Here is a 56401-nt window from a genome sequence, read left to right on the forward strand (position 1 = left end):
CCCGCGACCCCCGGCGTGACAGGCCGGTATTCTAACCAACTGAACTACCACTCCAGAACCATCTTGTTTGGTGGGCGCTGACGGGATCGAACCGCCGACATTCTGCTTGTAAGGCAGACGCTCTACCAACTGAGCTAAGCGCCCGATCCGGTACTACATTATCGCTGGCGGAGTGGACGGGACTCGAACCCGCGACCCCCGGCGTGACAGGCCGGTATTCTAACCAACTGAACTACCACTCCAAAAAAACTGGTGGGCGGTACTGGACTCGAACCAGCGACCCCTGCCGTGTGAAGGCAGTGCTCTACCAACTGAGACTAACCGCCCGGAAAACCGGTAGCGAAGGTGTGGCGGAGTGGACGGGACTCGAACCCGCGACCCCCGGCGTGACAGGCCGGTATTCTAACCAACTGAACTACCACTCCATGGACCTTCTGGTGGGCGCTGACGGGATCGAACCGCCGACATTCTGCTTGTAAGGCAGACGCTCTACCAACTGAGCTAAGCGCCCTTCACTGCGACATGCTGCGTCGTTCAGCGAGGACGGCATTAAAACACAGGCTGTTTTTTCACGCAAGGCGCATTTGAAAAATATTTTCCAAAAACAGCGCAAGTCGGCAATTTGCTTTGCCCGGCACGCATTTTGTCCGACAAGCATGATGACGTGTGCTATCTGCCAGCGGTATCATCGCCCGATTCGCCTTTATAGGGAAGATGGCAACAATGAAGACGACCTTTCTCGATTTTGAGCAGCCGATTGCCGAGCTCGAGAACAAGATAGAAGAGTTGCGCTACGTGCAGGACGACTCGGTGCTCGACATCTCCGAGGAGATCGAGCGCCTGCAAAAGAAAAGCCAGGAACTGACCCGCGCCCTGTACGCCAAGCTCTCGCCCGCTCAGGTCTCGCAGGTCGCCCGCCACCCGCAGCGTCCTTACTCGCTCGACTATATCGGCGCGATGTTCACCGACTTCCACGAGTTGCACGGCGACCGCGCATTTGCCGACGACGCTGCGATCGTCGGTGGGCTGGCCCGTTTCAACGGGCAGGCGGTCGTGGTGATCGGCCACCAGAAGGGGCGCGACACCAAGGAGAAGCTGCTGCGCAATTTCGGCATGCCGCGCCCAGAAGGCTACCGCAAGGCGCTGCGCCTGATGAAGCTGGCCGAGAAGTTCAGCCTGCCGGTGATGACCTTTATCGATACCCCGGGCGCGTACCCGGGCATCGGCGCCGAGGAGCGCGGCCAGTCCGAGGCGATCGGCCGCAACCTCTACGAGATGGCCAAGCTGCGCGTGCCGGTGATCTGTACGGTGATCGGCGAGGGCGGCTCCGGCGGCGCGCTGGCGATTGCTGTCGGCGACTGCGTGAACATGCTGCAGTACTCGACGTACTCGGTGATCTCGCCGGAAGGCTGCGCGTCCATCCTGTGGAAGACCGCAGAGCGGGCCGCCGACGCGGCCGAGGCGCTGGGCATCACCGCGCACCGCCTGAAGTCGCTCGGCCTGGTCGACCGGGTGGTGAACGAGCCCGCCGGCGGCGCGCACCGTGACCACGCGGCGATGATGGTCGCGCTCAAGCGGGTGCTGCAGGAAGAGCTGAAGGAGTTGCAGTCGCGCGGCATCGACGAGCTGCTGCGCCAGCGTTTCGATCGCCTGATGGACTATGGACGCTACAAGGAAGAGGCCGCGTAAGGCCGGGGCCCTGCTTCCTGATAACTGGCCGGACGAATTGTCCGGCCAGTGTCGTTTGGAGGTGGGGCTCTCCGGTGGCGTCGACTCCATGGTGCTGTTGCACCTTCTGGTGGCCGCACGGGAGACGCGCGGCTTTGCCTTGAGTGCCGTGCATGTACACCATGGTTTGAGCCCGCACGCCGACGCGTGGGCCGTCCATTGCGAGCGCGTGTGCGCGGCGTGGCAGGTGCCACTGCGCGTCAGGCGGGTAGCCGTGCGGATCGAGGGTGGCCAGTCGCTCGAGGCCGTCGCCCGCCGCGAGCGCTACCGTGTCTATCGCGAAAGCACGGCCGACGCGGTGGTGCTCGCCCACCATCAGGACGACCTGTCCGAAACCGTGCTGCTGCAATTGTTGCGCGGCGGCGGGGTGCGCGCGCTCGCGGCGATGCCGGCGTGGCGGCAGGACGGCGCGCTCGCGTTGTGGCGGCCGCTGCTCGCGCGTACCCGCGACGAACTCGTCGCTTACGCACACATGCACGGCATCGAATGGGTCGACGACGAGAGCAACCTGGATACCCGCTGGCGGCGCAACCTGCTGCGTCACCGGGTGATGCCCGGGCTTGCCGAGGCTCTGCCGCACTACCGCGCGCATCTCGCGCGTTCGGCGCAGTTGGCGGCGGACGCCGCCGCGGTGCTGGACGAAGTCGCCGCGGCCGACCTTGCCGCATGCCTGGATGGCGAGGCGTTGTCGGTGGTGAACTTGCTCGCCTTGTCCGCGCCGCGCCAGCGCGAGCTGTTGCGGCACTGGTGCGCGTCGCTCGGTTTCGGCCTGCCGACGCCCGCCGCGCTCGAGGCATTCCGAGGTGCACTTGAAGCCGGCCATACCGGCGCGGTCGCGCTCGAGCTTGCCGGTGCCGCGCTGGTGCATTACCGCGGTCGCATTCATCTGCTGCGCGAGCGCGTGTTGCCCGCCTGCCAGGAGCTTCCCCCGCTCGCCTGTCATCAGCTGCTGCGCTGTGAGGCGGGGAGCCTCAGTATCGAGCCCGCGTCGCCGGGCCTGCCGCTGGATTGGCTCTCGGGTGGCCTGTCGCTGCGCGCGCGCACAGGTGGCGAGCGCCTCGTGCAGCGCGCGGGGACGCGAGCAGTCAAGCAGTTGCTGCAGGAAGCGGGCATGTTGCCGCGCTTGCGCGGACGCTGGCCGCTACTGTACCGGGGAGGCGAGCTGGTGGCGGTGCCGGGGGTAGCGCTCTCGCAAGCGTATCAGGTGGAGGAGGGGTGGCAGCCGGTGTGGCTGCCCGATTGAAAGCATGAAAAAAGGCGGCTGCGGCCGCCTTTTTTGTACGCACCGCAAACTTAGTCGCGGTCGCCACCGAAGGCCATGAACAGTTGCAGCAGGCTGGTGAACAGGTTGTAGATACCGATGTAGATGGTCAGCGCGGCGGAGATGTAGTTGGTCTCGCCACCGTCGACGATCATTTTGACCTGCCAGAGGATCATCAGCGAGCTGAACAGTGCGAACGCCGCAGCCAGCGTCAGCTGCAGCGCGGGCAGTTGCAGGAAGATGTTGGCGACGACGGCGACCATCAGCACGATCGCGCCGACGGTCAGGAAGCGGCCGAGGCCCGACAGGTCACGCTTGGTGGTGGTGGCGATGCCGGCCATCGCGAAGAACACGACCGAAGTCGCGCCGCCTGCCATCATCACCAGTTGCGCGCCGTTTTTCAGGCTGAGCGCGACCTGCAGCAAGGGACCGAGCAGCAGGCCCATGAACAGGGTGAACACCATCATCAGCACGACACCCATCGAGCTGTTGCGGTTCTTCTCGATCGCGAACATCAGGCCGTACAGCACGGCGAGCATGAGCAGGCTGGACATGATCGGGCTACCCGCCATGAACGCGAAGCTCATGTTGGTGCCGATCACCGCGCCGAAGATGGTCGGGATCATCGACAGAGCCAGCAGCGCGTAGGTGTTGCGCAGAACCTTATGGCTGGACCCGACCTGAGTGGTGCTCGTGTAGGCCGTGTGAAGGTTCGGTTGCATAAGGTTGAGTCTCCTTGTGGGTTGCGGTGAGCGTGTGACTTCACCAATGGTAATTGGTTTCCATTATGGATGGAAATTTCTTGTCCGGCTTGCCAGTGGCAGGCGCTGCGTGTAAGCTGCGCGCTCCTGTTCTGGGCGTGCGCGCCCGGCAAGACGGGGCGAGGGTGGCGGAATTGGTAGACGCACTGGATTTAGGTTCCAGCGCCGCAAGGCGTGTGAGTTCGAGTCTCATCCCTCGCACCAGTGGCTATTGATTTGCCGCACTATTGAACACAACCCGTGTCGATCATGGCGTACTGCCGTGTCGCGCGGGTTTTGTCATTTTGGCGGCCTGTTCTTGCCGTGGATGCAAGGGTCGGCGCCGTGCGGGCCAGCAAAAAGGCACCCCGCGGGGTGCCTTGTCGAATGCGGCCTGGGCTTGCTTAGGCGCGCTTCTTGAATTCGTTGGTGCGGGTGTCGATCTCGATCTTTTCGCCGGTGTTCACGAACGCCGGAACCTGTACTTCGAAAGTGGTACCTACCAGGCGGGCCGGCTTGAGGACCTTGCCCGAGGTGTCGCCGCGCACGGCCGGTTCGGTGTACTCGACTTCGCGCACGACGGTGGTCGGCAGTTCCACGGAGATCGCCTTGCCGTCGTAGAAGGTCACCTGGCACACATCTTCCATGCCGTCGACGATGTAGTTGATGGTGTCGCCCAGGTTGTCGGCTTCGACTTCGTACTGGTTGAATTCGCTGTCCATGAACACGTACATCGGGTCGGCGAAGTAGGAGTAGGTGCAGTCCTTGCGGTCGAGCACGATCACGTCGAACTTGTCGTCGGCGCGGTAAACGGTTTCCGAGCCAGCACCGGTCAGCAGGTTCTTCATCTTCATCTTGACGACGGAAGCGTTGCGGCCGGACTTGCTGAATTCGGCTTTCTGCACAACCATCGGGTCGTTGCCGACCATGAATACGTTGCCTGGACGGAGTTCCTGTGCGGTTTTCATTGCGTGTAAGTTCCCAAACTCTTGAATTGAATCGGAAAAGCGGTTCCGAGAAACGGGCTATTGTAGCCGGTTTTCGCAGAAATGCACCAGTCTTGTCGCAAGATCGCCGCCGACGAGCTGTTGGTCGGCCCACTGCCAGCCGTGGCGGGCCAGCGCGGGCGTGCGGGCGATGAAGGCGTCCCAGTGTTCGGCGAGGCCGTGGTGGCGGTTGAACGCGTGTTGCGCGGCGACCAGCGCGTCGCGCGTCGCGCCATCGAGCGTCGCGGTGAAACGGGCCAGGAAGGCGTCGAGCTTCACCATGTGCGCGTCCTCGTCCTGCGGGTAGATGTGCCACAGGAAGGGGCGCGCCGCCCATTGCGCGCGCATGAAGCTGTCCTCGCCGCGCACGATGTTGACGTCGCAGCTCCACAGCAGGCGGTCGAAGCCCGCCTGGTCGGTGAACGGCAGCACGTCGACCTGCAAATTGCCGAGGTTCACGCTGTCGCCGGCGGCCAGCTTCTCTTGCCCGAGCGCGCGCGCGACATCCGCCAGCACGCGGCTGGCCGGCACCAGCACCCGCCACCGGGTGTCGCTTTCCGCTAGGTGTTGCAGCCAGGGTGTGACCGCGGCGTTCTCGTAGCAGAACAGGCTAACCCAGCGTTCCGCATCCTGTCTGGGGTTGATGCCGCGTGCCTGCCACCAGGCGGCCTGGCTGGCGGTATCCGCCTGCCAGCGCTCGCGTTGGCGGGTCAGGCCCTCTTCGCAGATCACGCCGCCGGTCTTCTCGCCAAAGCCCGGGAAGAAGAAGTGCTTGGTCAGCGGCAGGCGCGGGTGCGGGGAGGGCAGCGCGTGGCAGCCTTCGACCCAGCTTTCTGCCGACAGGTACTCGAGGTTGATCCACACCGGCGCCACCTGGCGTTCAGCCATCGCCTGCTGGTAGTTGTGTGGCAGCGCGCAGCCGAACGCCTCGATGACGACGTCGGCGATGGCGTCGGGCGCGGCGACGCCCGGTACCCAGTGCACGACTTCGACCCGGCCGATCGTCTGTCGGGCGGCGTTCGCGTCGATGCCGGGCTGGATGCGCGCGAAGCTTTTAAGGTCGTCGACCCACAGCCGCATGCGCCAGCCTTTTTCCTGGTCGAGCTGGCGGGCGAGGCGCCAGGCGACGCCGATGTCGCCGAAGTTGTCGATGACGTTGCAGAAAAGGTCGCAGTGCACGGGGCTCTCCAGTCGGCGGGGGCGCGATTGTAAACGGACGGCGTGCGCGCTGTCAGGCTGCACCGAAGAACACCGCCAGCCAGACGGTGTCGGTGCCGGCCGCGGTGCGCTCGACGCGGTGGCGGCAGCCGGCGGGCAGCCACGCCCAGGCACCGGGGGTGAGCATGAGCCGCTTACCGTCGTCGAACCCAAGCTCGGCCTCGCCGCTGACCAGCAGCACGAATTCGTCCTCGTCCTGTACGTACCAGAATCCCGGCGGGGACGCCTGCCCGTGCGAGACGATGCGCTCGACGCGCCCGCCGCCCGAGCGCGCGAGCGTCTCGAAACGCTCGGCGTCCAGCGCCGCGGGCAGGGCCGAGAGCAGGTGGCCGTTCATCGCGCGGGCAACGGCTCGGTCGCGGCGAGCAGCCACGCGAGTGCGTCGCCTGCCAGGTGGGGCGACAGCCGCTCGCGTACGCGCTCGTGGTAGGCGTTCAGCCACGCGGTCTCGTCGACGCTTAGCAGGGCAAGGTCGAGGCAGCGGGTGTCGATCGGGCACAGCGTCATCGCCTCGAAGGCGAGGAAGTCGCCGAAGCCCGCGTTACCGGCGGCAACATTCAGCACCAGGTTCTCGATGCGTACGCCCCACTGGCCCGGGCGGTAGATGCCCGGCTCGATCGAGGTGAGCATGCCTTCTCGCATGGCCTTGTCGGGTGTCGGCGCCGCGCGCGAGATGCTCTGCGGCCCCTCGTGCACGTTGAGGAAGTAGCCGACGCCGTGGCCGACGCCGTGGCCGAAATCGACGCCGTCGCGCCACAGCGGGGCGCGCGCGAGCGCATCCAGCGTGGGCGACAAGGTGCCTGCCGGGAAGTGCGCGCTGGAGAGCGCGATCACGCCCTTGAGTACAAGGGTGCAGTCGCGCTTCTGTTCAACCGACGGCGAACCGATCGCGACGACGCGGGTGATGTCGGTGGTGCCGCCCAGGTACTGGCCGCCGGAGTCGATCAACAGCAGGCCGTCGCCTTTGACCTCGCTGTGTGCGGCTTCGGTCGCGCGGTAGTGCGGCAGCGCGCCGTTGGCGTTAAAACCCGCGATGGTCGCGAAGCTCAAGCCGACAAAGCCCGGCTGGCGCGCGCGTGCGGCGGTCAGCCGCTCGTCCACGGTCAGCTCGGTGACGTGCTCGCCGCGCGCAAGCGCCTTGTCCAGCCACGCGAAGAATTCGCACAGCGCGGCGCCGTCCGCTTCCATGGTGCGGCGGATCTGCGCGGCCTCGGCCGGCAGCTTGCACGCCTTCATAAGCGTTCCCGGGTTGATCGCCTCGACCTTGTGCACGGTCGGGGCCGGCGCGGTTGCAAAGCCGTGCGTCACGCGCGCGGGGTCGAGCAACAGCGTGCCGGCGGGCAGGGCGGCGAGCGCGGCCTTGGCGGTCTCGTAAGGTGCGAGGGTGATGCCGTCCGCCGCGAGTGCGGCGGCAAGGGCTGGGTCTATGCGCTGCGCGTCGACGAACAGCGTCGCGCTGTCCTCCCCCAGCAAGAGGTGGGCGAGGAAGACCGGGTTGTACTCGACGTCGCTGCCCCTGAGGTTGGTCAGCCACGCGATGTCGTCGAGCGTCGAGAGCCAGTGCCAGTTGGCGCCGGCGTCCCGCATCGACGCGCGCACGCGGGCAAGCTTGTCCGCGCGCGTCTCGCACGCCCAAGGTGCCGTGTGTTCGTAGACGCGCGACGCGGGCAGCGCCGGGCGGTCCGTCCAGACTTGTCCTGGCAGGTCGACGCCATAGTCGACCTGGGCACCGGCGTTGCCCAGCGCAGCTTCCAGCGCGCGTGCGGCACTGCTGGAGAGCACGTCGCCGTCGACCGCCAGCCGCTCGCTGGGCTTGAGCGTGTTGGCGAGCCATTGCAGGTGTTCCTGGCTGGCGGCGGTCTCTACCTTCATCAGGGAGACGCCGCTGCCCGCGAGCTCGCGCTCGGCCAGCTCCCAGTAACGGCTGTCCGCCCACAAGCCGGCGAAATCGGCGGTGACGACCAGCGTGCCGGCCGAGCCGGTAAAGCCGGACAGCCAGACGCGGGCCTGCCAGTGCGGGCACAGGTATTCGGACAGGTGCGGGTCGGCGGTCGGGACCAGGCAGGCGGCGTAGCCTTGTGCGTGCATGGCTTGGCGCAGGGCAAGCAGGGCGGAATTCATCGTGGCTGTTTCCGGAAGGTTGTAAGCGTTCATTGTCGGCCGCCGGCGCATGAGCGGCAAGCAGGCCGGCGCCCGGAACTGTCATCAAATCTGGATGTCCTACCGGCGACTTTCACCCATTTGAAGTGAGATGATTCATGTTCAAGAAGCTATTGGCCGCCGCCGGTGTCGGCGGCGCGACGGTCGACACCCGCCTCGCCAACCCGCGGCTCGCGCCGGGTGAGGTGCTCCGTGGCGAAGTGGTGGTGCAAGGCGGCAGCGTCGCGCAGCGCATCGAGGCGATCGACCTCTTGCTGATGGCCGAGGTCGAAGTCGAGTCGGGCGACCATGAGCACCGCGAGGCGCGCGCGCTTGGCCGCTTGCGGGTGTCCGGCGCGCTGGAGATTGGCGCCGGAGAGACGTCTTCGCTGCCGTTCGCGCTGACGTTGCCGCGCGAGACGCCGGTCAATCTGCTGAACCACCACGGACGGCCGCTGGCGGTGTGGATCCACACCGACCTTGCGATCGCGCAGGCGCGCGACAACGACGACCGCGACTGGCTGGAAGTAATGCCGACCCCGCAGATGCAGGCCCTGTTCGCCGCCTTCGAGTCGCTGGGCTGGGGGCTTTACAGCACCGACGTCGAGGCCGGTACCGCGCGCGCGGGGCAGGTCACGACCACGCTGGGCTGCTACCAGGAGTTCGAGCTGCGCCCGTACCGCTCGCAGTGGCAGCTGCAGGAGATCGAGCTGACCTTCATCCCGGACGGCGACGCCTATCAGGTGCTGGTCGAAATCGACGCCCGCTTCGGGCGCGACGGCTATACGGTGCTGACCATGGGACGCGACTACGCCACGGTCGACTGGGCGCGCCGCCTGCGCGAACGCATCCCCGCGCTGGGCTGAAACAATAAAGAAGCCGGGCGACGCCCGGCTTCTTGCTGGCCGTGCTGGCCTCAGTTGCTGAGGATCTTGAGCACGGCCTTGGCGTCGGACGCCTGCTGCTTGAGCGTGTCGACCTGCTCCTTGAGCTCGGGGTTGACGATGGCGGCGGCCTCGCCGAGCTTCTTGGCGACGCCGAAGGCGGCGGACGCCTGCGACTTGAGTTCGGCCACCGGCGCGCTGCCGTCCTTGACCTGTGCCTTCAATTCGCCAATGGCAGCGGACGCCTGCGCCTTCAGGTCGCCCAGGGAAGCGCTCGAGTCGCTGTTGGCGACGCCGATGGCGGCGGAGGCAGCCTGCTGCAGCTTGGCGGTGTCCTCGCCGCTGCACGCGGCCAGCAGCACGGTCAGGGTCATCGCGACGGGGATCATGGGTTTCATGCGTGGAGGCTCTCTTGCGGTGGAATCCAGAGTCTGAGCATGGCAGACCCGACAAGTTCCCGCCTTGCCGAGCCAAGAAAAACGCCGCGCATCGGCGCGGCGTTGTCGGGTACAGGCTCAGGCTCAGGCTGCTTCGACGGCCAGCGCGACGCCCATGCCGCCGCCGATGCACAGCGTGGCCAGGCCCTTCTTGGCTTCGCGGCGCTTCATCTCGTGCAGCAGGGTGACCAGCACGCGGGCGCCGGATGCGCCGACCGGGTGGCCGATCGCGATCGCGCCGCCGTTGACGTTGACTTTGCCGAGGTCCCACTCGAGCTCGCGGGCGACGCCCAGCGCCTGCGCGGCGAACGCTTCGTTGGCCTCGATCAGGTCGAGGTCCTGCAAGCGCCAGCCGGCCTGCGCCAGTGCCTTGCGGGTCGAGTCGACCGGACCCATGCCCATGATCTCGGGCGCGCAACCGGTCAGCGCGTAGCCGCGTACCACGGCCAGCGGGGTCAGGCCCAGTTCGGCGGCCTTCTTCGCCGACATCATCATCACCGCGGCGGCGCCGTCGTTGATGCCGGAGGCGTTGCCGGCGGTGACGGTGCCGTCCTTCTTGAAGGCCGGGCGCATCTTGGCCAGCGCGTCGTAGGTGGCGCCGTGGCGGATAAACTCGTCCTGGTCGAAGGCGAGCGCGTCGCCCTTACGCTGCGGCACCATCACCGGCACGATCTCGTCGGCGAAGCGGCCGGCTGCTTGAGCCGCTTCGGCGCGGTTCTGCGAGGTGACGGCGAAGCGGTCCTGCTCTTCGCGGGTGATGCCGTACTTCTCGGCGATGTTCTCGGCGGTGATGCCCATGTGGTAGCCGTTGTAGGCGTCGGTCAGCGCGTCGAAGATCATGTGGTCGACCAGTTGCGCCGAGCCCATGCGGAAGCCGTCGCGCGAGCCGGGCAACAGGTGCGGCGACATCGACATGCTTTCCTGGCCGCCGGCGATCACGATCTCGGCGTTGCCCAGCGCGATCGCCTGTGCGGCGAGGTGGGTCGCACGCAGGCCGGAGCCGCACAGCACGTTCAGCGATGAGGCCGGGGTGGTGATCGGCAGGCCGGCCTTGATCAGCGCCTGGCGCGCCGGGTTCTGTCCGGTGCCGGCGGTCAGGATCTGGCCGAGGATGACTTCGCTGACGGCTTCGGCGCCGACGCCGGTTTCGGCGAGCAGTGCCTTGATCACGGTCGCGCCAAGCTCGGGCGAGGCGATCTTGGCGAGGCTGCCGCCGAAGCTGCCGACGGCGGTACGTTTTGCTGCGACGATGACGACTTCTTGCATGGGTTTCTCCTGACTCTTTTTGTACGGGTGTGGCTGGGTGTTTCGCTGCAACGCGGATGTTGCCATGCAACAAACGCGTTGAACAGCCATTTTCGAGCGTTTGCTCGGTGTATTACGCGTTGCCGACCAGCGCGGCCAGCGGCAGCATCGCCTTGGCGCGCACGTACTCGCCCGGCGCGTCGCACAGCGGGGCGTGCGCCTTGTTGCCGAAGCCCTTCGGCGCGGCGACGTCCTTGCCCGAGCGCGGCGCGAGCCACGCGTCCAGGTCCTTCCACCAACTGCCCGGCAGGCTCTGTGCGGTCTCGAACCACGCGTCGGCGGTGGCCGGCTGCGCGTCGTTGACCCAGTAGTTGCGCTTGTCCTTGGTCACCGGGTTGATCGCGCCGGCGATATGGCCGGACGCGCCGAGCACGAAGCGCTTCTCCGGCGCGCCCGTCAGGAAGGGCAGGCCCATGTAGGCGGACTTCCACGGCACGATGTGGTCTTCGCGCGCGGCGAAGACGTAGACCGGGATGTCTATGCTGGAAACGTCGACCGGCTCGCCGCACAGGGTGAGGCTGCCCGGCCGGGTCAGCGCGTTGTTCAGGTAGAACTCGCGCAGGAAGGTGGTGTGCATCGGCAACGGCAGATCGACCGAGTCGTTGTTCCAGTACAGAAGGTCGAACGGCGGCGGCGTCTTGCCCAGCATGTAGTTGTTGACGACGTAGTTCCAGATCAGGTCGTTGGCGCGCAAGGACGCGAAGGTGCGGCCGATTTCCTTGCCGCTGACGATGCCGCCCTGGTCGGCCTTGGCCTCGCGCTCGGCGACCAGCTTCTCGTCGATGAACATGCGGATCTCGCCCGGCTCGCTGTGGTCGATCAGGCTGGTCATGAAGATCGCGTTGTCGACCTTGTGGATGCCCCTGGCCTTCATCACCGCAAGCGCGGTGGTCAGGATCACGCCGCCGATGCAAAAGCCCAGCGCGTTGACCGTGTCCTGGCGGGTGATGTCGCGCACGGTGTCGATGGCGGCGAACACGCCGTCCTCGACGTAGTTGTCCCACTTGAAGTGCTTCATGTCCGGGGTGGCCGAGCGCCACGACACCAGGAACACGCGGTAGCCCTGCGCGACGAAGTGGCGGACCATCGAGTTTTCAGGCTGCAGGTCCATCAGGTAGAACTTGTTCACGCAAGGCGGCACGATCAAGAGCGGCTTCTCGTGCACCTTGTCGGTGGTCGGCGTGTACTGGATCAGCTCGATCAGCGTGTTGCGGAACACCACCTTGCCCGGCGTGGTCGCGATATTCTCGCCCAGCTCGAACTTGCTCTCGTCGGACATCGAGATATGGCCCTTCTCGATGTCGGCGAGCATGTTCTTCATTCCCTCGACCAGACTCTCGCCGCGGGTCTCGATCGCCTGCTTGATCACCTCGGGGTTGGTCAGCATGAAGTTGGTCGGCGCCATCGCGTCGATGTACTGGCGGGTCACGAAGGCGAGCTTCTCCTTCTCGTCGTCCGCCACCTGCGCCTTGTCGACCAGCTCGTTCATCCACTTGGCGGTCAACAGATAGCTTTGCTTGATGAAGCTGTAGAACGGGTGGTCGCTCCACTCGGACGCGGCAAAACGTTTGTCGGCGGCCGGCGCGGGCGCCGCCCCGCTGTTGCCCTGGCCGAGGAACTGCATCCACAGGCCCATTTGCTGCTGGTAGAGCTGGGTCTGCAGGTCGATCAGCTGGGTCGCGCCGCTGATCATCTGCTGCCAGCCCTGTTCGAGGGGGCCCTCACCTTCGGTGCAGGCCTTGGCCGAGATCGTGTTGACGAACTGCTGCATCCACTTCTGGTTCGCTTCGGTCAGGTTGGCGAAGAAACGGTCGAGCGATACGGGGGCTTCCTGGGTCACGCTTGTCCTCCTTGGTGTCGTAATGCCTGAATTCGTTGTTTGCTGCCGGCGTCCCGGGCTGGCCGGTGCGCGCCGAGTGACCGATTCCAGAGTATCAATATTTCGATGACAGGTTTACTGTGATGACGTTTTCATTGATGCGGCGCAAGCAGGGTGTTGCGGCGACGCACAAGGTACGCGCCGGGCAGGGGCCGGCCGTGGGATAATCGGCCGATTGACCGGGGGAATGGAGCATGACCGAACTTGACCTGGCCGGCCGCGCGGTGCGTCCGGCAAACATCTTCTGCATCGGGCGCAACTACGCGGCGCACGCGGCCGAGCTTGGCAATCCTGTGGAAGAGGAGCCGCTGGTGTTCCTCAAGCCCACCTCGGCCCTGTTGCCCGAGGGGCAGGCCATCGTGTTGCCGGCCTTCTCGTCCGACGTGCATTACGAGGCCGAGCTGGTGCTCTTGATCGGCGAGAGCGGCAACGACATCGCCGAGGGCGACGCGCTTTCCCATGTCGCCGGCTACGGGCTGGGGCTGGACCTCACTTGCCGCGACGTGCAGAACGCCGCCAAGGCGCGCGGCCTGCCGTGGGCCAAGGGCAAGGGCTTTCGCGGCGCGGCCTGCGTGTCGTCCTTCGTGCCGGCACGCGAGGTCGCCGACCCGGGGAGGCTCACCTTCACGCTCGACATCAACGGCGAGCGCCGGCAGACGGGCGACACCTCGCACATGCTGTTCCCGCCTGCGCGCCTGATCGCCTATCTGTCGAGCGTGTTCGGGCTGAGCGCGGGCGACCTTGTCTACACCGGCACCCCAGCCGGCGTCGCCGCGCTCAAGCCGGGCGATGCACTGGCGCTTGAGTTGCCGGATCTGGTGCAGGCTAGCTGGCAGGTCGCCCGATGAGCGCGGCGGACGAGGACAAGGTTCGTCTGGACAAATGGCTGTGGGCGGCGCGCTTTTACAAGACGCGCGCACTCGCCAACGAGGCGATCGAACTGGGCCGGGTCGAGATCGGCGGCGTGCGCGTCAAGCCTTCGCGCACGGTCCGGGTCGGCGACGTGATCGCGCTGCGCGCGGGCGCGCTTCACTGGCAGCTGACGGTGCTCGCGCTGGCGGTGCAGCGGCGGCCGGCGGCCGAGGCGCGGCTCCTGTACCTTGAGGACGAGGCGGTGCGCGCCGAACGCGAGGCGCGCCAGGCGCTGATCAAGGCCGAGCACGCCGGTCAGGCGCACAGCGAGGGGCGGCCGACCAAGAAGGCACGCCGCGCGCTCGAGCGCTGGCGCGAATCCTGATGGCCTGTCCACGAGTAGCGTATCGCTAGGAGCGGCCCCTTTGGCCACATCGGGCGGGCGCGGGCGCCAGCTATGCTGCCCGGTCTTGCCTGCGGGCGTCAGGCGGCGGAGCGGGGCGTTTCCTCGCCCTGCAGGGCCTCGATCAGCCGGCTGCGCGACTGGATGTGGTGGTCGAAACGCCAGTCGCGCATCAACTCCAGCGCGGCCTCGAAGTAACGCATGTCGATCTCGTACAGCGTCCGCACGTCGAAGGCATCGCCGTACTCGAGCGCGCGCGCCAGCGCCTTGAGGACCTCGACCTGCTCGGCGTTGTCACCCGATTCGATGAAGTGGCGGATGCGTTTGGCTGCGTTCATGCGCAGACTCCCGTGGTGGCCGCTGGGCCGACCTCATGGTTATGGACGACGCACGGCGCGCTGTCAGCCGCCGTTATAATCCCGCCCCATGAATCCCTCTGTCTCCCTCGCGCCGTTCGCGGCGTTCTACTTCACCTATTTCGCCTTCCTCGGTCTGTTCTCGCCGTTCTGGGGGCCATACCTTGCGTCGCTGTCGTTTTCCGCATGGCAGATCTCGGTGCTGATTTCCCTGTCCACCTTCGCGCGTATCGTCGCGCCCGGCCTGTGGGGGGCGCTGGCCGACCACCTGGGGCGGCGCCGGCCCATCATCGTCGCAACCTCACTCGCCGCCGCCGGCTTTTTCGCGCTGGTCGGCGTGCGCAGCGACTTTGAGTGGCTGTTCGGCTCGCTCGCAGTCGCGCTGTTCTTCTGGGCGGCGCCGCTGCCGCTGGTCGAGGCGGGCACCGCCGAGCTGACCCGCGGCTCGCCCGGGCGTTACAGCCGGGTGCGGCTATGGGGGTCGGTCGGTTTCATCGTGCTGTCGGTCGGTGCGGGCTTCCTGCTCGATACGCTCGGTATCGCCGCCTTGCCGTGGCTGGCCACCGCAACGCTGGTCGCCGTGGGCGGCGCCGCCTGCGCGCTGCCCGAGGTCGCGCCGCCCAAGCGTGCCGGGCCCAGGGCGCCGATCGGCCGGGTGCTCTCGCAGCGGCCGGTGCGCGCGCTGTTCGCCGTGGTGTTCCTGATGGCGTTCGCGCACGGCCCTTACTACGTGTTCTATTCGATCGCGCTGGAAGGGGCGGGCTACCCGCGCGACGCGGTCGGCCTGTTGTGGGCGGCCGGCGTCGGCGCCGAGGTGTTGATGTTCTGGCTGATGCCGCGCCTCACCGCGCGCTGGCCGCCGGTAAGGCTGATGCAGCTCTCGCTGGCTGCCGCGGTGCTGCGCTTCGCGCTGATCGCGTCGGCGCTGTCGACGCCCGCGCTCGCGCTCTTCGCGCAACTCATGCACGGGCTGACCTTCGGCGTGCACCACGCGGCGGCGGTCGCGTTGCTGCACGACGCCTTTGAGCCGCATCAGCGCTCGCGCGCGCAGGGTCTCTACATCGTCGCCGGCTTCGGTGTCGGCGGCAGCCTGGGCGGGCTCGCCAGCGGCGTGCTGTGGCCGCTGGGCGGCGCGCCGCTGGTGTTTGGCGTCAGCGCACTTGCGGCGCTGGCAGCCTGTGTGCTGGGCTGGCGTTCGCTCGCGCCGCGCGACCCTGATTGCATAAGTTAGACGGTGTGTCCATTTTTCGGACAAGCTGTCTGATTGTGTGCAAGCCTTGTCTGGCAAGGGTTTGCCTCAGGATCAGGCGACACTTTTGCAGTGCGGAATATGGTGCTTGTAACAGGGTTGGACGCTATGACAGAATGGCTTATCCAGATTGCAAACCGATGACGACAAGACCATGAGCGCACAAACCCTGTACGACAAGTTGTGGGCCTCGCATGTGGTGCGCGAGGAGGCGGACGGCACCTGTCTGCTGTATATCGACCGCCACCTGGTGCACGAGGTGACCAGCCCGCAGGCCTTCGAAGGGCTGAAACTGGCGAACCGTCCGCTGTGGCGCAAGGACTCGGTGGTGTCGACCGCCGACCACAACACGCCGACCGACCACTGGGACCAGGGCATCCAGGACCCGATCTCGCGGCTGCAGGTTGAGACGCTGGACGCCAATATCGCCGAGTTCGGCGCGCGCGCGTACTTTCCGTTCAAGGACCCGGGCCAGGGCATCGTCCACGTGATGGGGCCGGAGCAGGGTGCGACGCTGCCGGGGATGACCGTGGTGTGCGGCGACAGCCACACCTCGACGCACGGCGCGTTCGGCGCGCTAGCGCACGGCATCGGCACCTCCGAAGTCGAGCACGTGATGGCGACGCAGTGCCTGGTTGCCAAGAAGTCGAAGAACATGCGGGTGGCCGTGACCGGCAAGCTCGGCGACGGCGTGACCGCCAAGGACGTCGCGCTGGCCGTGATCGGCGTGATCGGTACCGCCGGCGGCACCGGCTACGCGATCGAGTTTGCCGGCGAGGCGATCGCCGGCCTGTCGGTGGAAGGCCGCATGACGCTTTGCAATATGGCGATCGAGGCCGGCGCGCGCTCGGGGTTGGTCGCGGTCGACGACAAGACCATCGCCTACGTGCAGGACCGTCCGCTCTCGCCCAAGGGCGAGGCGTGGGACAAGGCGGTCGCCTACTGGCGCACGCTGGTGTCGGACGAGGGCGCGCATTTCGACCACGAGGTGGTGCTCGACGGCGCGGCCATCGTCCCGCAGCTGACCTGGGGCACCTCGCCCGAGATGGTGGTCGGCATCGACGGCAAGGTGCCGGACCCGGCAAAGGAAGCCGACCCGGTCAAGCGCGCCGGCATGCTGCGCGCGCTCGAGTACATGGGACTCACCGCCGGCACGCCGATGCAGGAAATCGGCGTCGACGTGGTGTTCATCGGCTCGTGCACCAACTCGCGCATCGAGGATTTGCGCGAGGCGGCCGCCGTCGCACGCGGCCGCAAGAAGGCGGCCACCGTCAAGCGCGTGCTGGTGGTGCCGGGCTCGGGCCTCGTCAAGCGCCAGGCCGAGGCCGAGGGGCTGGACAAGGTGTTCACTGAGGCGGGCTTCGAGTGGCGCGAGCCGGGCTGCTCGATGTGCCTGGCGATGAACGCCGACCGCCTCGCGAGCGGCGAGCGCTGCGCGTCGACGTCGAACCGCAACTTCGAAGGCCGGCAGGGGCAGGGCGGGCGCACCCACCTGGTCAGCCCGGCGATGGCCGCCGCTGCTGCGGTGACCGGCCGCTTCGCCGACGTGAGGACGCTCGCATGATGCGTCTGGGCAGCCTTTTCATCCTGTTCGCGTCGGTGCTCAGTGCCGGCTGCAATACCGTGCAGGGCATGGGGCAGGACATCCAGAAGGGCGGGCAGGTAGTCAGTAACGCCGCCCGCGACGTCGCCAACAAGTTCTGACGGGATACGCCATGAAAGCATTCACCACCCTGGACGCACTGGTGTGTCCGCTTGATCGCGCCAACGTCGACACCGACGCGATCATCCCCAAGCAGTTCCTCAAGTCGATCAAGCGTTCCGGCTTCGGCCCCAACCTGTTCGACGAGTGGCGCTACCTCGACCACGGCGAGCCGGGCATGGACAACGCCGCGCGGCCGCAGAACCCGGACTTCGTGCTCAACTTCCCGCGCTACCGGGGCGCCGAGATCCTGCTCGCCCGCGAGAACTTCGGCTGCGGCTCCAGCCGCGAGCACGCGCCGTGGGCGCTGGACGACTACGGCTTCCGTGCGGTGATCGCGCCGTCGTTCGCCGACATCTTCTTCAGCAACAGCTACAAGAACGGCCTGTTGCCCATCGTGCTGCCGGCCGAGGTGGTCGACCGCCTGTTCGCCGAGTGCGAGGCGAAAGAAGGCTACCGGCTGACGGTCGACTTGCCCGCGCAGCAGGTGGTGACGCCGGACGGCACCGCCTTCGGCTTCGAGATTACCGAGCACCGCAAGCGCTGCTTGCTGGGCGGGCTTGACGAGATCGGCCTGACCCTGCTGCACGCGGCGGACATCCGCGCGTTCGAGGAAAAGCGCCGCGCCGACCAGCCCTGGCTGTTCGCCTAAGACAGCATCCAAGGAGAATCCATATGAAAAAAATCGCCATCCTGCCCGGCGACGGCATCGGCCCGGAAATCATCGCGCAGGCGGTGCGCGTGCTCGAAGTGCTCAAGGCTGACGGCCTGAAGATCGAGTGGTCGTTCGCGCCCCTGGGCGGCGCCGCGGTCGACGAATTCGGCTCGCCGTATCCGTCGCTCACGCAGAGCCTCGCCCGCGAGGCGGACGCGGTGCTCTTGGGCGCGGTCGGCGGCCCGCAGTACGACAACCTGGACCGTCCGCTGCGCCCCGAACGCGGCCTCTTGGCGATCCGCAAGGACCTGAACCTGTTCGCCAACCTGCGCCCGGCCATCCTCTACCCGGAGCTTGCCAACGCGTCCACCCTCAAGCCCGAGGTGGTCGCCGGCCTCGACATCCTGATCATCCGCGAGCTGACCGGCGACATCTATTTCGGCCAGCCGCGCGGCATCGCGGTGAACGAACTGGGCGAGCGCGAGGCGTACAACACCATGCGCTACAGCGAGGGCGAGATCCGCCGCATCGCGCATGTGGCGTTCGCGGCTGCCATGAAGCGCGGCAAGAAGCTGTGCTCGGTCGATAAGGCCAACGTGCTGGAGACTACCGAGTTCTGGAAGGAGATCATGATCGACGTCGCGCGCGAGTACCCGGAAGTGGAGCTTACGCACATGTACGTCGACAACGCGGCGATGCAGCTGGTGCGCCGCCCCAAGCAGTTCGACGTGATGGTGACCGGCAACATCTTCGGTGACATCCTGTCGGACGAGGCGTCGATGCTGACCGGCTCGATCGGCATGCTGCCCTCGGCGTCGCTCGACGAGAAGGGCAAGGGCCTGTACGAACCGTCGCATGGCTCGGCGCCGGACATCGCCGGCAAGAACCTGGCCAACCCGCTGGCGACCATCCTGTCCGCCGCGATGATGCTGCGTTACAGTCTGGGTGAAGAGGCCGCGGCGGTGCGCGTCGAAGACGCGGTGAAGAAGGTGCTGGCGCAGGGCCTGCGTACCGCCGACATCTTCGAGGCCGGCTGCGAGAAGGTCAGCTGCTCGGGCATGGGCGACGCGGTGGTCGCGGCGCTGTAAACGGTCGGGTTGGGGGTGGTGGTGGGTTACGGCCTTCAGCCTAACCCACCCTACGAGGCCAACGGGTAGGGTGGCTTAGGCGGCTGACCGAGCGCGGCAAGCGAAGCGGCGCGAGGGAATGGCCGCCGTAACCCACCGCGGTACGCGGCCAGGCCTCCGGCACGACACAAGAATTCATTGGGATCAAAGAGAGAAAGACGATGAGAGCAGGTTTTGTAGGCTGGCGCGGGATGGTGGGTTCGGTGCTGATGCAGCGCATGCGCGAAGAGAACGACTTCGCGGTGATCACCGAGCCGGTGTTCTTCACCACCAGCAATGTGGGCGGCAAGGGGCCGGATATCGGCCGCGACGTGCCGGCGCTGAAGGACGCGAAAAACATCGACGAGTTGAAGTCGATGGACGTGATCGTCACCTGCCAGGGCGGCGATTACACCAGTGAAATCTATCCGCAGCTGCGCGCGGCCGGCTGGAAGGGCTACTGGATCGACGCGGCGTCCACGCTGCGCATGGCCGACGACGCGGTGATCATCCTCGACCCGGTCAACCGCACGGTGATCGACGACGCGCTTTCGCGCGGCGTGAAGGACTACGTCGGCGGCAACTGCACGGTGTCGCTGATGCTGATGGCGCTGGGCGGGCTGTTCCAGAACGACCAGGTCGAGTGGGTCACCTCTATGACCTACCAGGCGGCCTCCGGCGCCGGCGCGCAGAACATGCGCGAGCTGCTCACCGGCATGGGTGCGGTCAACGCCGAAGTGAGCGAGCTGTTGGCCAACCCGGCCTCGGCGATTCTCGACATCGACCGCAAGGTGTCCGACTTCCTGCGCTCGGACGAATTCCCGAGCCAGAACTTCGGCGTGCCGCTGGCCGGCAGCCTGATTCCGTGGATCGACAAGGACCTCGGTAACGGCCAGTCGAAGGAAGAGTGGAAGGGCGGCGTCGAGACCAACAAGATCCTCGGCCGCAGCGCCAACCCGGTGCCGGTGGACGGCCTGTGCGTGCGCATCGGCGCGATGCGCTGCCACAGCCAGGCGCTGACCATCAAGCTGAAGAACGACATTCCGCTGGACGAGATCGAAGCCATGCTGGCCGCGGCCAACCCGTGGGCCAAGGTGGTGCCGAACACCCGCGAGGCGTCGATGAAGGAACTGACGCCGGCGGCGATCACCGGCACGCTGACGACCCCGGTCGGCCGCCTGCGCAAGATGGCGATGGGCGGCGACTACCTGTCGGCGTTCACCGTCGGTGACCAGCTGCTGTGGGGCGCGGCCGAGCCGCTGCGCCGCATGTTGCGCATCCTGATCGAGCGCTGAACGGCTACAATAGCCGCCGACGCTTGAACCCCCGAAAGGCGCTACGGCGCCTTTCCTGCTTTTTCGGAGACAAAAATGGACACCAAGATTTCCCTCGCGCTAATCGGCGCCAAGACCCTGGTCGGCGAGGCCGTGCTCGAGATGCTGGCCGAACGCGGCCTGCCGCTGGCGAAGGTCTACGCGCTGGACGACGAAAAGTACGAGGGCGAGACCGTGTCCTTCGGCAACCTCGAACTCGACGTCGCCTTCACCGACGACTTCGACTTCGAGAACGTGCAAATGGTGCTGTTGGCCGCCGGTGCCGACACCGCGCGCCGCTTCGTGCCGGACGCGCTCGCCGCCGGCTGCGCGGTGGTCGATTTTTCCAGCGCCTACCGCGCCGACCCAGCCGTGCCGTTTTACGCGCCGGGCGTGGCCGAGGCGATGCCGTCCGACGGCGAGCGGCTGATCTCGGTGCCCAACTGCACGGTGACGCCGCTGGCTATGGCGCTCGCACCGTTCGGCAAGGGGTTGCGCCGGGTGACGGTCGCCACCTACCAGTCGGTGTCCGGCGCCGGGGGCGAGGCGATGCGCGAACTGGCCGAGCAGACCACCGCGCTTTTCTCGCAGCGCGACGCCGAAGTCGGCGTGTTCGCCAAGCGCATTGCGTTTAACGTGCTGCCGCAGATCGGCGACACCGACGGGGCCAGCGTGTCGGCCGAAGAGGCGTCCATCGCAAGCGAGCTGCGCCGCCTGCTTGGCCTGCCCGAGCTCGTTATCGAGCCGACCTGCGTGCGCGTGCCGGTGTTCTTCGGCCACGGCTGGGCGGTCGCGCTTGAGCTGGATCAGCCTGTGACGGCGGACACTGTGGTAGAAAAGCTTACGCGCGCCGGGCTGCGTGTGGTCGGCAAGGACGACGCATACGGCCCGTACATCACGCCGATGGAAGCGACCGGCACCGACGCGGTCTGGGTGAGCCGCGTACGGATCGACGGCTGCCGCGTGCAGTTCTGGCTCGCCGCCGACAACGTCAAGGCGGGCGCCGCGCAGGCGATCGTGCGTGGCGCACAAGCCATGCTGGCAGCCGGTTGCTGCGGCTAATTAGTGATATGTATTAATCTTTCGTGTAATTTATCGCGAACAAATATCGTAGCGGCGGCGCAAGGGGATACGCTGCCGCCCCGATTCCAATCGAACCGAGGACCGGAAGGCAGGCTGTGACCGTGCAAACTACAAGAAAACTGGGCGCTGTTTTGGTGTCGATGTTGTTTGCCTCGACCGCATGGGCGGGGCTGGGCGGCATCCAGGTCAATTCGCACCTGGGCGAGTCTTTGCGGGCCAGCATCCCGTTGAGCGGTGAAGACGCCCGCACCGGCGACTTGTCGGTCCGCCTCGCCAGCCGCGAGGCGTTTGGCGAACTGGGTGTCGATTACGCGCCGGCGCTTTCCTCGCTGCGCTTCTCGGTGGTGCGCCAGGGTGGCAAGGCCTACGTGCGCGTCACCTCCAGCCAGCCGCTGAACGAGCCCTTCCTGCGTTTCGTCGTCGAGGCGCGCACGCCGTCCGGGCGCAGCCTGCGCGAGTACACGGTCCTGCTGGACCCGGCCGACTACCCCTTGCGCCAGCGCGTGCTCGAGCAGGACCTGCCGCTTGCGGCGCCGGCACAGGCCAGGGCCGTACCCGCCGCGCCGCGCGTGATGGGCGGGCGCATCCGCGTCGAGCCGGGCCAGACGCTGATGTCGGTCGCGCGCGCCGTGCGGCCGCAAGGCACGAGCCTCGCGCAGACCATGGACGCGATCGTCGCCGCCAACCCGCAGGCATTCGCGGAGGGCGACCCGTCGCGCCTGCTCGCGGGCTCCGTGCTCAGGGTGCCGTCGGACGCCGCGGTGCGCGGCGGTGGCGTGCGCGCGGCCGACACGCCGACCAAGCCGGTCGAGCGCGCGCCGGCCAAGGCCGCGCCTGCGCCGCAGCCCAAGCCTGCTGCCGCGCCGGCAGTGGCGCCGGCAGGCAAGGTGCCGGCCGAAGTGGTCAAGCTGAGCGTTCCCGAGGCCGCGAGTGATCCGGCGGCCCGCCAACTCGCGCTGGAGCAGGAGATCGCCCGCCGCGACCGCGAGATGGATGAGACCCTCGCCAAGATCGCCCGCCTCGAAGCGCAACTCAAATCGATGCAGCAGGGCGCTTCGGCGCCGGCGGCCGCCGCGCCCAAGCCGCAGGCGCAGCAGCCCTTCCGCGAAGTGACGCCCGAGCCGTCGATGGTCGACTTCCTGCTCGAGAAACTGCCGCTGGTCGGCGGCGGTCTGGCAGCCTTGCTGCTGGCGCTGTTGGGCGTACGCGTGGCCCGCCAGCGCCGCGCACAAAAACAGCTGGGCGCGACCCTGGGCGCCGGTGTCGGCTCGCTGACCCAGGTCGACGCGCTGGGCGCGGGGCCGCTTGGCACCACCGCGCTCTCCGGCGGCAATACCTTCCTGACCGACTTCACGCGCAGCAACCTGGGCGGGCTCGACGCGGGCGAGGTCGACCCGGTCGCCGAGGCCGAGGTCTACCTCGCCTACGGCCGCGACGAGCAGGCCGAGGAGATCCTCAAGGACGCGCTGGCCAAGGACCCGACCCGCCACGAGGCGAGGGTCAAGCTGCTCGAGATCTACGCGCAGCGCGGCAACAAGGGCGCGTTCTCGCAGCAGGCCGCCGAACTGAAGGCGGCGACCGATGGCCGTGGCCCGCTGTGGGCGCGTGCGGTCGCGCTGGGGCAGGCGCTCGACGCGGGCAACCCGCTCTATGCGCTGGCCGACGCGGAAGCCCTGTTCGCGGCCGCGCCGCCGTCCGGTCCGATCGACCTGGACGCCGAGCTTGGCGTGCCGGCCGCTGCCGAAGCGCCGCCGGCGCCCCGTGCGCCAGCGGCACCTGCCGCCGCCGCCGACCCGCTCGCCGCGCTGTTTGCCGAACCCGAGGCCAAGGCCGCGCCGGTAGCACAGGAGCCGGTCATCGCCGTTGAAGCGGCGCCTGCGCCCGAGCCGGCCGCCGACAAGCACACGCTGGACTTCGACCTTGACGCGCTGTTCGCGGAGGAAAAGCCGGCCGTACCGAGCGCGCCGGTCCCGCCGGCAGCGCCTGCTCCTGCCGACAGCAACCTGCTCGATTTCGACTTCAACCTGGCCGCGCCGGTCGAGGTGGAGGCGGCGCCGGCACCGGCACCGAAGGCGGTTTTGGCGGAGCAGGGCTTCGACGCCCTGTTCGCAGCACCCGAGCCAGTGGTCGCGGCACCCGCGCCGGCCGAGCCCGAGGGGTTCGACGCGCTGTTTGCCGAACCCGCGCCGAAGGCCCAGGCGGCACCGGCAGCCGCCGCGGCAGCGGACGTCGACGCGCTGTTTGCCGCGCCTGCCGAAGACGCCGTCAAGGCCGCGCCTGCCGCGTTCGACTTCGACCTCGACGCCGAGTTTGGCGGCGGTGCCGACGATGCGAAAGAGCGCGCGCTGCGCGACGACCCGCTGTCGACCAAGCTTGACCTTGCCCGTGTCTACCTCGACATGGGCGACAAGGAAGGCGCGCGCGAAGTGCTGAACGAACTGGTCGGCGAGGCCGGCGGCGCGCTGCGCGACGAGGCGCGCCAGATGCTGGCCAAGCTCTGATGAGCGAGCTCGCGCCGGATGGCGGCGCCTGAGCGCATGCTGCCCGGCGCCTGGCTTGCCGCGTGGCTGAACCTCTGCGTATTGCTCGCCTTCGTGCCGCCGCCGCTGACGTGGGCGCTGGCCGGGCTCGCCGCGGTGGCGGCCGCCTGGTGGCGGCCGGCGCTGCTCGGCGCCTCCCTTCGGCGGATGTGCTGGCTGCTGCTCTCGCTCATGGCGGTGATGGCGTGGACGACGCCGGGCGACGCGCTGTTTGACGCTGTCTGGGCGCCGACCCGGCAGGGCCTGGCGGCCGGCGCGACGCAGGCCGCGCGGCTGTTGTGCGCGGTGCTGGGCGTACGCGCGATCATTGTTGCTTCCCCGCGGCCGGCCTTGCTCGGCGCGTTCTACCAGGCGTTCCGCCCGCTCTCCCGCCTCGGGTTTCCTGCCGATACGCTCGCCGTGCGCCTGTGGTTGACGCTGGACGCGGTCGACGCATTGGGACGGGTGCCGCTCAGGGCGCTGTGGGCGCGGCTGGGCCGCGCGCTGGATCCGGACGTGGCGGTGTCGGGGCCGGATAGGGTAGAGTTGTTTCTTTGCAAATGGCGTACGCGCGAATGGTGTCTTGTCGCGGTATGCGCGCTGGTGAGTGGATGGACGATCGCAAGGTGGGGGTAAGGATTGCGCTGGGCGTCGAGTACGACGGCCGCGCGTTCAGCGGCTGGCAGAGCCAGCCTGACGGCAATACGGTACAGGACGCGCTCAACCGCGCGCTGTCGGTGATCGCGCACGAGCCGGTGGTGTGCGCGGCGGCCGGGCGTACCGACGCCGGCGTGCACGCCGCGATGCAGGTCGCCCATTTTGACACGACCGCCCGCCGCCCGCTCTCGGCATGGGTGCGCGGCGTCAACGCCCACCTGCCGCCGGAAGTCGCCGTGGTGTGGGCGCGCGAGGTCGGCGACGACTTTCACGCGCGCTTTTCCGCCTTTTCGCGCAGCTACAGCTATTTCCTGCTCAACCACCCGGTCAGGCCCAGCCTGCTCGCCGGCAAGGTCGGCTGGTACCACGCGCCGCTCGACGCCGGCGCGATGCGCGAGGCGGCGGTTTCCCTGCTGGGCCGGCATGATTTCTCGAGCTTCCGCGCCGCCGAGTGCCAGGCCAAGAGCCCGGAGAAGCACCTGCAACGCTTCGACGTCGACGAACAGGACGGGCTGATCCGTTTCGATTTGACCGCCGACGCCTTCCTGCACCATATGGTGCGCAACCTGGTCGGCGCGCTGGTTTATGTCGGCAGCGGCCGGCTGAGCCTCGACGGCCTGAGCGAGCTCGTCGCCGCGCGCGAGCGGCGCCGTGCGCCGCCGACCTTCATGCCGGACGGGCTCTACCTGACCGGTGTCGGCTACCCCGAAACCTTTGGCCTGCCAAGCTGTGCCCAGCCGGCTCGGCTCGCCCTGTGGAGATGACTTAAGGTGCGCGTGAAAATCTGCGGGATCACCCGCGTCGAGGACGGCGTCGAGGCGGCCCGCCTCGGCGTCGACGCTGTCGGCCTCGTGTTCTACCCGAAGAGCCCGCGCAACGTGTCGATCGCGCGCGCCTCGGCGATCATCGCCGCGCTGCCGCCTTTCGTGACCGTGGTCGGCCTGTTCGTCGACGCGACGCGCGAGTGGGTCGACACCGTGCTCGCCGAATGCGCGCTCGATATGCTGCAGTTTCACGGCGACGAGACGCCCGAATTTTGCGCGTCTTTTCACCGGCCCTACCTCAAGGCGGTACGGGTGAGGGCGGCTGCGGACCTCACCGCCGCCGCGCGCCGCTACGCCGGCGCACGCGCGATGCTGGCCGACGCCTTCGTCGAGGGCGTGCACGGCGGCACCGGAACAAGTTTTGACTGGTCGCTGATCCCGCAGGACCTGCCGCTGCCGCTCATTCTCTCTGGCGGGCTGGACCCGGACAACGTCGAAGAAGCCGTGCGTGCGGTACGCCCCTCGGCGGTCGACGTCTCCAGCGGCGTAGAGTCGGCCAAAGGCATCAAGGACGCTGCCCGCATGGCAGCCTTCATTTCAGGAGCAAGACATGGATCGCTATGATCTGCCCGACGCACGGGGCTATTTCGGCGAGCACGGCGGCGTGTTCGTCGCCGAGACGCTGATGGCCGCGCTGGACGAACTCAAGGCCGAATACGGCAAGGCCAAGGCCGACCCGCTGTTCTGGCAGGAGTTCCACTACGAGCTCAAGCATTACGTCGGCCGGCCAAGCCCGGTCTACCACGCCCGCCGCTGGTCGGAGATGCTTGGCGGCGCGCAGATCTGGCTCAAGCGCGAAGACCTCAACCACACCGGCGCGCACAAGATCAACAACGCGATCGGCCAGGCGCTGCTCGCGCGGCGCATGGGCAAGAAGCGGGTGATCGCCGAGACGGGCGCCGGCCAGCATGGCGTCGCCACCGCGACGGTCGCCGCGCGCTACGGCATGGAGTGCGTGGTGTACATGGGCGCCGAGGACGTCAAGCGCCAGTCACCCAATGTGTACCGGATGAAACTGTTGGGCGCCAAGGTGGTGCCGGTCGAAAGCGGCTCGAAGACGCTGAAGGACGCGCTGAACGAGGCGATGCGCGACTGGGTGACCAACGTCGACTCGACCTTCTACATCCTGGGCACCGCCGCCGGCCCGCACCCGTACCCGATGCTGGTACGCGACTTCGTGTCGGTGATCGGCGAGGAGGCCAAGGTGCAGATGCCCGAGGCGATCGGCCGCCAGCCGGACGTCGTCGTCGCCTGCGTTGGCGGCGGCTCCAATGCGATCGGCATGTTCTACCCGTATATCCCGGTCGAGGGTGTGCGTCTGGTCGGCGTCGAGGCGGGCGGGGACGGCGTCGATACCGGCCGCCACGCGGCGCCCTTGTCCGCCGGCAGCGTCGGCGTGCTGCACGGTTTCAGGAGCTACCTGATGCAGGACGAGAACGGCCAGGTCATCGAGACGCACTCGGTGTCCGCCGGCCTCGACTACCCGGGCGTCGGCCCCGAGCACAGCCACCTCAAGGACAGCGGCCGTGCCGAGTACACCGCTGTGACCGATACCGAAGCGCTGGCCGCCTTCCACGACTGCTGCCACCACGAGGGCATCATCCCGGCGCTCGAATCCAGCCACGCGCTGGCGTGGGCTGCCAAGGTGGCGCCGACGATGGGCAAGGACCAGGTGATCCTGGTCAACCTGTCCGGTCGCGGCGACAAGGACATCAATACCGTCGCCGGGCTGACCGGCATCACGCTGTAAGGGGACGAGCGTGTCGCGTATCTCTGCCTGTTTCGAGCAACTCTCCGGCGCCAAGGCGCTGATCCCTTTCATCACCGCGGGTGACCCGCACCCGTCGCGCACCGTGGCGCTGATGCACGCGCTGGTCGACGGCGGCGCCGACATCATCGAGCTGGGCGTGCCGTTCTCCGACCCGATGGCCGACGGCCCGGTGATCCAGCGCGCGTCCGAGCGCGCGCTCGCGCACGGCGTCTCGCTGGCCGACGTGCTCGCGATGGTCGCCGAATTCCGCAAGGACAACGGCACGACGCCGGTCGTGCTGATGGGCTACCTGAACCCGGTGATGCGTTACGGCTTTGCCCGTTTCGCCGCGGACGCCGCGCGCGCCGGCGTCGACGGCGTGCTGACCGTCGACTGTCCGCCACACGCGGCGGGCGAACTCGCCGCTGCGCTCAAGGGCGAGGGGCTGGACCCGGTGTTCCTGATCGCGCCGACGACGACCGAAGATCGCGTCGCCGAGATCGCCCGCCACGCCACCGGTTACGTCTACTACGTGTCGCTGAACGGGGTGACCGGCGCCGGCAATCTGGACATTGACGCGGTAGCGGGTAAAATTGCCGCCCTCAGACAGCACATCACGCTGCCGATCGGCGTCGGTTTCGGTATCCGCGACGCCGAAACGGCGCGTGCGCTGTCCACGGCCGCCGACGCGATCATCGTCGGCAGCCGGCTGGTGCAGGAAATCGAGGCGGCTACACAGGAAACTGCCGCAGAGCAGTTGAAGATCCTGGTGGCCTCGCTGAAGGCCGCCATCCGCTAGAACACCCGTCCGGGCACGGCCGCGCCCGGTCCGACAAGGAATCCCGATGAGCTGGCTTAACAAGCTGTTGCCGCCGAAAATCAAGCGGGAAAACCGCAGTGACAAGACATCCACCGTCCCCGAGGGGCTGTGGAGCAAGTGCCCGGCCTGCGAGGCCGTGCTGTACCACACCGACCTCGAGAACAACCTGCAGGTCTGTCCGAAGTGCAACCACCACAACCCGCTGGGCGCACGCGCCCGCCTTGACATGCTGCTGGACAGCGAAGGCCGGCGCGAGATCGGCGCCGAGGTGCGCCCGATCGACATCCTGAAGTTCAAGGACAGCAAGAAGTACCCGGACCGCCTGTCCGCTGCGCGCGCATCGACCGGCGAGGACGACGCGCTGGTGGTGATGCAGGGCAGCATCGACGCGATGCCGGCGGTGGTCGCCGCGTTCGAGTTCCGCTTCATCGGCGGCTCGATGGGGTCGGTGGTCGGCGAGCGCTTCGTACGCGGCGTGAAGGCCGCGGTCGACGCACGCGCCCCGTTCATCTGCGTGGCCGCGTCCGGTGGCGCGCGCATGCAGGAAGGCCTCAACTCGCTGATGCAGATGGCCAAGACCAGCGCGGCGCTTGACCTGCTGACGCAGGCGAAGCTGCCGTTCATCTCGGTGCTGACCGACCCGACCATGGGCGGGGTGTCCGCCTCGTTCGCCTTCCTGGGCGACGTGGTGATCGCAGAACCCCGCGCCCTGGTCGGTTTCGCCGGCCCGCGCGTGATCGAGCAGACCGTGCGCGAGACGCTGCCCGAGGGCTTCCAGCGCGCCGAGTTCCTGCTGGAGAAGGGCGCCGTCGACATGATCGTCGACCGGCGCGAGCTCAAGCGGCGCATCGCCGAGCTGTCGACGCTGATGATGCGCGAGCCTGCGCTTGGTTGAGTCTTGCCATCTTCCCCATGCCGCCCGGCTTGTGCCGCGCGGCATTTTTCATTTTTGGGGTCCGATTGATGCCAAAACAAACTATTTTTGAATTTTTTATCTTTACCGTCATTCTGGCGGGGCTCGCGCTGCTCGCCGGCGCCTTGCCCTCGTCCTTGCACCTGGTGCTGTTGCAGGAAGACGGGCCGGTCGAAGCGCTGTCCGCGCTGGGCTATCTAATGGCCGCCAGCTGGTTGTTGTGGCAGGGGCGGGACCGGTTCGCCTGCTACTGGCCGGCGGCCTTGCTGCTGGTGCACCTGGCGGTGCGCGAGGCGGGGCTGCGCTCGGCCTTGCTCGGTGGCAGCGGCCTCTCTCTAGAGTACTACCTGAACGACGCGCTGCCGCTGGCGCAAAGAGCCGGTGCTGCACTGCTGTTGGTGGCAACGCTTTACGCGCTCTACCGGCTCGCGCGGGCCTTGCCTGAGTGGCTGGCCTCGCTCTTCCGCGGTGATGGCGCGGCTTTCTGGCTTGCCGGTGCCCTGAGCCTTGGCGTGCTCGCGCAAGTGGGCGACAAGTGGGGCAAGCTGTTCGGTGCGGCCCCCGCGGGCCTGATGCCTTACCTTTGGGGGTTTGAGGAAGTGTTCGAGCTGGGCATGGCGCTGGGCATGCTGGTGGCGGCGTGGCGCTTGCTGCCGGCGTCGAACTGGCACCGGCCGGTGCTGGCGTTGCTTTTCTTGTTGTCCTTCGCGATGCTGGCCGGCTGCCAGTCGCCGCAACTGCCGGCCGCCGGCACGCAGCCGTCGGTGCAGCACGCATTCGCCAGCCGGATGCTACCGATGGCGGCGCCGGCTGCCGAGTCGCTCGGGGTTTCACCCGCGCTGATCGTCGCGCACGCGGCGCTGGAGAGCGGCTGGGGCGGCAAGCCGATCCGGTCGGCCGATGGCGAGGACAGTCACAACCTGTTCAGCCTGAAGGCGACGCCGGCGTGGCAGGGCAGGACGGTCGACATCCTGACCACTGAGTATTTGCGCGGCCGGCCCGTCAAGCGCATCGAGCGCTTTCGCGCGTACGATTCGTACACCGACGCGTTCGACGATTACGCACGCCTGCTTTCGGGGCTCACCCGTTACCAGGGGGTGCTCGGTGCGGGAGATGACGAGCGGCAGTTTGCCTGCGCACTGCGCCGTGGCGGCTACGCGACGGACCCTGCTTATGTGGAAAAACTGGTGCGGGTCAGTGGCTTCCTGAAGGGGCTGGCGTTGCCCGAAAGCAGTACGCCGGGTCAGGATGAATCGCCTGTCTGACGGGGTTTATATATGAATATCTATTAATATCAATGATTTGCGAACGAGTGAGCGCTTGCAATGATGCTGGCGCTTGCGCTAAGATGCGCCCCCTTTCCACCCACCCGATCGTCAGGGTTAGACAGGAGCAGGTTTGCGTCAGCGTTTCTTCCTTCCGTTTTGCCTCATTTCCCTGCTGGCTGCCTGTGGCAGCCAGACCTCCTTGCCGTCCGACCAGGTGGCGTCCAGTGGCCAGCTCAAGGCCACGGCCAGCGAAGCGGTAGCCGAAGCGGCACCCGCCAAGCCACCCGTCTTCGATTTTTCCGCAGACCCGATCGCCGCGTTCACCGAACGCATGTTGCCGCACGCGGCCGAGGCCGCCGAGCACCTGGGGGTCGACCCCGAACTGATCATCGCGCACGCGGGGCTCGAGAGCGGCTGGGGCAAGAAGCCCATCCTGCTGCCGGACGGGCGCAACAGCCACAACCTGTTCAGCGTCAAGGCGTACAGCAACTGGGATGGCGACACCGTGAAGGTATGCACCACCGAGTACGAGGGCGGTCGGCGGGTGAAGAAGGTCGAGACTTTCCGCGCCTACACCTCGTACGAGGAGGCATTCGCCGACTACGCGCAGTTGCTCAAGCAAAATGGCCGCTACAGCAAGGCGCTCGGGCAGGGCGACAACGCGCAGGGTTTCGCGCGCGGCCTGCAGAAGGGCGGCTACGCGACCGACCCGCGTTACGTCAGCAAGTTTGCCAACGTCGCGCGCAAGGTCGCGCGCGCAAGCGACAAGTTGAGCGCGTAAGCGCGGTCTTGGCTTGGCCGGTGGCGCGGTCTTCCTGGACGGCCCGTGGCAAGGGTTTGTCGAGCGTCAAAGATCCTCAATATAAAATACGCATGTTTTTATTAGTGGATAATAATATCCACATATTTTGGATCTAACGGCGTCCACCCGGGCGCAGCCGGAGACCTTGACCATGTTCTACTGCCACCGCACTCTCAAGGCATTTTTGCAACCGATGGCCCAGGCCGCCCGTGAAGGTTACGACCTGACCCTGCGTCTGCCCGAGCAAGGCAGCCTTGCCGACGCCGGCCGCCTGATCAACGGCTGGATCAAGGGCTTTGCAGACGCCGTCGGCAAGGCGGTCGCTGCAGCCATCCAGCTCTCCCGCCAGGCGCCGGCGCTCGCGGCGCTCGCCGGCAAGCTCGAGGCGCGCGCGCAGTCGCAGCAGCAGGGGGCGCAGGCGATCGCCGAGGCGAGCGCTGCGCTGGCGCAGACCGTGCAGTCGATCGCCGAGGGCGCGGCCGAGGCGTCCGCGTTTTCCGGCCAGGTGGCCGAAGCGGTGGCCAAGGCGCGCGAGGACGGTGCGGAGAACAGCCGTCAGGTGCTGGCGATCGGCGAGAGCACCGACGCGCTGACCCGGCAGATGAAGGCGCTGCGCGAGAGTTCCTTGTCGATCAGCGAGGTGGTCGAGCTGATCAAGCAGATCGCCGACCGCACCCGCTTGCTGTCGCTGAATGCGGCGATCGAAGCGGCGCGTGCGGGCGAGCAGGGCCGCGGCTTCGCGGTGGTCGCCGACGAGGTGCGCAAGCTTGCCGACCAGACCATGCAGGCGACGCAGAACGTCGAGACCCTGCTGGCGACGATCCAGCAGCAGGTCGGCGAGTCGGGCGAGACCGCCGACAGGATGGCGCACCTGGTCGAGCGCGGCGTCGAGCTGTCGTCGGCTGCCGGGGTCGCCGTCGAGACGGCTGCCGCCGATATCGGCACGCTGATCGGTCATGTGCACGCGATTGCCGAGGCGAGCGGCGCGCAGAGCGAGAAGGTATCCGGCATCGCCAGCCGGATCGGCGCCGTCGCCAGCGAAAGCGAGGCACAGCTGGCCGACGCGCACGCGCTCTCGCAAAGCGCGGGGCAGGTACGCGAGCGCAGCGACCAGTTGCTGTCCGCACTCGGCCGCTTCCGTTTTGAAGGCCACCAGCAGTGCCGCCGCATGATCGAGGGGGTGATCGACGCATGGCGCCTCGAACGGATCGAGGGGGACGACATCGACCGCCGGCTGGTCGAGCTGTGCCGCGCGCAGGGCGCGATCGAGATGGTGTGCGTGACCGACCGCAACGGCCGCCAGCTGAGCGCCGACGTCGCGCCGGGGCATTTCGACGCGGACGGGCGCAAGAACAACTGGAGCGACCGCAGCTGGTTCCGCGACGCCGTCGCGGCGGATGACGTGGTCGTCTCCGACCTCTACCGTTCGGTCGACACCAACGAATACTGCTTTACCGTGTCGGCACCGCTGAAAGACCGCCAAGGTACGCTGATCGGCGTGATCGAGGCCGACGTCAACTTCAGCCACCTCACCGGATTGTAAGCGGCGCAGCTGGCAGCGGGGCCGGACGCAGCCTATAGCGGGGGCGTTCCCAGCAAGGTAAGGAGGCTGCCATGCCCGCTCGCGTGCTGTTGTTGCTGCAAGCCCATCCCTCTTCATTCGACGCGCGGGCGCAGGCCAGGGGCCAGGCGCTCGCGTTTGCGCGTGCGCGCGAGGCCGAGCTCGACGTCGTGGTGCTACTGGATGCGTCGTCCCGCCTGTCCGGTGCCGAAGCTTCGGTGACGGCGCTGTTTACCCATCAGGAAGAAGGCGACGACGCATGGCACCACGCGCACGCGCTGTCGGCGGCTGTCGCCGAGGAAGCGCGGGCAGCGGGTGTGGCGTGCACGGTGCGCGACGTCGAGACAGCCCACCCGCTTGCGCTGCTGTCCGAAACCGAAGCAGCCTGCGACCTGGTCGTTCTCGAGCGTGGCGCCGCCACCTTGCGTTTCTTGCCGCATTACCTGGAGGGTGCGAGCCGGCCCTGCCTGCTGGCCGGACGGCAGGGTTCGGGGCCGGTGCTCGTCGCTTACGACGGGGGCGCCGCCAGCGCGCGGTCTCTGCAGCAGCTTCTATGGCTGGGACTGGGTCACGCGGGCGTCACCGTACTGTCGCTGGGGGTGGACGCCGAGGCGGATGCGGGAGTGGCGAAAAGCTATTTCGCCGCGCACGCGATCGCCGCGCAATGCGTGACGCACCCCTCGGGCGGGCACCCTGCCATCCAGATCGGGGCCGAGGCGCAGGCGCTGGACGCCAGGCTGGTGGTGCTGGGTGTGCGCGGCCGCCACGGCTGGCGCCGCGCGCTGACCGGGTCGACCTGCCGGCGCTTGTTGCAGGGCGATCGCGCCTTGCTGCTGGTGCCCTGAAACAGGCATAAAAACCACAAGAAACATGTGCTTGCCCGTTTTGGGGCATGTAAGGCTGGGGCGGTCGGCCGGGCACGGGTATCTTGGCGTCACGTGCCGACCGGGAGATGGGGGACCGATGCCGGAGCCGATTGTCCTGTTCAAGCTGTTGCTGAGGTGTCTGCTCTTCTTGTGCGTGCAGCTTTGCCTGTGGCGGCTGCTCAGGCGCCTGGCGCGGGCCGTGCAGCCGCTTGCGGACAACGGGGACGCCGCCGCGCCCCCGTTTCAGGCGACTTCCGCCAGGGCGGACGATCAGCCGCGGTGATACGCGGTCACGCGTTCGACTTCCTCGCGCGAGCCCAGGAACACCGCGACGCGCTCGTGCAGCCCGGCAGGTTCGATCTCCATGATGCGCGTATGGCCGTTGGTCGCCATGCCACCCGCCTGTTCGACGATGAACGCCATCGGGTTACCTTCGTACATCAGGCGCAGCTTGCCCGGCTTGGCCGGGTCACGCGCGTCCTTCGGGTACATGAAGATGCCGCCGCGGGTCAGGATGCGGTGCACCTCGGCGACCATCGACGCGACCCAGCGCATGTTGTAGTCCTTGTTCAGTGGCCCGGTCTTGCCGGCGAGCAACTCGTCGACGTAGCGTTTGACCGGCGCCTCCCAGTGCCGCATGTTCGACATGTTGATCGCGAACTCGCCGGTGGCTGCCGGTACCTTCATCTGCGGATGGGTCAGCACGAAGCCGCCTTGCTCGCGGTCCAGCGTGAAACCGTACACGCCGTTGCCGAAGGTCAGCACCAGCATGGTCTGCGGGCCGTACACGGTGTAGCCGGCGGCGACCTGGCGGGTGCCCGGCTGCAGGAAGTCGGCTTCGGTCGGGTGGCCGGTCACCGATTCGGGGCACTCGAGCACCGAGAAGATGGTGCCGACCGAGATGTTGACGTCGATGTTCGACGAGCCATCCAGCGGGTCGAACAGCAAGAGGTAGCGGCCGCGCGGCAGGCCGTCCGGGATCGAGTACGGCAACTCCATCTCCTCGGACGCCATCGCGGCGAGGTTGCCGCCCCATTCGTTGGCTTCCAGGAGCACGTCGTTGGCGATCACGTCGAGTTTCTTCTGCGCCTCGCCCTGCACGTTGCCGGTGCCGGCCTCGCCCAGGATGCCGGCGAGCGCGCCCTTGTTCACCGAGTGCGAGATCGCCTTGCACGCGCGGGCGATCGTCTCGATCAGGTGGCGCAAATCGGGCGGCAGCGCGCCGGCCTCGCGTTGTTGCTCGATCAAAAAGCGGGAGAGGGAAGTGCGGCTCATCGGAAGTCCTCGGGTCTTGGGTGGCGCGGGCCTTGCGCCCGTTTGCGCGCGATTATACGGCAGCGGCCCTTGCGATGACAGCCGGCAGCTTGCCGGCCTTGTTTGATGCGGGGCGCGTGGCGGGCGCTCAGCCGGCCGCCGCCTCTTCTTCCAGCCAGTGGCAGAAGGCGCCGGCGGCCGCGTCGTGGCTCGCCGCGCGCGGCGCGACCCAGCAATAGCCGCGCACCGGCATCTCCGGACCGGCGAGCGGCGCGATGAGCATGTCCGCGTCGATCAGCCGCCTGGCCAGAGGCAGCGGGCCGAGTACCACACCCAGGCCTTCGACGGCCGCCTGTAGCGCGAACGAGAAACGGTCGAAGTGCAGCGTGTTTTGCGGCTTGAGCTCGGGCACGCCGGCGAGCGTCAGCCAGCGCTGCCATGCGGTCGGCCGGGTGTCGGCGTAAAGGAGGGTGTGGCGGGCGAGGTCGGCCGCGTGGCGGATGGGTTGTCCGGCGGCGAGCCGCGGGTGGACAAGCGGCAGTTCGTGTTCGGCGAGGAAGGGTTTGGCGATGTGGCCGGGCCAGTCGCCCGGGCCGCGGCGGATCGCGATGTCGAACGGCGTGTCCAGCCGGCTGATGTCTCGGTCCGAACTCATCAGGTGCAGTTCGACCTCGGGGTGGCGCGCGCGAAATCGATGGAGGCGCGGCAGCAACCAGAACATGGCGAACGTCGGCGTCGAGTTGACGGTCAGCCGGCGCGGGCGGTCCGCGTTTCTCAGCTGGCTGGTCGCGTTGGCGATCAGGTCGAGGCCATCCTGCACCTGCACGAGGTAGCGCCAGCCGGCGTCGGTCAGGCGCACCCGGCCGCCGCTGCGCGCGAACAGTGCGGTCCCCAGCCACTCTTCCAGCTGCCTGATCTGCTTGCTCACAGCGCCGTGGGTGACGAACAGCTCTTCGGCGGCGGCCGAAAAGCTCTCCAGCCTTGCCGCAGCCTCGAATACGCGCAGGGCGTTCAGTGGTGGGTAGGTGTTCATGTGTGTGAGTTTAACTCACAGATGCTGTGGCGAATAATCCTTTGTCTTAGCGGGGTCGCTGGCGTTACGCTAAAGCCCGTGTCGTAAAGCGCGGTGGTGCGTCCGCCGCCCAAGTCAAATCAACAAACGCAAAGGTAAGAACCATGCTCGAAGCCTACCGCCAGCACGTCGCCGAACGCGCGCAGCTGGGCATCCCGCCGCTGCCCCTGTCCGCCAAGCAGACCGCCGACCTGGTCGAACTGATCAAGAACCCGCCGGCTGGCGAGGAGGATTTCCTGGTCGAGCTGATCACGCACCGCGTGCCGCCGGGCGTCGACGACGCGGCCAAGGTCAAGGCTTCGTTCCTGGCCGCCGTCGCCGAAGGCTCGGTCGCGACCCCGCTGCTGACCCGCGCGCAGGCGACCGAACTGTTGGGCACCATGCTCGGCGGCTACAACATCCAGCCGCTGGTCGACCTGCTGGACGACGAGGCGGTGGCTGCCGTCGCCGCGGCCGGCCTGAAGAAGACCCTGCTGATGTTCGACTCCTTCCACGACGTGAAGGAGAAGATGGACAAGGGCAACGCGCACGCGCGTGAAGTCGTCGAATCCTGGGCCAACGCCGAGTGGTTCACCAGCCGTCCGGCGGTGCCGGAGAAGATCACCGTCACCGTGTTCAAGGTGCCGGGCGAGACCAACACCGACGATTTGTCGCCGGCGCCGGACGCGACCACCCGCCCGGACATCCCGATGCACTACCTGGCGATGCTGAAGAACACCCGTCCGGACGCGGCGTTCAAGCCGGAAGAAGACGGCAAGCGCGGCCCGATCCAGTTCATCGAAGACCTCAAGCAGAAGGGCCACCTGGTCGCCTACGTCGGCGACGTGGTCGGCACCGGCTCCAGCCGCAAGAGCGCGACCAACAGCGTGATCTGGGCGACCGGCGAGGACATCCCCTTCGTGCCGAACAAGCGCTTCGGCGGCGTGTGCCTGGGTGGCAAGATCGCGCCGATCTTCTTCAACACGCAGGAAGACTCGGGCGCGCTGCCGATCGAAGTCGACGTCTCCAAGATGGAGATGGGCGACGTGATCGACATCTACCCGTATGAAGGCAAGGTCGAGAAGGCCGGCGAGAAGATCGCCGACTTCGCGCTCAAGAGCGAAGTGCTGCTGGACGAAGTGCGCGCCGGCGGCCGCATCAACCTGATCATCGGCCGTGGCCTGACCGCCAAGGCGCGCGAGGCGCTGGGTCTGGCCGCTTCCGCCGAGTTCCGCCTGCCCAAACAGCCGGCCGACTCCGGTAAGGGTTTCAGCTTGGCGCAGAAGATGGTCGGCCGCGCCTGCGGTCTGGCCGAAGGCCAGGGCGTGCGCCCAGGCACCTACTGCGAACCGAAGATGACCACCGTCGGCTCGCAGGACACCACCGGCCCGATGACCCGCGACGAACTCAAAGACCTGGCGTGCCTGGGCTTCTCGGCGGACCTCGTGATGCAGTCGTTCTGCCACACCGCGGCCTACCCGAAGCCGGTCGACGTGCGCATGCACAAGGACCTGCCGGCCTTCATCAGCACCCGCGGCGGCGTGTCCCTGCGCCCGGGCGACGGCGTGATCCACAGCTGGCTCAACCGCCTGCTGCTGCCGGACACCGTCGGCACCGGCGGCGACAGCCACACTCGCTTCCCGATCGGCATCTCCTTCCCGGCAGGTTCCGGCCTGGTGGCATTCGCCGCCGCCACCGGCGTGATGCCGCTGGATATGCCCGAGTCGGTGCTGGTGCGCTTCAAGGGCCAGCTGCAGCCGGGCGTCACCCTGCGTGACCTGGTCGGCGCGATCCCGCTCTACGCGATCAAGCAGGGCCTGCTGACTGTCGCCAAGGCCGGCAAGAAGAACATCTTCTCCGGCCGCATCCTCGAGATCGAGGGTCTGCCTGACCTCAAGGTCGAGCAGGCGTTCGAGCTGTCCGACGCTGCCGCCGAGCGTTCGGCCGCCGCCTGCGCGATCGCGCTGAACAAGGCGCCGGTCGTCGAGTACATGCGCTCCAACATCACCCTGATGAAGTGGATGATCGCCGAAGGCTACCAGGACGCGCGCACGCTGGAGCGCCGCATCAAGGCGATGGAAGCGTGGATCGAGAACGGTGAACTCCTGAAGGCCGACGCCGACGCCGAGTACGCGGCGGTGATCGAGATCGACCTGGCCGACATCAAGGAGCCGATTGTCGCCTGCCCGAACGACCCGGACGACGTGAAGTTCATGTCCGAAGTTGCCGGCACCAAGATCGACGAAGTGTTCATCGGCTCGTGCATGACCAACATCGGCCACTTCCGCGCGGCATCCAAGCTGTTGGAAGGCAAGCAGGACATCCCGGTGCGCCTGTGGGTCGCCCCGCCGACCAAGATGGACGCCAAGCAGCTGACCGAAGAAGGGCACTACGGCGTGCTCGGCCGCGCCGGCGCGCGCATGGAAATGCCGGGCTGCTCGCTGTGCATGGGTAACCAGGCGCAGGTGCGCGAAGGCGCGACCGTGATGTCGACCTCGACCCGCAACTTTCCGAACCGTCTGGGCAAGAACACCAACGTGTTCCTGGGCTCGGCGGAACTGGCGGCGATCTGCTCCAAGCTGGGCAAGATCCCGTCGGTCGAGGAGTACCAGGCCAATATCGGCATCATCAACGAGAAGGGCGCCGAGGTGTACAAGTACCTGAACTTCGACCAGATCCAGGAGTATGTGGACGAGGCGAACTCGGTCTCGGTGTAAGCCGTAAGCCCGCAGGACAGCCCCGCCGGATGGCGGGGCTTTTTTCTGGCTGTGGCCTAGCTGTTTGCTCGGGTATGGTGCACAAAATTCAATTGGAATTTCGTGCTAGCATGGCTGCCCTGACGCTTATGACGGCTTGCCATCCCATGAAGCTCCCTGCGCCCGCCCTTTCCGAATCCGCGGTTTCCCTGCTTCTGTCGCTCTATATCGGCGGCCTGCTCAACCTGGACGTCTTCATCCGCCGGCTCTTCGATGGGGATGGCGCGTCCGCCCTGTTTGGCGTGGTGCTGGAGGCAGTGAGCATGGTCGCCATCAGCTACCTGCTGTTGGGCATCCTCTCGCTGGGCGGCTCGATGCTGTGGCGTGCCGGCGGGACGCTGATGGTGCTGTTCTCGGCGGCGGCCGCCTACTACATGACCCTGTTTGACGTGGTGATCGGCTACGGCGTGATGGCGTCCGTGCTGACGACCGATATCGACCTGTCCAGGGAGTCGGTCGGCGCGGACTTCCTGCTCTGGCTGCTGGTCACCGCGTTGCCGGTGGTCGTGCTGTTGTGGCGGGTAGAGCTGACCTCGACGTTCTGGCAAGCCGTCCGTTGCCGGCACCGGCGTTGGCCTGTGCTTGGCAGGCTCGCTTTTGCGTTGCTGGCGACGGTCATTCCGCTGAAGGTGATCGAGGCGCGGGCGGAGGTCGGGCGCGGCCTGCATGCCGACATGCCCAACGCGGCGGGGGTGGTCGCGCACAGCTACCTGCCGGTGAACTGGGTCGCCGGCTTGGGCATGGTCGCCTACAACCGGGTTGCCGAGCAGCAGGCAAGCCAGTTGCTCTTCGAGCCCGCGCGGCGCTTCACCTACCTGTCCGAGCCGGCACTCGAAGACGTGACGATCGTCTTCGTGATCGGCGAGACCGCGCGCGCGGACCACGTCGGCGCGCTGGGGTACGGGCGTGAAACCATGCCGAACATGGCGAGGGAGCCCAACCTGGTACTGTTTGACGGGCGCGCCTGCGATACCGCGACCAAGCTGTCCCTGCGCTGCATGTTCGTGCGAGAGGGGGGCGCCGCAGACGACGCCGGCCGTACCCTGCATGAAAAGAACGTGTTTGCCACGCTGAAAACGCTGGGGTTCAGTTCGGAGCTGTTTGCGATGCAAAGCGAGCTGTGGTTCTACAACAGCCTGAACGCGGACAATTACCTGTTCCGCGAAATGATCGCCGCGGAAAAGGACAACCGGGGCAAGCCGGTCGACGACATGTTGCTGGTCCCGCAACTGCAGCGCTCCTTGCTGGCGCACCCGGACGGCCGCCATCTTGTGGTGCTGCACACCAAGGGGTCGCACTACCAGTACTCGCAGCGCTACCCGCGCGCCTTTGCACGCTGGTCGCCCGAGTGTACGGACATCGACGACACCTGCTCGCGCGAGTCGCTGATCAACGCTTACGACAACAGCCTGCTCTATACCGACCACTTCCTGAAGTCGGTGCTGGACACGCTGCGCGGGCGCAAGGCCGTGCTGTTCTACGCCGCAGACCACGGCGAATCGATCGACGAGGGGATGCATTTCCATGCGACTCCCCGCGAGGTCGCGCCGCCCGAGCAGTTCAGCGTGCCGATGATGGTGTGGATGTCGGACCCTTACCTGAAGGCGGCGGGCGGGGCGCGGCTGGCCAGATTGCGCGAATTGGCGAAGCTGCCGGTGCCCAGGCGCCACGAAGAGCTGTTCGACAGCATCCTGGGCTGTGCGGGCTTCCATTCCCCGGACGGCGGGATCGTCGCGGCCAACAACTGGTGCCGGATGGGCGCGTGAGCGCAGGGGCTGCCGGGGCAGACCATGCTGCTGCGTTGCGGTATGATCTGGGTCAATACCTGTCCATACGGTGCTTCACACCATGAACCTTGCCACGCTGAGCGAAGAACAATTCACCCAACTGTCGATGGTCGTCCTGTTGGGCGGGCTGATCCTGTTCATGGGTTTCATCATCTGGGACCTGGGCAAGAAGTCCGGTGCCGGCCGCTTCGGCACCTTCGTGCTGTTCTTGGCGCTGGGCACCGGCGTGACCGGCTTCGTGTTCAAGAACGTGCTGGTCGAATTCCTGCTGCTGCGCTGAGCCGGTGGCGAGAGGCGTTTGACGCAACGCAAACCCTCTTCAATTCCGCACAAGTTTTTATAGTAATAGCATGTGCGTGATATTTATATGAAGTAAAATCACGTGCCATGTTTATAGATTGTCATTTGAGCTACCCGGCCAGACTCCTGAGCCGGGGGTTTACCCTGGTCGAGCTTTGCGTGGTCCTCGCTGTGCTCGGCATCCTGGCATCGCTGGCCATGCCCGCGATGCAGCAGCTCGTGCGTAACAACCAGGTCAGCACCCTGAGCAACGACCTGCTCGCCGCGTTGCGTCAAGCGCGCGCGCAGGCACTGGCCAGCGGCGTACCGGTACGCGTGGTGCCGCAAGGCGGAGACGACTGGCAGCGTGGCTGGCAGGTGAATGCCGACGGCGTGGCCCTGCTCGAATACGCGGCGAGCGGCGAAATCCGCATCGAACCGCTGGCCGGGGCGGAAGGGGAGATCCGGTTTTTGCCGCGCGGCACGCTGGCCAGTGGCCAGGCGGGCTTTCGGGTCTGGTCTCCGGCTGACCCGGACAGCGGCCGTGTGATCGCCATTTCGCTGAGCGGCCATGCCGCGGTCACCCCATGCGCCGAATCCCCGGCGGGCTGCCCTTCCGCAGAAGCGCCCCATGGTTGACGGACGTGATCAGTACGGTGCTTCGCTGCTTGAAGTGCTGATTACCCTGGTGCTGACCGCTATCGGCTTGCTGGGGGTTGCCGGCCTGGTGCTGGGGAGCCTCAAGGCCGGCAGCGACGCGCAATGGCGCGCGCGCGCGGCCTTGCTCAGCGAGGAGGCCGTCGCCCGCATGCGCGCCAACCACGGCTGGAAGTTCACCGGTGACCAGCTTGAGCTGGTGGCCGACCCGTACGCGAACCGTTCCTGCGCGGGCGGCACGGCCGCCAACCCCGACGTGACGGGCAATCTGTTGGGGGCGGGCCGGGATCTTAAGGCATGGCAGCAATGGTCGATTGACGCGGTATGCGCCAAGGTCGGCAGCGTCGATCAGGGCGGGTTGCCGGGCGGCCGCCTGCAGGTCAGCCGGCAGGCGGCCGACGTTAGCGAGCGGGGCGTCAGCCGGCTGGAGACTTACCGGGTCGAGGTGAGCTGGTGCGCCCAGCTGGAAGTGGCCGATACCCTGCAGCCTGCGTCCGCGCTGGCAGGCTGCAGCCCCGACAGGACGAGGCACTATGTCACGCATGTCTCGTTCTGATCGCCAGCAGGGCCTGGGCCTTGTCGAACTGATGGTCGCGCTGGCACTCGGGCTGCTGGTCGTGCTGGCCGTCAGTACCCTGTACCTGCGTACCTCGCAGGCCTCCCGCACCCAGTTGCAGCTGGCCGAAAGCGCCGAGCGCGCGCGCTTTGCGCTCGACATGCTGGTTTCGGTAGCGAGCATGGCGCAACAGAGCGCCGCGGGAGCCGCCATCGAAGTCGGCGCGGCGGGCGACACGCTGACCGTCCGCTACCGGGTGCCGGCCGACTGGCCGGCCGCCAGTGCGGGCGCCGGCGCCGGGCGTTTGCAACTGCCGGCCTGCGCGCAGCTGGACCTGACCGTTGGGGCCGGGGACGTCGTGACACACCGCTTTTACCTGAGTGACGGCAGCCTGATGTGCGACATGGACGTCAGTAGCGGGCAGGCAGTGCGGGGCGTGGCTTTGGCGCCCCGGATCGACCGCTTTGTCGTGCTGCCTGCCGTGGCGGCCGCGGCACCGGCAGCAGAAAGCTGGCAGCAGTACTGTGCGATCAGCCATCTGCAAAAAGGGGCTTTTGCCAGCAGCGAAAGCGAGCCGGTGCTTGGCCTGCTGGTCGGCCTGCTGGCGGCCACCGAGCGCGCCGAAGGCGCCGCCGGCGCACCGCCGGCGACGTATTTCCTGCTCGGGCAGGGAACGGCCGGCGTCGGAGCGGTGCCCTCGGCGAGCCTGCCAGATGACGGGCGCTTCCGCCAGGTGCTGTCGACCTTTGTGCGGGTGCGCGCGGGGTGCGTGCAAACCGGGGAGGGCGCATGAGCAAGCCGCCGATTCGCGCACGCGGCAGCGTGCTGTTCCTGACGCTGATCCTGCTTTTGGCGTTGACCGTGGTCGCGGTCTCCAGCGGTTTTCTGGCGTCGGTGTCCGAGAAAGTGGCCCGTGCCGAGCGCGAACGGCAGTTCGCCCTGGGAAGTGCGGAGCACGCGCTGGTACAGATCCGCGCCCTGGGGCTTGCCCAGGTGATGCTGCTCGAGCGCGAGGGCGCACTGCCCGATTGCGGGCTGTTGCTGGCAGGGAAGACGCCGTTGTGGGCGCCGGTCAAGGGAGCGAAAGAGGATCCCGAGCGCAATTGGGCGTGGACCGGCCTGAGCGAAGCACCGACGGGGGGGCTGGCCGGCATCTGTCGCTGGACGGGCAAGGGTCACTGGCAGGACGGGCAGCTGCAGGCGCCGGACCGGCTGGTGTACGACTGCAGCGGCGACAACTGCCGCCGTGGCGGCGCTACCGTATCCAATCTGTATCGCGCGCTTGATGGCGGCGACGAGCGCGCCGGAGAAATGCGCCTTGTCGGCGGCGGTATGGTCGACGGCAGCGGCCGGCAGCAATCGCTTAGCGCGCGTTACTTCATCGAAGTGTTCGAGGTGGCCGGTTGCGGCGACCTGCCTGCGTTCAGGGTGACCGCCCGCGGCAGCGGCGAGGGCGGTAGCGACGCGCCTGCGCGTGCGCGGCGCACCGTCGAGGCCGTCTACCTGATCGACGACCTGCACGGGGGCTGTACCGCATCCATAACCGAAGGAACGACGCCATGACTGATCCGCACCCCGTGCGCCTCCCCAGCCTGAAACCCTGTGCCGCCAGCGTGCTGCTGGGATTCACGCTGGGCGCAGGGGCCGCACCGTTGCAGCCGGTGGGGGTATTGCCGCCGGTGGTCGCCAGTTTCGTTCCGCCGAACGTGCTGATGGCGTTGTCGATCGAGTTCCCGACTTCGGGCGCCGCGTACAAGAACGAGGCATTCGACCCGGCCAAGACCTACCTGGGTTACTTCGACGCACGCAAGTGTTACGTGATACAGACGCCGGATACGCGCGACCACTATTTCGAGGAGTCCAGCCTGCTCAGTACCGACGGCCGCTGCTCGGGCAAGGAAGAGTGGAGCGGCAACCTGATGAACTGGGCGACGATGTCGACGCTCGACATCTACCGGCTGACGATGACCGGCGGCAACCGAGCCCGCGTCAACGACACGACTTTCCGCTATGGTGCCGACGCCGACAACGCGGGCGAGACCTTTCTTGCGCGCGCGCGCATTGATACCGGTGTCGCCGGAGACTTCAGGAAGACCGTCCCCAAAAAGGTCGCGCAAAACCGGGTGCCGGACCGCTTTGTCCGCTCCGGCGACGTGCAGTTCTCGCAGGGCAGCATCACCAGTACCAACATCAGCGGCAGCGGCGAGAGCCTGCCTTACGGCGCCCGTATCGTCGTCAAGGCGTGCGCCCCGCGCCTGGGGGTGGACCGCAACCGCTGCCGGCAATACAGCGGCAGCTGGAAGCCGGAGGGTCTGATCCAGCAGCATGCCCGGGACATGCGCTTTGGCGTGATGACCTACCTGAAGGAAAACGGCAATACCCGCGATGGCGGGGTATTGCGCGCGCGCCTGAAATTTACCGGCCAGTCCCAGCAGGTGTCGGTGCCGCGGATCGACGACGGCGAGGTCGAGATCGACCGGGTCGACCTGGGCGCCGAATGGGACGCCAAGACCGGCGTGCTCTTGACCAACCCGGACCAAGAGGATGCCGAGGACAGCAGTGTCGCCAACAGCGGGGTGATCAATTCGATCAACAAGTTCGGCGACGCCAGCGGCTACAAGAGTAACGACCCAGGCGCCGAGCTCTTCTACGCCGCCCAGCGCTACTTCCGCAACAAGGGCAACTACGCGCCCTACAGCAACAATATCTCGGAGGCGGCCAAGGACGGTTTCCCGGTGATTACCGACTGGGACGACCCGATCCGCTACAGTTGCCAGAAAAATTTCGTCATCTATTTGGGTGACACCAACACGCACGCCGATATGGACCTGCCCGGGTCGACCAATTCGAGCAAGAAGCCTGCCGACGAGGTGCCCGACCCCAAGGATCCGGCCAAGGCACCCGATGTACACGCTTGGCTCGAGAAGATCCGGGACGCCGAGCGGCAATACAACGGCGTGACGGTCGACCCCAACGCCAACACCGGCTCGACCAATTCACGCTCTTACATGGCGGCGCTGGCTTACTGGGGCAACTCGGTCGATGTGCGGCCGGACCTCGCCGGACGACAGACGATCAAGGCATTCACCATCGACGTGGTCGAAGGCGGCCGACAAAAGGCCGAGGGTACCAACGCCTTCTACCTTGCGGGCAAGTACGGCGGCTTCGACGACAGTAACGGCAACGGTGTGCCTGACGTCGCCTCGGAGTGGAAGGACGAGGCGTACCCGAACCCGCCTTACGGCAAGGGCATGCCGAAGAACTTCGCGCAGGCCAACCGTCCGGAAGCGATGGTCAAGGCGCTGACTGCCGCGATCGCACAGGTGGCCGACAGCCAGGAGGTGGCATTAGCCGGGCAGGGCAGCAACGGGCCGGCGGTCAACAGCAAAACGCTGGTCTATCGCGGTCGCTTCCAGGGGGCGCCGCTCGACGCGGCCGACAAGTCCGGGCCGTGGATGTGGAGTGGCGAACTGGAAGCTCGCCGCCCTTCGTTCTGGAGCGCGGGTGCGGTCACCGATGGTGCCCTGGTGTGGCGTGGTTCTGAAAAACTGCCGCATGCGAGTGTGGAAACCTGGAACCCGGCCTCGCGCGTAGTGTCCGCATTTGCACCCGACCAGCCATGGCTGGTCAGTCGCATGCGTCTGACCGATGACAGCACCGCTGCCGCGCAGGCGCGGATCGACTGGGTGCTGGGCGGCCGCAGCCACGAGGCCGACGGGGCAAGCCCGCCCTTGCGCAAGCGGCCGGATGGCAATCTGATGGGCACCGTTATCAATAGCGCGCCGCTGTACCTGGACGCACCAAGGCGTGCACCTTCGGGTTGTTCTCTGCCCGAATTACTGCGAAAAAACGCCTTGCTCGCCGTCGGCGCCAACGACGGCCTGCTGCATGTGTTTGATGCCAATACGGGTGAGGCGAAGTACGGCTACGTGCCCGGCGCGATTCACGGCAAGCTCGCTGCGGCAACGCGGCGAGCATTCGAGCATGACTATCTGGTCGATGGCTCGCCGGTCGGCGGTATGGTCTGCCTGGGCGAGGTGGAAGCGGGCAAGGTCGCGGTGGGGCAGGCTGCCAGCGTGATCGCCGGCACGACCGGGCTGGGGGGCGCCGCGGTCTTTCTGCTCGACGCGACCGCCGAGACCCTGCGGGCGCGTTGGGAATTCTCGTCGGCAGACGACGCGGACATGGGGCTGTCGGTCGCCGAGCCTGTGCTCGTGCGCGTGCGTGCTGGCGGCAGCGCCGGCAGTCCGCTTTACCGCGACGCGGTGCTGGTCGGCAACGGCCTGAACAGCAGCCGCAGCCGTGCGGTGCTGTTCCTCTTGTTTGTCGACAAGGCGGCCGGCAGCGCGTGGCAGCTTGGCCGCGACTACGTGAAAATCGCGGTCGGTGAGGACAATAGTTCGGATGGTATCGCCAACGGACTGATGAGTCCGTCCGCCTACGACGAAAACGGCGACGGAGTGACCGATTTTGTCTACGCGGGGGACGTCAACGGACGGCTATGGAAGTTCGACCTGCGTGCGTCGGCAGCGTCCGCCTGGCACGCCGTCGACCATGACCCGGCGGCAGGCGAGACGCAACCCTTGTACGCCACGGCAGGCGGCGCGCGCCAGCCTGTCGTCGCCGCGCCGCTCCTGCAGCCACTTGTCGGCGGCAAGGTGCGCGTGCTGTTCGGTACCGGCAAGCTGTTTGACGGCTGGAACACCGACAGCGTGCAAAGCCTGTACGGCCTGACCGACGAGTCCGCCGCGCAGACCCCGCTGACGGACGTGGCCAGGCAGACGGTACTGGGCGACGCGGGCGGCCGCATCCAGGTCGGCAGCGTCGAGGCTGGCGTGCATGGCTGGCGGCTCGACCTCGGACATGCCTCGCTGCAAAGCGCGCAGGTGATCCGGCCAGCGGCGTTTTTCGGGTCGCTGGTCGAGTTCGAGGCGGTGATGCCAAGTAGCGACGTATGTGCGCCCGGCGGCAAGAGCGTGCTGTTCCGGCTCAAGCCCGGCAACGGCGGGCAGTCGGATAAGCCTGTTTTCGACACCAACGGTGACGGGCTGGTCGACGACCGCGACGACAAGGGGGGCGGCTGGATCGGCGGCAGCTTGTTGCCGGCGATGCCGCCGGCCTACAAGGTGATCGACGGGGTGCTGTTGCAGCAATCGCGTGAAGGGGTGTTGCACCGGCGCATTGTCCGGCGGCTGGCGTGGCGGGAACTGATGGGGGTGGACGAATGAAGGCAGGACGGCAGGGCGGCTTTTCGCTGATCGAGGTGATGATCGTGGTCGTGGTGGTGGGCATCCTCGCCAGCATCGCCTATCCCTCCTACCGGCAGTACCTGGCGCGCGGCTACCGCACCGAGGCACGAGTACTGATGATGGAGCTCTCGCAGCAGGCCGGGCAGCTCTATAGCGCACGTGGCGACTATACGGTGTTTGCGCGCTGCAAGGACGCGTCGTGCGCGGCGGGCGAACGGGGCGGCGACGCCCTTTACATGGTGCAGTTCGAGGCGTCCGGCGCGCACGCGTACACCATCCGCGCGACGCCGACCGCCCGCTTTAATCGTGGCTGGGCAGACGATGCGTGCGCGGGGACGACGCTGACGCTGAGCCAGACGGGCCGTCGCGACGTGGACGGCGGCAGTGGCGACGCGGCCACTTGTTGGCAGCGTTGAGCGCCCGGTCAGTGCGTAGTGGCTAGCGGCTCGAGCAAGGGCAGTAAGGCCTGGGGTGCGGGCATCGGCCTGCCGTGCAGGTAGCCTTGCTGCAAGAGGCCGGGGTAGCGTTTGAGGTAGTCGCGCTGCCCGGCGGTCTCCACGCCTTCGGCGACCACGGTGAAGCGCAGGCTGCGCGCGATCGAGACGATGCCGTCGACCAGCGCGCCGTCCTCCTCACTGCCCGGCAGCGGGCGGATGAAGCGCTGGTCGATCTTCAATTCGTCAATCGGCAAGGATTTCAGGTAGGCGAGCGATGAGTAGCCGGTGCCGAAGTCGTCGATCGAGAAGCGCACGCCGTCCTGCCTGAGCGTCGCCATTTTCTCCTGCGCAGCGCCCAGGCTTTCCAGCAGCAGCCCCTCGGTGATCTCCAGTGTCAGGCGGCGCGCGGCGAAGCCGTGCCGGCGGATCAGCGTGCGGATCTTGTCGACGAAGCCCGGCTGGCTGAAGTGGCGGGGGCTCAGGTTGACCGAGATGCCTTGCGCCAGGCCGGCACGGGCGAGGCGGGCGAGGGTGCGTGCGCTCTCTTCGAGCACCCAGTTGTCCATCTCGACGATCAAGTCGCTCTCTTCGGCCAGCGGGATGAAGGCGCCCGGCGGTACCAGTCCGCGCTCGGGGTGGTGCCAGCGCACCAGCGACTCGAAGCCGACGGTGCGTCCGTCGGCGTCCAGTTGTGGCTGCAGGTAGAGTTCGAGCTGCTGGTCGCTGATCGCGTGGCGCAATTCGCGCTGCAGGGTGTAGCGCGAGCGCGCGTGTTCGCCCATCGATTGTTCGAAGAACGCGACCTGGCCGCCCCCATGCGCGCGGGCGCGGCTAAGCGCCGTCTGCGCGTGCAGCAAGAGGCCGTGCGCGTCGTCGCCGGCCTCGCCAAGCGCGATGCCGATGCTGACCGACAGGCTGAGCGTCTCGTCCCCCGCCTCCACGCCGTCGCCGAGCGCCTGTTGCAGTGCGACCGCCAGCTGCAGCAGTCGGGTTGCCTCGTCTTCCTCGCGCAGTTCGGTCGAGCGTACCAGCAGCGCGAACTCGTCGGCGGTCAGCCGTGCGGCGAGCGCGTGCGGGGCCGCCTGCTCTAGCCATCCGGCCAGCGTCTTCAGCAGTTCGTCGCCGGCGACGACGCCGCGTGCCTCGTTGAATTCCTTGAAACGGTCGATATTGAGCAGCATCAGCGCGTGCGAGCCTTCGTGCGCTTCGGCGAGCTTCTCGATCAGGTGCTGGCGGTTGGGCAGTCCGGTCAACGCGTCGACCCGGGCGGCGCGCCACGCCTCTTCCTGCGCCTGGCGGATCAGCCCCTGGTCGCTGAACAGCGCGACGAAGCGCTCGATGCGCCCGTCGGGCGCGCGCAGCGCACGGATGGTCATCCATTCAGGGTAGAGTTCGCCACACTTCCTGCGATTCCACAGTTCCCCCTGCCAGCGCCCGTCCCGTTCGAGTGCGGCGTACATCAGCCGGTAGAACGCGCCGTCCTGACGGCCGGACGAGAGCATGGAGGGCTTCTGGCCGACGGCTTCGGACGCACTGTAGCCGGTGATCTCGCAGAAAGCCGGGTTGACGGCGAGGATGCGGCTTTGCGCGTCGGTGACCACGATGCCTTCGGCCGCGCTGTCGAACACCTGCTGCGCGAGCTTGAGCTGCGCGTTGTTCTCGACCAGGTGCGCGCGGTCGCTGCGGCTGCGTTCGACGCCGGCGTTGAGCGCGCGGGCGAGGCTGGCCAGCTCCGCAAAGCCGTCTTCGGCCAGCGGCTCATAGTCGTCGATCAGGTGCGCGTCTTCGGCGTGGCGGGCGATCCGGACGAGCGGCCGGCCGACGTAGCGGTGCAGCCACCACGAGAGCAGCGCGGCGAACAGCAGCATGCCTCCCCACTCGGCGAGGCGGCGCAGCAGAAGGACCTCCACACGCTGCGCCTGCTCTGCTTGGTAGTTGTGGCTGATCCAGACCACGCCCTTTTCGCGGTTGCTGATCATGCCAGGCGGCGCGGGCGGCAGGTAGGGCACCATGATGCGGGTAGTGTGCGCGGCCGGGTCGGGGTCGAGCTGCGCTTCCAGGCCCTGGCGGGTGCGCTCGAAACGGCGGTCGTCCCAGCCCGGCAGTACCTGCGCCGCCATCTGGCCGCGTGCGTAGCCCCGGCCGCCTAGGGCGATGCGGCCTTCGGGGTCGACCAGCGCGATGCGCACGTCGTCGTGCTGAGCCTGCGCGAGCAGGATTTCCGACTGCACAAGGTCTGGCCGGCTGTGCAGCAGTTCGTCGGCGAGGCGCGCGAAGCGGGCGCCTTCCTCGCGGACATGGGCTTCGGTGGCGGCTTCCAGTACGCCGCGCTCCTGGCGGAGGGCCTCGACGCCGGTCAGCACGACGGTCAGCGTGACGGCGAGCATCACCGACAGCGGCAAGAGGATGCGCAGGGATGGCGGACGTGTCATGAGGGGTGCCCGCTGACAAAGCGCGCGTCAATCAGAGTGGTCTGCCCGGATGCGCGTGCGTCGATATTGTCGGCCGCCAGCCTGAGCACCAGCTCTGCGGCGACGTCGGCAAGTTGCGGGGGGCTGCCCGCGAGCAGGCGCCGGTTGTCGGCGAGGCCGCACGGCTTGAGCCCGGCGAGGGTACGCGCGGCCTGGGTGTCGGGCAGCCCCAGCCAGCGGGCGATTGCGCGCTGCTGGCCGCTGTCGTTGGCCCGCCACGCGGCAAGCCCGCGCAGATGGGCGTCGACCAGTGCGGCCACCGCTTCTGGCTTGGCAAGGAGAGCCTCTTCGCGCACGGCGACCACGTCGAAGATGGTGTCCGGCAGGCTGCGGCTGTCGAACAGCGCGTGTCCGCCGTTTGCCAGCAGGCGGGTGGCGACCGGCGGGAAGCTGATCACCGCGTCGATTTCGCCCGCCTGCCACGCGGCTTCCTGTGCGTCGATATTGATGTCGAGCAGCTGAACGTCGGCAGGGGAGAGCCCGGCCGTCTTGAGCGCGCCGGCGAGCATCAGCGCGCCGGTTGCAGAGCGCTCGAAGCCGATGCGCTTTCCCGCCAGCGCGGCGAGGTCGGGCAGGGTGTCACGGGCGATGAGCATGTCGGCGCCGGCCGAACTGTCGAGTACCAACACGATGGAGAGCGGGATGCCGCCGGCTCGCGCGCGCAGCACCTCGTCCAGCGTCAGCGTCGCCGCGTCGACGACGCCGGCCGAGAGCGCGTGCAGCGAGGCGCTGGCCGAGCCGAGTTCGACCAGGCGCACGTCCTCCGCCGCCAGCACGCCCTGTTGCTGGGCCAGCCACAAGAAACCGTGGCCGGGCCACGGATGGGTCGACAGCTTGAGCGGCGGTGCGGGCGCGCAGGCAGGTAGCAACGCCGTCAGCGCAGTCAGGGCGCTGCCGGCGAGCAAGCCCCTGCGCACGCGGCTGTGCTGGGCGCTGGGTGGCGGCATGGCGGGACGATGCTAATTATTCTTAATGCAATTCTATACTTAATGCTGAACGTATATTTGATCCAGATCAAATTGCAGGGCAGGCTAAGCACCGCGCGGCAACGCGTCCCACACCTTTTGCAGGCGCTTGAGCGACACCGGGTAAGGCGTCTTCAGCTCCTGCGCGAACAGGCTGACCCTCAATTCCTCGATCTGCCAGCGGAACGCCAGCAGTTCGGCCGACGCCTCGCCGGTTTCGCTGTCCGCGGCGACACGCGCTTCCCAGCGCTGCCACAGCTCGCGGATCTCGGCTGCGCGCTGGCCGTCGCGCTGCGGGCTCGTCACCTGCTTGTCCATGCGCAGCCCCATCGCCTTCAGGTAGCGCGTCAGGTGCGGCAGCTGTGCCCACGGCGTCGCCGCGAGAAAGCCCGGGTAGACAAGCGCGTCGAGTTGCCCCTTCAGCTCCCAGCCGAGCTTGTGTTTGGCGATGCGGGCGGCGAGCGGCGGGTATTCGGCCGCGATCTGCGTAAGGTAGCCCATCACCGCTTGGGTGACCGCCGGCAGCCGCGCGCGCGCGCGCGCCTTCTGTTCGTTGAAGGCCTTCTCGCTGCGCGGCAACTCGTCGTCGCCGACGAAGGCGCGGTCGCAGATGCACGCGAGCACGTCGGCGAGCAGCACATCGGCGTTGCCAATGGCCCTCAGTTGCAGTGCCGCCTGCTGGAAGCCGGACGGCCCCTTGCCCAGTTGCTTGACTTGTTCTTTCATCTGCAACTGCAACAGGCGCACTACGCCCTTGCGGTGCGCACGCGTGGCGGCCAGCTCGGTGTCGTAGAGGCGCAGCGCGACGCGGCCCTCGGCTTCCAGCGTCAGCGCCGGGTAGCCGGTCAGTTGCTGGCGCCCGCGCGCGAACTGGATCGATTCGGGCAGCTCGCCGATGTCCCACGCGGTGACGTTCTCGCGCTCGAATTCGGCGCTGGTGTCGCGGAAGGTCAGTTGCGCGGCCTGGCCGAACTGCTTTTGCAGGGCGGCGAGATCGCGGCCGAGGCCGATCTCCTGCTTGCCGTCGTCGACCACGCGGAAGTTGAACAGCAAGTGCTCGGGCAAGGGGTGCGCGTAGAAGCCCGCCTCGTCGACGCGCACGCCGCCGCTCTCGCGCAGGATGAAGCGCGCCAGTTGCGGCGCGATCGGTGCGCCCATGTCCGGGTCGGTCGACAAGAAGCGGGTGACGAAGTCGGGCACCGGCACGCACAGCCGGCGGATCTGCTTGGGCTGGTTCTTGATTAGCGCGGTGAGCTTCTCGCGCACCATGCCCGGCACCAGCCACTCGAACGGCGCGGCCTCCAGCCGGTTGAGGCTGGAGAGCGGCACATCGATGGTCACCCCGTCGAGCACATGGTTGGGCTCGAAGCGGTAGCGCAAACGCATGCGCCCGTCCGCGTGTTCCCACCACTCGGGGAACTGGTTGACCGTCACGTGCTGCGCGGCGTGCCGCATTAGCTCTTCGCGCGTCAGGTGCAAAAGCTTGGGGTCGGCCTTCTCGGCCTCGCTGCGCCACGCCTCGAAGCTAGCCGCGTCGACGACATGGGCCGGGATCTTCTGCGCGTAGAAATCAAACAGCGCATCCTCGTCGATCAGCACGTCCTGGCGGCGCGCCTTGTGTTCGAGCGCCTCGACGTCGCGGATCAGCTGCGCGTTGCGCTGGAAGAAGGGCGCGTTGCTGACATACGCCATCTCGACCAGCGCGCCGCGGATGAACAGCTCGCGTGCCTCCTCGGGCGCGATCCTGCCGTAGCTGACCGGGCGGCGCGCGATGAGCGTCAGCCCGAACAGCGTGACCCGCTCACTGGCGACCACCTCACCGCGCGCCTTGTCCCAGTGCGGGTCGAAGTAATGGTATTTGACGAGGTGCGGCGCCAAGGGCTCGATCCACTCGGGTTCGATGCGGGCGACGCAGCGCGCGTACAGCCGGCTGGTCTCGACGATTTCGGCGGCGACCAGCCACTTCGGCTTGGCCTTCTTCAGGCCTGAGCCGGGGAAGACGTGAAACAGGCTGCCGCGCGCGCCGGTGTACTCGTCGCCTTCCAGCGCCTTTTGACCGACGTTGCCGATCAGGCCGGTGACCAGCGCCTTGTGCAGCTTCTCGTAGTGCAGGGCTTCGAGCTGGCGGCGCTTCTTGTCGCCCATCTGCTGCGGTGCCTCGGGCGCGGCCGCGTGAGCGTCCTCGCGGCGGATCAGCCCCATGTCGTTGGCGATCTCGGCCAGTTGCGCGTGCAGGTCGCGCCATTCGCGCAGGCGCAGGTGCGACAGGAAGTGCGCGTGGCAGGCGTCGATCAGCTGGCGGTTGGATTTTTTGTGGCGCACCGCGTCCTGGAAGAAGTCCCACAGCGCAAGGTAGGACAAAAAGTCCGAGCGCTCGTCTGCAAAGCGTGCCTGCGCGCGGTCGGCTGCTTCGCGCGCGTCGAACGGGCGCTCGCGCGGGTCCTGGATGGAGAGCCCCGACGCGATGATCAGCACCTCGCGCACGCAGTCAAAGTCGCGCCCGGCCAGCAGCATGCGCCCGACGCGCGGGTCGACCGGGATGCGCGCGAGTTCCTTGCCGGTGGCGGTGAGTTCGCCCGCGTCGTCCACCGCGCCCAGTTCGTGCAGCACCTGGTAGCCGTCGGCGACCAGGCGGCCGGATGGCGCCTCGAGAAACGGGAAGGCGTCGACGCGGCCAAGGCCGAGCGAGGCCATGCGCAGGATCACCGCGGCGAGGTTGGAGCGCACGATCTCGGGGTCGGTGAACGGCGCGCGCGCGTTGAAGTCTTCCTCGTCGTAGAGGCGCACGCAGACGCCGGCCTCGACGCGGCCGCAGCGGCCGGCTCTCTGGCGCGCCGCCGCCTGCGAGACCTTCTCGACCAGCAGTTGCTCGACCTTGGCGCGCGGGCTGTAGCGCTTGACGCGTGCGAGGCCGGTGTCGACCACGTAGCGGATGCCGGGCACGGTCAGCGAGGTCTCGGCGACGTTGGTCGACAACACCACGCGGCGGCCGCCGGAGGGCTTGAAGATGCGCTGCTGCTCCTCGTTGGAGAGGCGGGCGAACAGGGGCAGGATCTCGTAGCCCTTGAGGCCGGACTTTCTCAGCTTCTCGGCGGTGTCGCGGATCTCGCGCTCGCCGGGCAGGAACACCAGCACGTCACCGGCGCCCAGGCGCGACAGTTCGTCGACGGCGTCGACGACGGCGTCTTCCATCTCGGTCTCGCGCTCGTCCTCGTCGCGCGACTTGAGCGGGCGGTAGCGCACCTCGACCGGGTAGGTGCGGCCAGACACCTCGATCACCGGCGCGCCGTCAAAATGCTTGGAGAAGCGTTCGGCGTCGATGGTCGCCGAGGTGACGATCACCTTGAGGTCGGGGCGGCGCGGCAGCAACTGCTTCAGGTAACCCAGCAGGAAGTCGATGTTCAGGCTGCGCTCGTGCGCCTCGTCGATGATGATCGTGTCGTACGCCTCGAGGTAACGGTCGGTCTGCGTCTCGGCGAGCATGATGCCGTCGGTCATCAGCTTGACGAGGCTCCTGTCGGAAAGCTGGTCGGTGAAGCGCACCTTGAAGCCGACCGTCTCCCCCAAGTGGCTGCCCAGCTCGTCGGCGATGCGGCTGGCGACCGAACGCGCGGCGAGGCGCCGCGGCTGGGTGTGGCCGATCAGCCCGAATACGCCACGGCCAAGCTCCAGGCAGATCTTCGGCAGCTGGGTGGTCTTGCCCGAGCCGGTTTCGCCGCACACGATCACCACCTGATTACGCGCGATCGCGTCGCGGATTTCGTCGCGGCGCAGGTTGACCGGCAACGCGTCGTCAAAGCGCGGCACGGGCAGCGCAGCGCGCCGCGTTTCAACCTTCTGCCGCGAGCGCTCGATGCGCTCGGCGGTTTCCTTGAGCAGGCGCTGTGCGTCCTGGCCGCGCGCGACGCGCTTTTCGGCGTCCGCGAGGCGGCGCCGGAGGGCGTGGCGGTCGCGGATCAGGCAATCGGGCAGGGCTTTTTTCAGGGCGGCGACGTTCAGGGACATGGGGCAGGGCAGGCAGGGGACAGACAAGGCGCGGATTATACCCGCCAAGGCGCCGCCTCGCCCGCCCGCTACATCAGTTCGGTCAGCGCCGCGGTGTTCAGCCCCGCGAGTGGGTAGGTCGGGTAGTCGGGGAAGGTGACGCGGTAGCCCGCGCCATCGGACGTGAGACTTGCGTGAGTGCCCAGCGGGAAGGTCGCCTTGTTGCTAGTGTGGCCGAACGGGAAGCCGGTCAGCACCGGCACGCCGGTGACGCTGGCCACGTGCGCGGCAACCGTCGCGAGCGTGTACGAGCTGTCGTAGTGGTCGCGGGTATTGGCCTGGTCGAAGTCGCCGAACACGATCGCCTTTTGGCGGCCGAGCACGCCGGCGAGGTTCAGTTGCTGCAGCATGCGCTCGACGCGGTAAGGCTGCTCGCCGACGTCCTCGACAAACAGGATGCCGCCGTCGATCTTCGGCAGGTAAGGCGTGCCGGCCAGGTGCGCGAGCACGGTGAGGTTGCCGCCCCACAGCACACCCTCGGCCTTGAGCGTCGGCGAGAATGGCGTATCGACACGGATCGACAAGGGGCGGGCGGTGGTCGCGCTGACAAAATCGCTCATGGTCAGCACGCTGGGCGCCGCGGCGCCGAAGTCGCTGTAGAGCATGGGCCCGGCGAAGCTGGTCACGCCGCCCTGGCTCAGCAAAGCCATCTGGATCGCGGTGAAGTCGCTAAAACCCATCACCAGCGTGCCCGCTTCTTTCAAGAGCGGGCACAGCCGCTGCCAGTTGATCCACGGCAGGATGCGCATCGCGCCGTAACCGCCGCGCGCGGCGAGGACGAGCTTGGGCACGTCAGAGGCCTGGATGTCGTTGAAGTCGGCCGCGCGTTCGGCATCCGTCCCGGCAAAGCGCTGGTAGCGCCTGGCCAGGCACTGGGTGTTGGAGAGCCGGTAGCCGGCGCGCGCGAGGCGCAGCACGCCGCGCTCGGCGCGCTCGAAGCTGGGCATCAAGCCGGACGGCGCGACCACGCGCAGCGTCGGGCCGCCTGCGGCAAAGGCAGGCAGGTTGGCAGGGGGCAGGGCTTGGGTCTGGGCAGTCATCGTCTTGACGGGCGATCGGCAACCGGCGAGCAAGGCCAGCACGCTGCCGGCGGCCAGGGCTCCAAGCAGGGTGCGACGCGCGGGGTCGGGCTGGGTATGCATGGCGGTCATGGGTCAGGTCGCAATGATAACAGTCTAGGTGTTCGCCGCCCGTCTTCTTGTTATTCCCGAAACATCTATTGATTGAATAGTGCCCGGCCATATGGATATATCCAGACGGTTTTGCGCGGGTCTGAGTGCTTGGGTAGATTGCTCTTCCATGACAGGACAATAGCCGGCGCGACCGGCTGGGGGCACCGATGACTCTTAGCGAACACAGACTGACCCACCTCAAGCAGCTGGAGGCGGAGTCCATCCATATCATCCGCGAAGTGGTAGCCGAATTCGACAAGCCGGTGATGCTCTACTCGATCGGCAAGGATTCTGCCGTGATGCTGCACCTGGCGCGCAAGGCGTTCTGGCCGGGTAAGCCGCCGTTCCCGCTGATGCACGTCGACACTACCTGGAAGTTTGGCGACATGATCGCGCACCGCGACCGCGTCGCCCGCGAGATGGGGCTGGAATTGATCGTGCACACCA

At 67.4% G+C, this 56401-nt stretch carries 48 protein-coding genes and 7 tRNA genes (2 of these 55 only partly in view); 34 read left to right on the plus strand and 21 right to left on the minus strand.

Annotated features, from left to right (window positions below):
- The 6 genes from GZH52_RS09735 to GZH52_RS09760 all read right to left on the minus strand — a co-directional run.
- A tRNA-Asp gene (locus GZH52_RS09735) sits at window positions 1–54 on the minus strand; it reaches 23 nt to the left of the window's first position.
- Window positions 55–68: 14 nt separating this feature from the next.
- Window positions 69–144 (minus strand) — tRNA-Val (locus GZH52_RS09740).
- A gap of 21 nt (window positions 145–165) precedes the next feature.
- Window positions 166–242, minus strand: a tRNA-Asp gene (locus GZH52_RS09745).
- A gap of 8 nt (window positions 243–250) precedes the next feature.
- Window positions 251–327, minus strand: a tRNA-Val gene (locus tag GZH52_RS09750).
- Between the two features lie 21 nt (window positions 328–348).
- Window positions 349–425: transfer RNA gene (locus tag GZH52_RS09755), tRNA-Asp, on the minus strand.
- Window positions 426–435: 10 nt separating this feature from the next.
- Window positions 436–511 (minus strand) — tRNA-Val (locus GZH52_RS09760).
- A gap of 212 nt (window positions 512–723) precedes the next feature.
- Between GZH52_RS09760 and GZH52_RS09765 the strand changes: the two genes are divergently transcribed.
- Window positions 724–1689, plus strand: coding sequence for an acetyl-CoA carboxylase carboxyltransferase subunit alpha (locus tag GZH52_RS09765; protein ID WP_136551726.1), 966 nt, complete (start codon window positions 724–726; stop codon window positions 1687–1689).
- Window positions 1661–2971, plus strand: coding sequence for a tRNA lysidine(34) synthetase TilS (gene tilS, locus GZH52_RS09770; protein ID WP_203525698.1), 1311 nt, complete (start codon window positions 1661–1663; stop codon window positions 2969–2971). Before GZH52_RS09765 ends, tilS begins: the two co-directional genes overlap by 29 nt.
- A 50-nt stretch (window positions 2972–3021) precedes the next feature.
- On the opposite strand, the gene GZH52_RS09775 is transcribed toward tilS, so the two are convergent.
- Entirely contained in the window at window positions 3022–3711 is a 690-nt protein-coding gene (locus GZH52_RS09775; RefSeq protein WP_163316275.1) for a Bax inhibitor-1/YccA family protein, read from the minus strand.
- A 158-nt stretch (window positions 3712–3869) separates the two neighbouring features.
- On the opposite strand from GZH52_RS09775, the gene GZH52_RS09780 reads away from it, so the two are divergent.
- Window positions 3870–3954 (plus strand) — tRNA-Leu (locus GZH52_RS09780).
- 179 nt (window positions 3955–4133) lie between these two features.
- On the opposite strand, the gene efp is transcribed toward GZH52_RS09780, so the two are convergent.
- The 4 genes from efp to GZH52_RS09800 are packed head-to-tail and all read right to left on the minus strand — an operon-like array spanning window position 4134 to window position 8087.
- On the minus strand, window positions 4134–4697 hold the full coding sequence (gene efp / locus GZH52_RS09785) for an elongation factor P (protein WP_163316276.1): 564 nt from the start codon (window positions 4695–4697) through the stop codon (window positions 4134–4136).
- A 57-nt stretch (window positions 4698–4754) separates the two neighbouring features.
- Complete coding sequence (gene earP / locus GZH52_RS09790; protein ID WP_349290654.1) at window positions 4755–5894, minus strand: elongation factor P maturation arginine rhamnosyltransferase EarP; 1140 nt, start codon at window positions 5892–5894, stop codon at window positions 4755–4757.
- A gap of 52 nt (window positions 5895–5946) precedes the next feature.
- A complete protein-coding gene (locus GZH52_RS09795; RefSeq protein WP_163316277.1) occupies window positions 5947–6270 on the minus strand; it encodes a cupin domain-containing protein in 324 nt (107 codons plus the stop codon).
- Entirely contained in the window at window positions 6267–8087 is a 1821-nt protein-coding gene (locus GZH52_RS09800) for an aminopeptidase P family protein (protein WP_163316278.1), read from the minus strand. The genes GZH52_RS09795 and GZH52_RS09800 overlap by 4 nt, the downstream gene beginning before the upstream one ends.
- A 104-nt stretch (window positions 8088–8191) precedes the next feature.
- Between GZH52_RS09800 and GZH52_RS09805 the strand changes: the two genes are divergently transcribed.
- Window positions 8192–8938, plus strand: coding sequence for a sporulation protein (locus tag GZH52_RS09805; protein WP_163316279.1), 747 nt, complete (start codon window positions 8192–8194; stop codon window positions 8936–8938).
- Between the two features lie 50 nt (window positions 8939–8988).
- Here the strand turns inward: GZH52_RS09805 and GZH52_RS09810 are convergent, their stop codons facing one another.
- From GZH52_RS09810 to GZH52_RS09820, 3 genes are all read right to left on the minus strand, one after another.
- On the minus strand, window positions 8989–9354 hold the full coding sequence (locus tag GZH52_RS09810) for a hypothetical protein (protein ID WP_163316280.1): 366 nt from the start codon (window positions 9352–9354) through the stop codon (window positions 8989–8991).
- A gap of 123 nt (window positions 9355–9477) precedes the next feature.
- Entirely contained in the window at window positions 9478–10659 is a 1182-nt protein-coding gene (locus tag GZH52_RS09815) for an acetyl-CoA C-acetyltransferase (RefSeq protein ID WP_163316281.1), read from the minus strand.
- Between the two features lie 112 nt (window positions 10660–10771).
- Window positions 10772–12538 (minus strand): PHA/PHB synthase family protein, encoded by a 1767-nt coding sequence (locus GZH52_RS09820; RefSeq protein WP_163316282.1) that lies wholly within the window; start codon window positions 12536–12538, stop codon window positions 10772–10774.
- A gap of 233 nt (window positions 12539–12771) precedes the next feature.
- Between GZH52_RS09820 and GZH52_RS09825 the strand changes: the two genes are divergently transcribed.
- Both GZH52_RS09825 and GZH52_RS09830 read left to right on the plus strand, forming a co-directional pair.
- Complete coding sequence (locus GZH52_RS09825) at window positions 12772–13425, plus strand: fumarylacetoacetate hydrolase family protein (protein ID WP_163316283.1); 654 nt, start codon at window positions 12772–12774, stop codon at window positions 13423–13425.
- The gene (locus GZH52_RS09830) at window positions 13422–13814 is read left to right on the plus strand and encodes an RNA-binding S4 domain-containing protein (RefSeq protein ID WP_163316284.1); all 393 of its coding nucleotides are present in this window, start codon (window positions 13422–13424) and stop codon (window positions 13812–13814) included. Before GZH52_RS09825 ends, GZH52_RS09830 begins: the two co-directional genes overlap by 4 nt.
- 98 nt (window positions 13815–13912) lie before the next feature.
- Here the strand turns inward: GZH52_RS09830 and GZH52_RS09835 are convergent, their stop codons facing one another.
- Entirely contained in the window at window positions 13913–14170 is a 258-nt protein-coding gene (locus GZH52_RS09835; RefSeq protein WP_203525700.1) for a hypothetical protein, read from the minus strand.
- A gap of 88 nt (window positions 14171–14258) precedes the next feature.
- Between GZH52_RS09835 and GZH52_RS09840 the strand changes: the two genes are divergently transcribed.
- From GZH52_RS09840 to GZH52_RS09925, 18 genes are all read left to right on the plus strand, one after another.
- The gene (locus GZH52_RS09840) at window positions 14259–15419 is read left to right on the plus strand and encodes an MFS transporter (protein ID WP_163316285.1); all 1161 of its coding nucleotides are present in this window, start codon (window positions 14259–14261) and stop codon (window positions 15417–15419) included.
- 172 nt (window positions 15420–15591) lie between these two features.
- On the plus strand, window positions 15592–17001 hold the full coding sequence (leuC, locus tag GZH52_RS09845) for a 3-isopropylmalate dehydratase large subunit (RefSeq protein WP_163316286.1): 1410 nt from the start codon (window positions 15592–15594) through the stop codon (window positions 16999–17001).
- Window positions 16998–17141: an entericidin A/B family lipoprotein gene (locus tag GZH52_RS09850; RefSeq protein ID WP_163316287.1), complete on the plus strand. Its 144-nt coding sequence runs from the start codon at window positions 16998–17000 to the stop codon at window positions 17139–17141. Before leuC ends, GZH52_RS09850 begins: the two co-directional genes overlap by 4 nt.
- An 11-nt stretch (window positions 17142–17152) precedes the next feature.
- Window positions 17153–17791 (plus strand): 3-isopropylmalate dehydratase small subunit, encoded by a 639-nt coding sequence (gene leuD, locus GZH52_RS09855; protein ID WP_163316288.1) that lies wholly within the window; start codon window positions 17153–17155, stop codon window positions 17789–17791.
- Between the two features lie 23 nt (window positions 17792–17814).
- Window positions 17815–18882, plus strand: coding sequence for a 3-isopropylmalate dehydrogenase (gene leuB, locus GZH52_RS09860; RefSeq protein WP_163316289.1), 1068 nt, complete (start codon window positions 17815–17817; stop codon window positions 18880–18882).
- Between the two features lie 200 nt (window positions 18883–19082).
- On the plus strand, window positions 19083–20195 hold the full coding sequence (gene asd, locus GZH52_RS09865) for an aspartate-semialdehyde dehydrogenase (RefSeq protein WP_163316290.1): 1113 nt from the start codon (window positions 19083–19085) through the stop codon (window positions 20193–20195).
- Window positions 20196–20270: 75 nt separating this feature from the next.
- Window positions 20271–21275, plus strand: coding sequence for an aspartate-semialdehyde dehydrogenase (locus tag GZH52_RS09870; RefSeq protein WP_163316291.1), 1005 nt, complete (start codon window positions 20271–20273; stop codon window positions 21273–21275).
- Between the two features lie 161 nt (window positions 21276–21436).
- Entirely contained in the window at window positions 21437–23797 is a 2361-nt protein-coding gene (locus tag GZH52_RS09875) for a motility hub landmark protein FimV (RefSeq protein WP_239058087.1), read from the plus strand.
- Window positions 23798–23815: 18 nt separating this feature from the next.
- Complete coding sequence (locus GZH52_RS09880; protein ID WP_163316293.1) at window positions 23816–24451, plus strand: hypothetical protein; 636 nt, start codon at window positions 23816–23818, stop codon at window positions 24449–24451.
- Window positions 24427–25236, plus strand: a complete 810-nt coding sequence (gene truA, locus GZH52_RS09885; RefSeq protein ID WP_163316294.1) for a tRNA pseudouridine(38-40) synthase TruA — start codon at window positions 24427–24429, stop codon at window positions 25234–25236. Before GZH52_RS09880 ends, truA begins: the two co-directional genes overlap by 25 nt.
- Window positions 25237–25242: 6 nt before the next feature.
- On the plus strand, window positions 25243–25860 hold the full coding sequence (locus GZH52_RS09890) for a phosphoribosylanthranilate isomerase (RefSeq protein WP_163316295.1): 618 nt from the start codon (window positions 25243–25245) through the stop codon (window positions 25858–25860).
- Window positions 25847–27046, plus strand: coding sequence for a tryptophan synthase subunit beta (gene trpB / locus GZH52_RS09895; protein WP_163316296.1), 1200 nt, complete (start codon window positions 25847–25849; stop codon window positions 27044–27046). The genes GZH52_RS09890 and trpB overlap by 14 nt, the downstream gene beginning before the upstream one ends.
- Window positions 27047–27056: 10 nt before the next feature.
- Window positions 27057–27845, plus strand: a complete 789-nt coding sequence (gene trpA, locus GZH52_RS09900) for a tryptophan synthase subunit alpha (protein WP_163316297.1) — start codon at window positions 27057–27059, stop codon at window positions 27843–27845.
- Between the two features lie 46 nt (window positions 27846–27891).
- Complete coding sequence (accD, locus tag GZH52_RS09905) at window positions 27892–28761, plus strand: acetyl-CoA carboxylase, carboxyltransferase subunit beta (RefSeq protein ID WP_163316298.1); 870 nt, start codon at window positions 27892–27894, stop codon at window positions 28759–28761.
- Between the two features lie 68 nt (window positions 28762–28829).
- Window positions 28830–30044 carry a glucosaminidase domain-containing protein gene (locus tag GZH52_RS16675; protein WP_203525701.1) on the plus strand — a complete coding sequence of 405 codons (1215 nt, stop codon included), beginning with the start codon at window positions 28830–28832 and terminating at the stop codon, window positions 30042–30044.
- A gap of 133 nt (window positions 30045–30177) precedes the next feature.
- Window positions 30178–30828 carry a flagellar assembly peptidoglycan hydrolase FlgJ gene (flgJ, locus tag GZH52_RS09915; RefSeq protein ID WP_163316299.1) on the plus strand — a complete coding sequence of 217 codons (651 nt, stop codon included), beginning with the start codon at window positions 30178–30180 and terminating at the stop codon, window positions 30826–30828.
- A gap of 172 nt (window positions 30829–31000) precedes the next feature.
- Window positions 31001–32392, plus strand: a complete 1392-nt coding sequence (locus GZH52_RS09920) for a methyl-accepting chemotaxis protein (protein ID WP_163316300.1) — start codon at window positions 31001–31003, stop codon at window positions 32390–32392.
- 71 nt (window positions 32393–32463) lie between these two features.
- Window positions 32464–33255, plus strand: a complete 792-nt coding sequence (locus GZH52_RS09925; protein ID WP_163316301.1) for a universal stress protein — start codon at window positions 32464–32466, stop codon at window positions 33253–33255.
- A gap of 291 nt (window positions 33256–33546) precedes the next feature.
- Here the strand turns inward: GZH52_RS09925 and GZH52_RS09930 are convergent, their stop codons facing one another.
- Both GZH52_RS09930 and gcvA read right to left on the minus strand, forming a co-directional pair.
- On the minus strand, window positions 33547–34551 hold the full coding sequence (locus tag GZH52_RS09930; protein WP_163316302.1) for a class 1 fructose-bisphosphatase: 1005 nt from the start codon (window positions 34549–34551) through the stop codon (window positions 33547–33549).
- 127 nt (window positions 34552–34678) lie between these two features.
- Window positions 34679–35563, minus strand: coding sequence for a transcriptional regulator GcvA (gene gcvA / locus GZH52_RS09935; RefSeq protein ID WP_163316303.1), 885 nt, complete (start codon window positions 35561–35563; stop codon window positions 34679–34681).
- Window positions 35564–35706: 143 nt separating this feature from the next.
- Here gcvA and acnB point away from each other — a divergent pair, with 143 nt between their 5' ends.
- From acnB to GZH52_RS09980, 9 genes are all read left to right on the plus strand, one after another.
- Entirely contained in the window at window positions 35707–38298 is a 2592-nt protein-coding gene (gene acnB, locus GZH52_RS09940) for a bifunctional aconitate hydratase 2/2-methylisocitrate dehydratase (RefSeq protein ID WP_163316304.1), read from the plus strand.
- Between the two features lie 146 nt (window positions 38299–38444).
- Window positions 38445–40103 carry a kdo(2)-lipid A phosphoethanolamine 7''-transferase gene (gene eptB / locus GZH52_RS09945; protein ID WP_163316305.1) on the plus strand — a complete coding sequence of 553 codons (1659 nt, stop codon included), beginning with the start codon at window positions 38445–38447 and terminating at the stop codon, window positions 40101–40103.
- Window positions 40104–40200: 97 nt separating this feature from the next.
- Window positions 40201–40404 carry a DUF2788 domain-containing protein gene (locus GZH52_RS09950; RefSeq protein ID WP_136551842.1) on the plus strand — a complete coding sequence of 68 codons (204 nt, stop codon included), beginning with the start codon at window positions 40201–40203 and terminating at the stop codon, window positions 40402–40404.
- A 125-nt stretch (window positions 40405–40529) separates the two neighbouring features.
- Window positions 40530–41042, plus strand: coding sequence for a GspH/FimT family pseudopilin (locus GZH52_RS09955; protein WP_163316306.1), 513 nt, complete (start codon window positions 40530–40532; stop codon window positions 41040–41042).
- Window positions 41035–41616 (plus strand): type IV pilus modification PilV family protein, encoded by a 582-nt coding sequence (locus GZH52_RS09960; protein ID WP_163316307.1) that lies wholly within the window; start codon window positions 41035–41037, stop codon window positions 41614–41616. The genes GZH52_RS09955 and GZH52_RS09960 overlap by 8 nt, the downstream gene beginning before the upstream one ends.
- The gene (locus tag GZH52_RS09965; RefSeq protein WP_163316308.1) at window positions 41603–42409 is read left to right on the plus strand and encodes a PilW family protein; all 807 of its coding nucleotides are present in this window, start codon (window positions 41603–41605) and stop codon (window positions 42407–42409) included. The genes GZH52_RS09960 and GZH52_RS09965 overlap by 14 nt, the downstream gene beginning before the upstream one ends.
- Window positions 42406–43179, plus strand: a complete 774-nt coding sequence (locus tag GZH52_RS09970; protein WP_163316309.1) for a PilX N-terminal domain-containing pilus assembly protein — start codon at window positions 42406–42408, stop codon at window positions 43177–43179. Before GZH52_RS09965 ends, GZH52_RS09970 begins: the two co-directional genes overlap by 4 nt.
- On the plus strand, window positions 43176–46844 hold the full coding sequence (locus tag GZH52_RS09975) for a pilus assembly protein (RefSeq protein WP_163316310.1): 3669 nt from the start codon (window positions 43176–43178) through the stop codon (window positions 46842–46844). The genes GZH52_RS09970 and GZH52_RS09975 overlap by 4 nt, the downstream gene beginning before the upstream one ends.
- On the plus strand, window positions 46841–47281 hold the full coding sequence (locus GZH52_RS09980; protein ID WP_163316311.1) for a type IV pilin protein: 441 nt from the start codon (window positions 46841–46843) through the stop codon (window positions 47279–47281). Before GZH52_RS09975 ends, GZH52_RS09980 begins: the two co-directional genes overlap by 4 nt.
- An 8-nt stretch (window positions 47282–47289) precedes the next feature.
- Here GZH52_RS09980 and GZH52_RS09985 read toward each other — a convergent pair whose 3' ends face one another.
- From GZH52_RS09985 to GZH52_RS10000, 4 genes are all read right to left on the minus strand, one after another.
- Window positions 47290–49734: a GGDEF domain-containing phosphodiesterase gene (locus GZH52_RS09985; RefSeq protein WP_163316312.1), complete on the minus strand. Its 2445-nt coding sequence runs from the start codon at window positions 49732–49734 to the stop codon at window positions 47290–47292.
- Window positions 49731–50720: an ABC transporter substrate-binding protein gene (locus GZH52_RS09990; RefSeq protein WP_163316313.1), complete on the minus strand. Its 990-nt coding sequence runs from the start codon at window positions 50718–50720 to the stop codon at window positions 49731–49733. Before GZH52_RS09990 ends, GZH52_RS09985 begins: the two co-directional genes overlap by 4 nt.
- Window positions 50721–50804: 84 nt before the next feature.
- The gene (gene hrpA / locus GZH52_RS09995) at window positions 50805–54743 is read right to left on the minus strand and encodes an ATP-dependent RNA helicase HrpA (protein ID WP_163316314.1); all 3939 of its coding nucleotides are present in this window, start codon (window positions 54741–54743) and stop codon (window positions 50805–50807) included.
- Between the two features lie 68 nt (window positions 54744–54811).
- Window positions 54812–55933, minus strand: a complete 1122-nt coding sequence (locus GZH52_RS10000) for an LD-carboxypeptidase (RefSeq protein ID WP_163316315.1) — start codon at window positions 55931–55933, stop codon at window positions 54812–54814.
- A gap of 188 nt (window positions 55934–56121) precedes the next feature.
- Here GZH52_RS10000 and cysD point away from each other — a divergent pair, with 188 nt between their 5' ends.
- Window positions 56122–56401 carry the start of a sulfate adenylyltransferase subunit CysD gene (cysD, locus tag GZH52_RS10005; protein WP_163316316.1) on the plus strand. 647 nt of this gene lie beyond the right edge of the window, so 280 of the gene's 927 nt are visible here — the first part of the coding sequence; it begins with the start codon at window positions 56122–56124; its stop codon lies beyond the right edge, outside the window.

It is taken from the genome of Crenobacter caeni, assembly GCF_010435965.1.
GTDB lineage: Bacteria > Pseudomonadota > Gammaproteobacteria > Burkholderiales > Chromobacteriaceae > Craterilacuibacter > Craterilacuibacter caeni.

Bases quoted from the DNA above. Each gene is read 5' to 3' on its own strand.
- GZH52_RS09870 (WP_163316291.1), top strand. From the start codon at position 20,271: ATGGACACCAAGATTTCCCTCGCGCTAATCGGCGCCAAGACCCTGGTC.
- gcvA (WP_163316303.1), bottom strand. From the start codon at position 35,563: ATGAACACCTACCCACCACTGAACGCCCTGCGCGTATTCGAGGCTGCG.
- tilS (WP_203525698.1), top strand. From the start codon at position 1,661: ATGGACGCTACAAGGAAGAGGCCGCGTAAGGCCGGGGCCCTGCTTCCT.
- leuB (WP_163316289.1), top strand. From the start codon at position 17,815: ATGAAAAAAATCGCCATCCTGCCCGGCGACGGCATCGGCCCGGAAATC.
- GZH52_RS09980 (WP_163316311.1), top strand. From the start codon at position 46,841: ATGAAGGCAGGACGGCAGGGCGGCTTTTCGCTGATCGAGGTGATGATC.
- GZH52_RS09930 (WP_163316302.1), bottom strand. From the start codon at position 34,551: ATGAGCCGCACTTCCCTCTCCCGCTTTTTGATCGAGCAACAACGCGAG.
- GZH52_RS09775 (WP_163316275.1), bottom strand. From the start codon at position 3,711: ATGCAACCGAACCTTCACACGGCCTACACGAGCACCACTCAGGTCGGG.
- efp (WP_163316276.1), bottom strand. From the start codon at position 4,697: ATGAAAACCGCACAGGAACTCCGTCCAGGCAACGTATTCATGGTCGGC.
- hrpA (WP_163316314.1), bottom strand. From the start codon at position 54,743: ATGTCCCTGAACGTCGCCGCCCTGAAAAAAGCCCTGCCCGATTGCCTG.
- acnB (WP_163316304.1), top strand. From the start codon at position 35,707: ATGCTCGAAGCCTACCGCCAGCACGTCGCCGAACGCGCGCAGCTGGGC.
- GZH52_RS09810 (WP_163316280.1), bottom strand. From the start codon at position 9,354: ATGAAACCCATGATCCCCGTCGCGATGACCCTGACCGTGCTGCTGGCC.
- eptB (WP_163316305.1), top strand. From the start codon at position 38,445: ATGAAGCTCCCTGCGCCCGCCCTTTCCGAATCCGCGGTTTCCCTGCTT.
- truA (WP_163316294.1), top strand. From the start codon at position 24,427: ATGGACGATCGCAAGGTGGGGGTAAGGATTGCGCTGGGCGTCGAGTAC.
- GZH52_RS09840 (WP_163316285.1), top strand. From the start codon at position 14,259: ATGAATCCCTCTGTCTCCCTCGCGCCGTTCGCGGCGTTCTACTTCACC.
- leuC (WP_163316286.1), top strand. From the start codon at position 15,592: ATGAGCGCACAAACCCTGTACGACAAGTTGTGGGCCTCGCATGTGGTG.
- leuD (WP_163316288.1), top strand. From the start codon at position 17,153: ATGAAAGCATTCACCACCCTGGACGCACTGGTGTGTCCGCTTGATCGC.
- accD (WP_163316298.1), top strand. From the start codon at position 27,892: ATGAGCTGGCTTAACAAGCTGTTGCCGCCGAAAATCAAGCGGGAAAAC.
- GZH52_RS09800 (WP_163316278.1), bottom strand. From the start codon at position 8,087: ATGAACGCTTACAACCTTCCGGAAACAGCCACGATGAATTCCGCCCTG.
- GZH52_RS09990 (WP_163316313.1), bottom strand. From the start codon at position 50,720: ATGCCGCCACCCAGCGCCCAGCACAGCCGCGTGCGCAGGGGCTTGCTC.
- GZH52_RS09825 (WP_163316283.1), top strand. From the start codon at position 12,772: ATGACCGAACTTGACCTGGCCGGCCGCGCGGTGCGTCCGGCAAACATC.
- GZH52_RS09880 (WP_163316293.1), top strand. From the start codon at position 23,816: ATGGCGGCGCCTGAGCGCATGCTGCCCGGCGCCTGGCTTGCCGCGTGG.
- asd (WP_163316290.1), top strand. From the start codon at position 19,083: ATGAGAGCAGGTTTTGTAGGCTGGCGCGGGATGGTGGGTTCGGTGCTG.
- GZH52_RS09835 (WP_203525700.1), bottom strand. From the start codon at position 14,170: ATGAACGCAGCCAAACGCATCCGCCACTTCATCGAATCGGGTGACAAC.
- GZH52_RS09975 (WP_163316310.1), top strand. From the start codon at position 43,176: ATGACTGATCCGCACCCCGTGCGCCTCCCCAGCCTGAAACCCTGTGCC.
- GZH52_RS09970 (WP_163316309.1), top strand. From the start codon at position 42,406: ATGAGCAAGCCGCCGATTCGCGCACGCGGCAGCGTGCTGTTCCTGACG.
- GZH52_RS09960 (WP_163316307.1), top strand. From the start codon at position 41,035: ATGGTTGACGGACGTGATCAGTACGGTGCTTCGCTGCTTGAAGTGCTG.
- GZH52_RS09850 (WP_163316287.1), top strand. From the start codon at position 16,998: ATGATGCGTCTGGGCAGCCTTTTCATCCTGTTCGCGTCGGTGCTCAGT.
- GZH52_RS16675 (WP_203525701.1), top strand. From the start codon at position 28,830: ATGCCAAAACAAACTATTTTTGAATTTTTTATCTTTACCGTCATTCTG.
- GZH52_RS09765 (WP_136551726.1), top strand. From the start codon at position 724: ATGAAGACGACCTTTCTCGATTTTGAGCAGCCGATTGCCGAGCTCGAG.
- trpB (WP_163316296.1), top strand. From the start codon at position 25,847: ATGGATCGCTATGATCTGCCCGACGCACGGGGCTATTTCGGCGAGCAC.
- GZH52_RS09815 (WP_163316281.1), bottom strand. From the start codon at position 10,659: ATGCAAGAAGTCGTCATCGTCGCAGCAAAACGTACCGCCGTCGGCAGC.
- GZH52_RS09920 (WP_163316300.1), top strand. From the start codon at position 31,001: ATGTTCTACTGCCACCGCACTCTCAAGGCATTTTTGCAACCGATGGCC.
- GZH52_RS09830 (WP_163316284.1), top strand. From the start codon at position 13,422: ATGAGCGCGGCGGACGAGGACAAGGTTCGTCTGGACAAATGGCTGTGG.
- GZH52_RS10000 (WP_163316315.1), bottom strand. From the start codon at position 55,933: ATGACCGCCATGCATACCCAGCCCGACCCCGCGCGTCGCACCCTGCTT.
- GZH52_RS09875 (WP_239058087.1), top strand. From the start codon at position 21,437: ATGTTGTTTGCCTCGACCGCATGGGCGGGGCTGGGCGGCATCCAGGTC.
- GZH52_RS09925 (WP_163316301.1), top strand. From the start codon at position 32,464: ATGCCCGCTCGCGTGCTGTTGTTGCTGCAAGCCCATCCCTCTTCATTC.
- GZH52_RS09805 (WP_163316279.1), top strand. From the start codon at position 8,192: ATGTTCAAGAAGCTATTGGCCGCCGCCGGTGTCGGCGGCGCGACGGTC.
- GZH52_RS09795 (WP_163316277.1), bottom strand. From the start codon at position 6,270: ATGAACGGCCACCTGCTCTCGGCCCTGCCCGCGGCGCTGGACGCCGAG.
- GZH52_RS09965 (WP_163316308.1), top strand. From the start codon at position 41,603: ATGTCTCGTTCTGATCGCCAGCAGGGCCTGGGCCTTGTCGAACTGATG.
- GZH52_RS09985 (WP_163316312.1), bottom strand. From the start codon at position 49,734: ATGACACGTCCGCCATCCCTGCGCATCCTCTTGCCGCTGTCGGTGATG.